The organism is Hydrogenophaga sedimenti (assembly GCF_051857515.1).
Classification (GTDB): Bacteria; Pseudomonadota; Gammaproteobacteria; order Burkholderiales; family Burkholderiaceae_C; genus Hydrogenophaga.
Genome location: NZ_JBPZHA010000015.1, coordinates 1 through 56,493 on the forward strand (window position 1 = coordinate 1; position 56,493 = coordinate 56,493).

The 56,493-nt window shown below is 67.1% G+C and carries 51 protein-coding genes and 1 other RNA gene (1 of these 52 only partly in view); 29 read left to right on the top strand and 23 right to left on the bottom strand.

Annotated features, from left to right (window positions below; translation table 11 throughout):
- Nucleotides 1–120: 120 nt before the first annotated feature.
- The 4 genes from ACS5NL_RS20200 to trxA form a co-directional block, all read right to left on the bottom strand.
- Nucleotides 121–1,824, bottom strand: a complete 1,704-nt coding sequence (locus ACS5NL_RS20200; protein WP_439355767.1) for an ArnT family glycosyltransferase — start codon at nt 1,822–1,824, stop codon at nt 121–123.
- A gap of 107 nt (nt 1,825–1,931) precedes the next feature.
- Nucleotides 1,932–2,180, bottom strand: coding sequence for a type B 50S ribosomal protein L31 (locus ACS5NL_RS20205; RefSeq protein WP_439355768.1), 249 nt, complete (start codon nt 2,178–2,180; stop codon nt 1,932–1,934).
- Between the two features lie 99 nt (nt 2,181–2,279).
- Complete coding sequence (rho, locus tag ACS5NL_RS20210; protein WP_439355769.1) at nt 2,280–3,542, bottom strand: transcription termination factor Rho; 1,263 nt, start codon at nt 3,540–3,542, stop codon at nt 2,280–2,282.
- 192 nt (nt 3,543–3,734) lie between these two features.
- Nucleotides 3,735–4,067, bottom strand: coding sequence for a thioredoxin TrxA (trxA, locus tag ACS5NL_RS20215; RefSeq protein ID WP_439355770.1), 333 nt, complete (start codon nt 4,065–4,067; stop codon nt 3,735–3,737).
- Between the two features lie 110 nt (nt 4,068–4,177).
- Between trxA and ACS5NL_RS20220 the strand changes: the two genes are divergently transcribed.
- From ACS5NL_RS20220 to ACS5NL_RS20260, 9 genes are all read left to right on the top strand, one after another.
- The gene (locus ACS5NL_RS20220) at nt 4,178–6,820 is read left to right on the top strand and encodes a PD-(D/E)XK nuclease family protein (protein WP_439355771.1); all 2,643 of its coding nucleotides are present in this window, start codon (nt 4,178–4,180) and stop codon (nt 6,818–6,820) included.
- Nucleotides 6,817–10,125, top strand: coding sequence for a UvrD-helicase domain-containing protein (locus ACS5NL_RS20225; protein WP_439355772.1), 3,309 nt, complete (start codon nt 6,817–6,819; stop codon nt 10,123–10,125). The genes ACS5NL_RS20220 and ACS5NL_RS20225 overlap by 4 nt, the downstream gene beginning before the upstream one ends.
- A complete protein-coding gene (locus ACS5NL_RS20230; RefSeq protein ID WP_439355773.1) occupies nt 10,122–11,474 on the top strand; it encodes a TIGR03862 family flavoprotein in 1,353 nt (450 codons plus the stop codon). The genes ACS5NL_RS20225 and ACS5NL_RS20230 overlap by 4 nt, the downstream gene beginning before the upstream one ends.
- 17 nt (nt 11,475–11,491) lie before the next feature.
- Nucleotides 11,492–12,691 (top strand): AGE family epimerase/isomerase, encoded by a 1,200-nt coding sequence (locus ACS5NL_RS20235; RefSeq protein WP_439355774.1) that lies wholly within the window; start codon nt 11,492–11,494, stop codon nt 12,689–12,691.
- Entirely contained in the window at nt 12,688–13,455 is a 768-nt protein-coding gene (locus ACS5NL_RS20240) for an alpha/beta hydrolase (protein ID WP_439355775.1), read from the top strand. Before ACS5NL_RS20235 ends, ACS5NL_RS20240 begins: the two co-directional genes overlap by 4 nt.
- Nucleotides 13,456–13,579: 124 nt before the next feature.
- Complete coding sequence (locus ACS5NL_RS20245) at nt 13,580–15,037, top strand: glycosyltransferase (protein ID WP_439355776.1); 1,458 nt, start codon at nt 13,580–13,582, stop codon at nt 15,035–15,037.
- A 55-nt stretch (nt 15,038–15,092) separates the two neighbouring features.
- Nucleotides 15,093–15,863, top strand: a complete 771-nt coding sequence (locus ACS5NL_RS20250) for a hypothetical protein (RefSeq protein ID WP_439355777.1) — start codon at nt 15,093–15,095, stop codon at nt 15,861–15,863.
- A gap of 9 nt (nt 15,864–15,872) precedes the next feature.
- A complete protein-coding gene (locus tag ACS5NL_RS20255; RefSeq protein WP_439355778.1) occupies nt 15,873–16,718 on the top strand; it encodes a Gfo/Idh/MocA family protein in 846 nt (281 codons plus the stop codon).
- Nucleotides 16,719–16,771: 53 nt separating this feature from the next.
- A complete protein-coding gene (locus ACS5NL_RS20260) occupies nt 16,772–17,839 on the top strand; it encodes a DegT/DnrJ/EryC1/StrS family aminotransferase (protein WP_439355779.1) in 1,068 nt (355 codons plus the stop codon).
- Here ACS5NL_RS20260 and ffs read toward each other — a convergent pair.
- An RNA gene (ffs, locus tag ACS5NL_RS20265) (signal recognition particle sRNA small type) lies at nt 17,840–17,936 on the bottom strand.
- A 65-nt stretch (nt 17,937–18,001) separates the two neighbouring features.
- Here ffs and dnaX point away from each other — a divergent pair.
- From dnaX to ACS5NL_RS20290, 5 genes are all read left to right on the top strand, one after another.
- Nucleotides 18,002–19,963: a DNA polymerase III subunit gamma/tau gene (gene dnaX, locus ACS5NL_RS20270; RefSeq protein ID WP_439355780.1), complete on the top strand. Its 1,962-nt coding sequence runs from the start codon at nt 18,002–18,004 to the stop codon at nt 19,961–19,963.
- A gap of 65 nt (nt 19,964–20,028) precedes the next feature.
- Entirely contained in the window at nt 20,029–20,361 is a 333-nt protein-coding gene (locus ACS5NL_RS20275) for a YbaB/EbfC family nucleoid-associated protein (protein WP_411364683.1), read from the top strand.
- A gap of 20 nt (nt 20,362–20,381) precedes the next feature.
- Nucleotides 20,382–20,987: a recombination mediator RecR gene (gene recR / locus ACS5NL_RS20280; RefSeq protein ID WP_439355781.1), complete on the top strand. Its 606-nt coding sequence runs from the start codon at nt 20,382–20,384 to the stop codon at nt 20,985–20,987.
- Nucleotides 20,988–21,022: 35 nt separating this feature from the next.
- Nucleotides 21,023–21,427 (top strand): MAPEG family protein, encoded by a 405-nt coding sequence (locus tag ACS5NL_RS20285; RefSeq protein ID WP_439355782.1) that lies wholly within the window; start codon nt 21,023–21,025, stop codon nt 21,425–21,427.
- Between the two features lie 159 nt (nt 21,428–21,586).
- The gene (locus tag ACS5NL_RS20290) at nt 21,587–22,648 is read left to right on the top strand and encodes an ABC transporter substrate-binding protein (protein WP_439355783.1); all 1,062 of its coding nucleotides are present in this window, start codon (nt 21,587–21,589) and stop codon (nt 22,646–22,648) included.
- 18 nt (nt 22,649–22,666) lie between these two features.
- On the opposite strand, the gene ACS5NL_RS20295 is transcribed toward ACS5NL_RS20290, so the two are convergent.
- The gene (locus tag ACS5NL_RS20295; RefSeq protein ID WP_439355784.1) at nt 22,667–24,430 is read right to left on the bottom strand and encodes a transglycosylase SLT domain-containing protein; all 1,764 of its coding nucleotides are present in this window, start codon (nt 24,428–24,430) and stop codon (nt 22,667–22,669) included.
- A 4-nt stretch (nt 24,431–24,434) separates the two neighbouring features.
- Complete coding sequence (gene gloB / locus ACS5NL_RS20300; protein ID WP_439355785.1) at nt 24,435–25,208, bottom strand: hydroxyacylglutathione hydrolase; 774 nt, start codon at nt 25,206–25,208, stop codon at nt 24,435–24,437.
- A 68-nt stretch (nt 25,209–25,276) separates the two neighbouring features.
- Here gloB and ACS5NL_RS20305 point away from each other — a divergent pair, with 68 nt between their 5' ends.
- The 5 genes from ACS5NL_RS20305 to ACS5NL_RS20325 all read left to right on the top strand — a co-directional run bounded on the left by ACS5NL_RS20305 (nt 25,277) and on the right by ACS5NL_RS20325 (nt 31,548).
- Complete coding sequence (locus ACS5NL_RS20305) at nt 25,277–26,089, top strand: class I SAM-dependent methyltransferase (RefSeq protein ID WP_439355786.1); 813 nt, start codon at nt 25,277–25,279, stop codon at nt 26,087–26,089.
- Between the two features lie 27 nt (nt 26,090–26,116).
- Nucleotides 26,117–26,551, top strand: a complete 435-nt coding sequence (gene rnhA, locus ACS5NL_RS20310; RefSeq protein ID WP_439355787.1) for a ribonuclease HI — start codon at nt 26,117–26,119, stop codon at nt 26,549–26,551.
- A 133-nt stretch (nt 26,552–26,684) separates the two neighbouring features.
- On the top strand, nt 26,685–27,977 hold the full coding sequence (locus ACS5NL_RS20315) for an efflux RND transporter periplasmic adaptor subunit (protein WP_439355788.1): 1,293 nt from the start codon (nt 26,685–26,687) through the stop codon (nt 27,975–27,977).
- A 20-nt stretch (nt 27,978–27,997) separates the two neighbouring features.
- Complete coding sequence (locus tag ACS5NL_RS20320) at nt 27,998–31,090, top strand: efflux RND transporter permease subunit (RefSeq protein WP_439355789.1); 3,093 nt, start codon at nt 27,998–28,000, stop codon at nt 31,088–31,090.
- Nucleotides 31,090–31,548, top strand: a complete 459-nt coding sequence (locus tag ACS5NL_RS20325; RefSeq protein WP_439355790.1) for a methyltransferase family protein — start codon at nt 31,090–31,092, stop codon at nt 31,546–31,548. The genes ACS5NL_RS20320 and ACS5NL_RS20325 overlap by 1 nt, the downstream gene beginning before the upstream one ends.
- 6 nt (nt 31,549–31,554) lie before the next feature.
- On the opposite strand, the gene moeA is transcribed toward ACS5NL_RS20325, so the two are convergent.
- The 5 genes from moeA to ACS5NL_RS20350 all read right to left on the bottom strand — a co-directional run bounded on the left by moeA (nt 31,555) and on the right by ACS5NL_RS20350 (nt 38,067).
- The gene (moeA, locus tag ACS5NL_RS20330) at nt 31,555–32,832 is read right to left on the bottom strand and encodes a molybdopterin molybdotransferase MoeA (RefSeq protein WP_439355791.1); all 1,278 of its coding nucleotides are present in this window, start codon (nt 32,830–32,832) and stop codon (nt 31,555–31,557) included.
- Nucleotides 32,829–33,464: a molybdenum cofactor guanylyltransferase MobA gene (gene mobA, locus ACS5NL_RS20335; RefSeq protein WP_439355792.1), complete on the bottom strand. Its 636-nt coding sequence runs from the start codon at nt 33,462–33,464 to the stop codon at nt 32,829–32,831. Before mobA ends, moeA begins: the two co-directional genes overlap by 4 nt.
- A 2-nt stretch (nt 33,465–33,466) precedes the next feature.
- The gene (gene moaA, locus ACS5NL_RS20340) at nt 33,467–34,582 is read right to left on the bottom strand and encodes a GTP 3',8-cyclase MoaA (RefSeq protein ID WP_439355793.1); all 1,116 of its coding nucleotides are present in this window, start codon (nt 34,580–34,582) and stop codon (nt 33,467–33,469) included.
- Nucleotides 34,583–34,645: 63 nt separating this feature from the next.
- Nucleotides 34,646–35,470 carry a metal-dependent hydrolase gene (locus tag ACS5NL_RS20345; RefSeq protein ID WP_439355794.1) on the bottom strand — a complete coding sequence of 275 codons (825 nt, stop codon included), beginning with the start codon at nt 35,468–35,470 and terminating at the stop codon, nt 34,646–34,648.
- Nucleotides 35,471–35,580: 110 nt separating this feature from the next.
- Entirely contained in the window at nt 35,581–38,067 is a 2,487-nt protein-coding gene (locus ACS5NL_RS20350; protein ID WP_439355795.1) for a sodium-translocating pyrophosphatase, read from the bottom strand.
- A gap of 240 nt (nt 38,068–38,307) precedes the next feature.
- Here ACS5NL_RS20350 and ppa point away from each other — a divergent pair, with 240 nt between their 5' ends.
- Nucleotides 38,308–38,844, top strand: a complete 537-nt coding sequence (ppa, locus tag ACS5NL_RS20355; protein ID WP_439355796.1) for an inorganic diphosphatase — start codon at nt 38,308–38,310, stop codon at nt 38,842–38,844.
- 94 nt (nt 38,845–38,938) lie between these two features.
- On the opposite strand, the gene ACS5NL_RS20360 is transcribed toward ppa, so the two are convergent.
- The 6 genes from ACS5NL_RS20360 to ACS5NL_RS20385 form a co-directional block, all read right to left on the bottom strand.
- Nucleotides 38,939–39,343, bottom strand: a complete 405-nt coding sequence (locus ACS5NL_RS20360; RefSeq protein WP_411364665.1) for a bactofilin family protein — start codon at nt 39,341–39,343, stop codon at nt 38,939–38,941.
- A gap of 3 nt (nt 39,344–39,346) precedes the next feature.
- Nucleotides 39,347–39,859 carry a hypothetical protein gene (locus ACS5NL_RS20365; RefSeq protein ID WP_439355797.1) on the bottom strand — a complete coding sequence of 171 codons (513 nt, stop codon included), beginning with the start codon at nt 39,857–39,859 and terminating at the stop codon, nt 39,347–39,349.
- 7 nt (nt 39,860–39,866) lie between these two features.
- The gene (locus ACS5NL_RS20370; RefSeq protein ID WP_439355798.1) at nt 39,867–40,388 is read right to left on the bottom strand and encodes a bactofilin family protein; all 522 of its coding nucleotides are present in this window, start codon (nt 40,386–40,388) and stop codon (nt 39,867–39,869) included.
- 59 nt (nt 40,389–40,447) lie between these two features.
- Nucleotides 40,448–40,906, bottom strand: a complete 459-nt coding sequence (locus ACS5NL_RS20375; protein WP_439355799.1) for a bactofilin family protein — start codon at nt 40,904–40,906, stop codon at nt 40,448–40,450.
- A complete protein-coding gene (locus ACS5NL_RS20380; protein ID WP_439355800.1) occupies nt 40,903–41,220 on the bottom strand; it encodes a hypothetical protein in 318 nt (105 codons plus the stop codon). Before ACS5NL_RS20380 ends, ACS5NL_RS20375 begins: the two co-directional genes overlap by 4 nt.
- 133 nt (nt 41,221–41,353) lie before the next feature.
- The gene (locus ACS5NL_RS20385) at nt 41,354–42,547 is read right to left on the bottom strand and encodes a GNAT family N-acetyltransferase (RefSeq protein ID WP_439355801.1); all 1,194 of its coding nucleotides are present in this window, start codon (nt 42,545–42,547) and stop codon (nt 41,354–41,356) included.
- 37 nt (nt 42,548–42,584) lie between these two features.
- Between ACS5NL_RS20385 and ACS5NL_RS20390 the strand changes: the two genes are divergently transcribed.
- The 3 genes from ACS5NL_RS20390 (at nt 42,585) to ACS5NL_RS20400 (ending at nt 45,599) form a co-directional block, all read left to right on the top strand.
- Nucleotides 42,585–44,273: an NAD+ synthase gene (locus tag ACS5NL_RS20390; protein WP_439355802.1), complete on the top strand. Its 1,689-nt coding sequence runs from the start codon at nt 42,585–42,587 to the stop codon at nt 44,271–44,273.
- A complete protein-coding gene (locus tag ACS5NL_RS20395; protein ID WP_439355803.1) occupies nt 44,270–45,190 on the top strand; it encodes an ion transporter in 921 nt (306 codons plus the stop codon). The genes ACS5NL_RS20390 and ACS5NL_RS20395 overlap by 4 nt, the downstream gene beginning before the upstream one ends.
- A 70-nt stretch (nt 45,191–45,260) precedes the next feature.
- A complete protein-coding gene (locus ACS5NL_RS20400; protein ID WP_411364657.1) occupies nt 45,261–45,599 on the top strand; it encodes a P-II family nitrogen regulator in 339 nt (112 codons plus the stop codon).
- On the opposite strand, the gene ACS5NL_RS20405 is transcribed toward ACS5NL_RS20400, so the two are convergent.
- The 3 genes from ACS5NL_RS20405 to ACS5NL_RS20415 are packed head-to-tail and all read right to left on the bottom strand — an operon-like array spanning nt 45,596 to nt 47,131.
- On the bottom strand, nt 45,596–46,183 hold the full coding sequence (locus tag ACS5NL_RS20405) for an LOG family protein (protein ID WP_439355804.1): 588 nt from the start codon (nt 46,181–46,183) through the stop codon (nt 45,596–45,598). The two genes, ACS5NL_RS20400 and ACS5NL_RS20405, sit on opposite strands and share 4 nt — an antisense overlap.
- 13 nt (nt 46,184–46,196) lie before the next feature.
- Nucleotides 46,197–46,586, bottom strand: coding sequence for a diacylglycerol kinase (locus tag ACS5NL_RS20410; protein WP_439355805.1), 390 nt, complete (start codon nt 46,584–46,586; stop codon nt 46,197–46,199).
- The gene (locus ACS5NL_RS20415) at nt 46,583–47,131 is read right to left on the bottom strand and encodes an RDD family protein (protein ID WP_439355839.1); all 549 of its coding nucleotides are present in this window, start codon (nt 47,129–47,131) and stop codon (nt 46,583–46,585) included. Before ACS5NL_RS20415 ends, ACS5NL_RS20410 begins: the two co-directional genes overlap by 4 nt.
- 267 nt (nt 47,132–47,398) lie before the next feature.
- On the opposite strand from ACS5NL_RS20415, the gene ACS5NL_RS20420 reads away from it, so the two are divergent.
- From ACS5NL_RS20420 to pbpG, 6 genes are all read left to right on the top strand, one after another.
- Entirely contained in the window at nt 47,399–49,174 is a 1,776-nt protein-coding gene (locus tag ACS5NL_RS20420) for an acetolactate synthase 3 catalytic subunit (RefSeq protein WP_439355806.1), read from the top strand.
- 120 nt (nt 49,175–49,294) lie between these two features.
- Nucleotides 49,295–49,786, top strand: a complete 492-nt coding sequence (ilvN, locus tag ACS5NL_RS20425) for an acetolactate synthase small subunit (RefSeq protein WP_411364652.1) — start codon at nt 49,295–49,297, stop codon at nt 49,784–49,786.
- A 110-nt stretch (nt 49,787–49,896) separates the two neighbouring features.
- Nucleotides 49,897–50,913 (top strand): ketol-acid reductoisomerase, encoded by a 1,017-nt coding sequence (ilvC, locus tag ACS5NL_RS20430; RefSeq protein ID WP_439355807.1) that lies wholly within the window; start codon nt 49,897–49,899, stop codon nt 50,911–50,913.
- Nucleotides 50,914–51,045: 132 nt separating this feature from the next.
- Nucleotides 51,046–51,855, top strand: a complete 810-nt coding sequence (pssA, locus tag ACS5NL_RS20435) for a CDP-diacylglycerol--serine O-phosphatidyltransferase (protein WP_439355808.1) — start codon at nt 51,046–51,048, stop codon at nt 51,853–51,855.
- Nucleotides 51,856–52,094: 239 nt separating this feature from the next.
- The gene (locus tag ACS5NL_RS20440; RefSeq protein WP_439355809.1) at nt 52,095–53,636 is read left to right on the top strand and encodes a 2-isopropylmalate synthase; all 1,542 of its coding nucleotides are present in this window, start codon (nt 52,095–52,097) and stop codon (nt 53,634–53,636) included.
- A 177-nt stretch (nt 53,637–53,813) separates the two neighbouring features.
- Nucleotides 53,814–55,037 (top strand): D-alanyl-D-alanine endopeptidase, encoded by a 1,224-nt coding sequence (gene pbpG / locus ACS5NL_RS20445; RefSeq protein ID WP_439355810.1) that lies wholly within the window; start codon nt 53,814–53,816, stop codon nt 55,035–55,037.
- A 70-nt stretch (nt 55,038–55,107) separates the two neighbouring features.
- On the opposite strand, the gene ACS5NL_RS20450 is transcribed toward pbpG, so the two are convergent.
- Together ACS5NL_RS20450 and ACS5NL_RS20455 are read right to left on the bottom strand one after the other, a co-directional pair.
- Nucleotides 55,108–55,914: an IclR family transcriptional regulator gene (locus ACS5NL_RS20450; protein ID WP_439355811.1), complete on the bottom strand. Its 807-nt coding sequence runs from the start codon at nt 55,912–55,914 to the stop codon at nt 55,108–55,110.
- A 37-nt stretch (nt 55,915–55,951) separates the two neighbouring features.
- Nucleotides 55,952–56,493, bottom strand: partial view of an arginyltransferase gene (locus ACS5NL_RS20455; protein WP_439355812.1) — the 3' portion only. Its footprint extends 199 nt past the window's final position; only the last 542 of its 741 coding nucleotides appear in the window; its start codon lies beyond the right edge, outside the window — the gene reads right to left on this strand; its stop codon occupies nt 55,952–55,954.

The window sequence follows — 56,493 nt, forward strand, 5'->3', positions numbered from 1 at the left end:
GAATCCGTCGCCTTGATCGGCTGCCATCGCCAGGGTCAGTTGCTTCATCTTCACCTTCTTGTCTCGGGTGCATCAATACATGCAAACCTCGCGCCACCCCTGGACTTGTTCAGCGTAGCCCTAGGCGCCACCCCGGATGCGCTGGTAGATCAGCAGAGGTTCCTTGTCGGACAGGCGCCGGACGGTGCCCTTGAAGGCCCAGTCGACCAGCCTGACGCGCCGGTCCAGCGAGGGCTGGCTGTCGGGATGGACCACCATCAGACGGCAGTTTTCTCCCGCGCCGTTGCCACTGCGCACCGGAGAAATGCCACCCTGGAACTGCAGCGCGGAAATCTGGGCCTGGCCCAGACCATCGACCAGCACGCAAGGCGAATTCTCGGGCACCAGGCGGGCAATCCGCCGCGCCAGCGGTCCGTAGCTGCGGCCGAAGTCCAGCAGCGGCAGCCACAGTGTCATCAGCAGCAGCCAGCACAGCGTCGCACCCGCGGCCGGCAGCACGAGGCTCTTCCAGATCGCCTGGCGGTGGCGACCCACGCGCCACGACACCAGCCAGCCCCAGGCAATGGTGGCCAGCAGCGCCGGCAACAGCAGCAGCCAGGAAAACTCGGCGACAAAACCGGGGGCGAGACGCGCCACGTTCGCGGCCGGCTTGGCCGGGAAACCGGTCTGCATCGCCAGCCAGATCACCCAGATCACCAGCGCACAGCCACTGAAGAACACCAGCGTGAACCAGTCGATCAGAGCCGCCACGCTGCGGCGCAGGGTGGGCAGGGCGAACGAAGCCAAGGCCGCCATGGCGGGCAGGGCCAGGAACAGCGAGCGGTCGAAATCGGGGTTGATGGCGCTGTTGACCACACTCACCAGCGCCGTCCACAGCGGCAGCGCCACGTGCGGGCTCAGCAGCTGATGGCGCCACCGCCACAGCGTCCAGAGCGCCAGCGGCCAGGCCGGCCAGGTGAACCAGACCAGCAGACGCGCCCAGCGGTGCCAGTCGTCAAAGTCTTCCGGCAGGGCCAGGCTGGCCGGCCAGTGGATCTGTTCGGTGGTCGCGGCCAGCACCAGCACCAGCGCCAGCATGCCGATCACCCAGCTGATTTCCCGGGGGTTCTCCGCGCCTTGCCGCGCCCGCGTGTACCAGACGGCGGCGGCGAGGCCTGTCCCCAGCGACAGAGCGATCCAGGGCGCGCCGCTGAACACCAGCCCGACGGTGCCAGCCGTCCAGAGCAGCAGTGCCATCCAGGGCCTGCGCGTCGCCGGCAGGGCCATGCGCGAAGCCGACATGAGAATGGCGCTGACCATCGACAGCCGGGCCACGTCCGGATTGGTCTCGTGGGACATCTGCGCCAGCCCGAGGCAGGCCACCAGGGCCAGCAGGGCGCCGTCCGCCAGCGCGCGGGCGTAATCGATCGGGTCGGCCTCGCCACCGAAAGCAAACGCCACCGGCTGCGCGCTCTGTTGCCGCGCCAGGTGGTAGACCGCATACCAGGTGCAGACCAGGGTCAGGGCCAGCAGCAGTCCGGAGGGAATGCGTCCCGCGAGATCCGGCGAAAGGAAGGGAAACACCTGGATGGAAACCGCGCCCAGCCAGTAGGGCAATGGACCGGCCACATCGACCGGCGCACCCAGCACCTGGGGGGACCACCAGCCGCTGCTGCCACGCACCATTTCCATCATGGCGCCGAAAGTCGCCACGTCGATGTTCTTCCAGGGCTCGCGGCCGAGGAAGCCTGGCAGCACGTACGCCAGGCCCAGCAACAGCAGCGCAAGCCGCGACAGGCGGCGCACGGCCGACTGGGTCACGATGGCGGGGGTGGCAGAACTCACGGCGGAAATATACAGGGGGTTTCAGGCCGGTCCGGGCGAAAAAAAAGCAGCCGGAGACCGGCTGCCTTTCTGTCCCGGGCACAGGCCCGAAGAAGCGATCGGTCCGATTACTTCTTGCCGAAGCGGTTGCGGAACTTCTCGACGCGACCACCCATGTTGTCCACCGACTTCTGGGTACCGGTGTAGAAGGGGTGCGATTCGCTGGAGGTATCCAGCTTGAACAGCGGCAGCTCGCGGCCGTCTTCCAGCTTGATCATTTCCTTGGTGTTCGCGCACGAACGGGTGACGAACTTGAAGTTGTTCGACAGGTCCACGAAGCAGACTTCGCGGTAGTTGGGGTGAATGCCTTCTTTCATGGCGATTCCTTGTGGTCAGGTGCGGCAGCCGCGGGAAAACCTTTTCCCCGTACTTGTCGCAAGTTGCAAAGCCTTGAATTATATGATGTTTTCGACGACTTAACCACCGCGGCGCATCATGTCGAAGAACTCGGAGTTGTTCTTCGTCGCCTTCATGCTCTTGAGCACCATTTCCATGGCCTCGATCTCGTCCATGTTGTACATGAACTGGCGCAGGATCCGGGTCTTCTGCAGGATCTCGGGCGCCAGCAGCAGTTCCTCGCGGCGGGTGCCGCTGCGGTTGAGCTGGATCGAGGGGAAGACGCGCTTTTCGTACAGGCGGCGGTCCAGGTGGATTTCGCTGTTGCCGGTGCCCTTGAATTCCTCAAAGATCACTTCGTCCATGCGGCTGCCGGTGTCGACCAGGGCCGTGGCGATGATGGTCAGGCTGCCGCCTTCTTCCACGTTGCGCGCGGCGCCGAAGAAGCGCTTGGGGCGCTGCAGCGCGTTGGCATCCACACCGCCGGTCAGCACCTTGCCGGAGCTGGGTAGCACGTTGTTGTAGGCGCGGGCCAGGCGGGTGATCGAGTCCAGCAGGATCACCACATCCTTCTTCAGCTCGACCAGGCGTTTGGCGCGCTCGATCACCATTTCGGCCACATGCACGTGGCGGGCCGCCGGTTCGTCGAAGGTCGAGGCGATCACGTCGCCGCGCACCGTGCGCTGCATTTCGGTCACTTCTTCCGGGCGCTCGTCGACCAGCAGCACCATCAGCTCCACCTCGGGGTGGTTGGCGGTGATGGCGTGGCAGATGTGCTGCATCATGACCGTCTTACCGCTCTTGGGCGGCGCGACGATCAGGGCACGCTGGCCCTTGCCGATCGGGGAGATGATGTCGATGACGCGGCCGGTGATGTTCTCTTCGGTCTTGATGTCGCGTTCCAGGCGCATCTGTTCCTTGGGGAACAGGGGCGTCAGGTTTTCGAACATGACCTTGTGCTTGTTCGCCTCGGGCGGCAGGCCGTTGATGGCGTCGAGCTTGTTGAGCGCGAAGTAGCGTTCGCCGTCCTTGGGAATGCGGACCTCGCCCTCGATCATGTCGCCGGTGTGCAGGTTGAAGCGGCGGATCTGGCTGGGGGAGATGTAGATGTCGTCGGTGGACGCCGTGAAGCTGGTGTCCATGTTCCGCAGGAAGCCGAAGCCGTCGGGCAGCACTTCCAGCACGCCGTCGGCGTTCACCTGCTCGCCGGCCTTGGCGCGCTTCTTGATGATGGCGAACATCAGCTCCTGCTTGCGCATGCGGCCGGTGTTTTCGATCTCAAGCGCTTCGGCCTGCTTGAGGACTTCAGACACGTGCAGTGCCTTGAGTTCGTTAAGGTGCATGGAATTCGCTCCGGAAGGGAGTCGTGTCAGAACCGGGGGAGGGGGCGCTGGCGTCCGGTTGGCGGACTGGCGCTGTCAGAAAGGGCTGGGCCGTTGGTGGGGCCAGCTGACGGGCGGATTATGACAGGAAAAAACCGGTCGCTGCGCGGGGTCCGGGCCTTGCACCCGGATGGCGGCGACCGGCGCGGCGACTCAGGCCAGTTGCTGGTCGATGAAGGCTGTCAGCTGGGCCTTGCTCATGGCGCCGACCTTGGTGGCAGCGAGCTGGCCGTCCTTGAACAGCATCAGCGTCGGGATGCCACGGATGCCGAACTTGGCCGGGATCTCGCGGTTGTCGTCGACGTTGACCTTGGTGATCTTGAGCTTGCCGTTGTAGGAGCCGGAGACTTCGTCCAGGATCGGGGCAATCATCTTGCAGGGGCCGCACCACTCGGCCCAGAAGTCCACCAGCACGGGGGTCTTGGCTTCAAGCACGTCGGCTTGGAAACTTGCATCGGAAACGTGGGTGATCAGCTCACTGGCCATGGTTCATCCTGAGGAACGTGGATCGGGGAAGTTACAGTCGGAAATCAGGGCGAAAAACCGAGTCGACGCCCTGGCACCGAGACATTGTGACAGAAACCCCCCCTCCGCCGATGCCAGCCTCCGACCACCCCACAGGGTATGGGTCCATCCCGACCGCCGGGGCGGACTGGCAGGCCTGGATCCGGCATCTCGACGACCGTCTGGCCCGCCAGGGGATCGCGCCCGGGCGCATGGTCATCCTGCTGCCGTATCTGCAGTTGGTGGAGCCCGCCCGCCGGGCCTGGGCGGCCGCGCATCCGAGCGGTTTCGGGCCGCGTTTTGAAACCACACGCAGCTGGGCCTCGGCCCTGGCTCCGTGGTGGCCGGCGCCCACCGATGTCAGCGGCGACATGGCGCGCGACAGCCTGGTGGCCGAAGCGATGGTCGCGCGGGTGACCAGGGGCAGCGCCGATCCGGCCCTGCGCACGGTGCTCGCGTCCCGGCTGGTGGACGCGGCAAGGTCGGTGGCACCGCTGGCCGCCGCCCGCCCGCCGGCAGAACGGGTGGCGTGGGCGGAGGCACAACGTGAAGCGCTGGGACAGGCGGTGCCGCAAGGACCGCACTGGGAGTCCCTGGTGGCTTCGCTCGCCCTGGCCTGGGCCGGCAATGCCAGCTACCCGACCGATGTGCTCTGGACCGGCGTGGCCGCGCCGGGGGCGGTGGCCGACCGGCTCTGGGTGCTGCAGGGCTTCCAGCACGACCCGCTGGGGCAGGCCCTGGGGGTGCACTGGGGCGAACGGGCCGAGTTGTCCGACCCGTTCGGCCTGCTGGCTGGCGGCGCCGGTGCGGCGCCGGAGGTCCTGACCCTGCAATCCTGCGCGGACGCGGAGGAAGAGGCCCAACGGACGGCCGCCACCGTGGTGGCCCGGATCAACCAAGGGCGTTTCCCGCTGGCGCTGGTCGCCAACGACCGGCGCCAGACCCGCCGCGTGAGCGCCATGCTGTCGGGCGCGGGGGTGTCGCTGTGCGACGAAACCGGCTGGAAGCTGTCGACCACCCACGCGGCCGCCCAGGTGATGGCGGTGCTGCGGGCGGCCGATCCGCGGGCCCGCATGGACGATGTGCTGGACCTGCTCAAGCAGGGCGCCGCCTGGCCGCCGGCGCAGGTGGAGGCGCTGGAACTGGCGGCGCGCGAGGCGGGTGTTTCGGCATGGAAGGCCGCGGTGCGGCACACGGCATCGGCACCGCTGATCCCGGAAGGATTCGCTGCGTTGCTGGAGAGCCTGCAGGCCGCCCGGCCACTGGAACGCTGGCTCGACGCATTGCGCGCCGCCTTGCAGGCGAGCGGCCTGTGGGAGCGGCTGGCGGCCGACGCGGCCGGGCAGGGGACGATCCGTGCGCTGCGTCTGGACGAAGGCGCCTCGGAAGAACTGCTGCAGGTCGGCATGGCGGTGGCGGAGTCGGGCCGCCCGGGCGCACGCCTGGGGCTGTCGGCGTTCAGTGCCTGGGTGCGCGACGTGCTCGAGGGGGCGAGTTTCAAGCCGGTCAGCGACCCGGACGCTCAGGTCGTGATCCTGCCGCTGTCGCAGTTGCTGGGGCGAGGCTTTTCGACCGTGGTGATGCCCGGCTGCGACGAGCTCACGCTCGACCCCGATCGGGGCCAGCAGTCGCCCTGGACGGCGGCACAGTGCGAACAACTGGGGCTGCCCGGGCGCGCGGCGCTCATGGAGGCCCAGGCGCAGGCCTGGCAGGCGGCCTTGCGGGCGCCGCAGGTGGACATCCTCTGGCGCCGCCAGGAGGGCGGCGAGCCACTTTCACCCAGCCCCTGGGTGATGGCCTTGCCGGGCTTCGACGACCGGCAGGCGGCGGCGAACACCTTCTGCGCGCCGCGCCCGCTGAGCCCGGTCGCGGTGGCGCACCCTTTGCCGATCGCGCCGGACCTGATGCCATCGGCCCTCTCGGCCAGCGCGTACCAGGATCTGCGCGACTGCCCTTACCGCTTTTTTGCCATGCGCCAGTTGCGCCTGTCCGAGGCCGACGAGCTGGAAGCCGAGCCGGACCAGCGCGACCTGGGCAACTGGCTGCACGCCGTGCTGCGGCGCTTCCACGAAGAACGCGGCGACGGGCGACCGGGGCGCGACACCGACACCCGCCGGCTGGACCAGATCGGCGAGGAGATGGCGACCGAAATGGGACTGCAGGTCGACGAAGGTGGCGCGGGCTTCCTGCCCTATCAGGCGGTGTGGCCGGCGCTGCGCGAGGGTTACCTGGACTGGCTGGCCGGTCATGAAGGCGGCGACGGCCGGCCCGGGCCGATGTTCGCGCGCGCCGAGGCCGAGCTGAGCGCGAACCTGCCGCCCTGGCGCCTGTACGGCAAGCTCGACCGCATCGACCAGCAGCACAGCCCCGAAGGACCGCTGCCGCTGGTGATCGACTACAAGACCGAGAGCCGGGACAAGACCAACCGGCGCGTCAAAGACCCGTTCGAAGACACGCAGCTGGCGTTCTACGCGGCGCTGCTGCCCGACGAGACCCTGCGCGCCGCCTACCTCAGCATCACCGATGGCCGCTCGGCCTCTGGCCGCGAGGGCGCAACCCATCTGGTCGAGCAGCCGTTTGTGCTGCAGGCCCGGGAGCATCTGCGCGAGGGCATCGTGCAGGACCTGGGGCGCGTGGCCGCTGGGCACGCGCTGCCGGCGCTGGGCGAGGGCATGGTCTGCGAATACTGCGCCGCGCGCGGCCTGTGCCGCAAGGATTTCTGGAGCGCGCCATGAGCCTGCCGGCGGCGTACCAGATCAATGGCCAGACGGTGTCGGCCGAGGCGTTCTACGCGGCGGCCTGCGACCCGGCCCGCTCGATCGCGGTCGAGGCCTGCGCGGGCGCCGGCAAGACCTGGATGCTGGTGGCGCGCGTCGTGCGGGCGCTGCTCGAAGGCGCGGCGGCGCAGGACATCCTGGCCATCACCTTCACCAAGAAGGCCGCCGGCGAGATGCGCGGCCGTCTCAACGCCGAGTTGCGCCGCTGCGCCACGCTCGATGAAGCGGCGCTGGTGGCGACCCTGCGCTCCTGGGGCTACGGTGCGTCCGAATCGCAGCGCCGGGCGCCCGAGCTGAGCAGCCTGCAGGCGCGCGTGAGCGCGCAAGGGCGCCAGGTGCAGTTGCGCACCTTCCACAGCTGGTTCTCGTCTTTGCTGCGCGGCGCGCCGCTGGCGGTGCTGCAGGAGCTGGGGCTGCCGCTGTCGTACGAACTGCTGGAAGACGACAAGAAGGCCTTGCCCCTGGTCTGGCCGCGCTTTTATGCGGCGCTGGCGGGCAACGACGCCGACAAGACGGCCTTTTTCGAGAGCGTGGCGCGGCACGGGCGCCACCAGACGCTCAAGGCGCTGGAGAAGGCGCTGGAGAAGCGGGTCGAGTTCACGCTGGCGGATGCAGCCGGTGTGGCTGGCGGCTCTGTGCGGCCCTTTGGCGAGCAGTTCCCCGAGATGGCCGGGTGGGCCGAGCCCGAGTCGGCGGTGACGTCCGCGGTGATGCACGAAAGCCTCCAGGCGGCGGCGCGCGTGCTCGGGGCGGCCTCGGCGCCGAGTTTCTCGGCCAAGGGCGTGGAGCTGGAAAAGGCGCTGACCGAAGGGCGCTGGGCGGGCGTCTGCGAGGCGCTGCTGACCAAGGACGGCGAAGCGCGGAAATTCGGCACCAAGATCGCCGACATCGAGGTCGTGCGCGAGGCGCAGGAGCGGGTGCAACGCGTGCTGCTGGCCCGCCGCCAGCACGACGCCTGGCTGCACCAGCGGCGCATGGTGCGGCTGGCGCGGGTGCTGATCGAGAGCTACACCGGCCTCAAGCGCGAGCGCGGCTGGGTCGACATGAACGATCTGGAGTCGGTGGCGCGCCGCCTGCTGGGCGATGCCGAACTCTCGGGCTGGATGCAGCAGCGGCTGGACGCCCGCGTGCGGCACCTGCTGATCGACGAGTTCCAGGACACCAACCCGCTGCAGTGGCAGGCGCTGTACGGCTGGCTCAGCGCCTACGCGGGTGCCGGGCCGGGCGAGGCGCCGGGCGTGTTCCTGGTCGGCGATCCCAAGCAGTCCATCTACCGCTTCCGGCGCGCCGAACCCCAGGTGTTCAAGGCGGCGCAGGCCTTTGTGGTGCAGGGTCTGGGCGGCGCGCTGCTCAGCTGCGACCACACGCGGCGTTGTGCGCCGGCCGTGGTGCAGGCGCTCAACGCGGCGATGCTGGACGCGGTGCAGGCCGGTGAATACCAGGGCTTTCGCGCGCACACCACCCACAGCGAGGCGGCCGGCGCGGTGCTGGCGCTGCCAGCGATCGAACGGCCGGCGAAGGACGAACAACCGGTCGACGACGGGGAAGAACCGGTCTGGCGCGACAGCCTGAGCCAGCCGCGCGTGCTGCCGGAAGAAGAGGGCAGTGCGGAGCGCGAAGCGGCGCAGGCCGCCGACTGGATCGCGGCGCAGGTCGCGCATGGCGCCCAGCCGGACGGGGTCATGGTGCTGGCGCGCAAGCGCAGCCGCCTGCGGCTGATGCACGAGGCCTTGCGCGAGCGCGGCATCGCCAGCGAGGCACCGGGCGAAACCATGCTGCACGAATCACCGGCGGTGCAGGACCTGATCGCGCTGCTGGATGCGCTCGTGTCACCGCGCCACCACCTGAGCCTGGCGCGTGCCCTGAAGTCGCCGCTGTTCGGCTGGAGCGACGGCGACCTGGTGTCGCTGGCCACGGCGGTGCGCGCGGCCAGTCCGCGGGGGCGGCCGGACGGCGATGGCAAGGCGCCGGCGCCAGGCTGGTGGGAGGTGATGCGCAGCCTGTCGGACGAAGCCGGCGACGGTTTCTCCGACGGCTTCCTCGCCCGGGCCCAGGCCACCGGCGACACCCTGGACCTCTACCGCGGCTGGCTGCACCGCCTGCCGCCGCACGATGCGCTGTCGGCGATCTATGACCATGCCGACGTGCTGGCACGGTTTGCCGCCGGTGTGTCGGCCAGCGAGCGCGATGCCACGCTGGCCTGCCTGCGCGACCTGCTGGCGCAGTCGCTGGCACAGGACGGCGGCCGTTTTCTCACGCCGTACCGCTTCGTGCGGGCGCTCAAGGCCGGTGGCATCGCGGCGAGTGACGCCCACCACAGCGGTGCGGTGCGCCTGCTGACCATTCACGGCGCCAAGGGCCTGGAGGCCGACACGGTGTTGCTGCTCGACACCGACAGTTCGCCGCAGGCCACCGAGTCGATGGGCGTGCTGGTCGACTGGCCGGCGCAAGAGCCGGCGCCGCGCCGCTTCGTGTTCGTGGCCAGCGAGAAGACGCCTCCTGCGTGCGTGGACGACCTGCTGGCGGCCGAGCGGCAGGCGCGCTCGGTGGAAGAGCTGAACGCGCTGTACGTGGCGCTGACCCGCGCCGAACACCGGCTGGTGCTCTCCAGCTTCGTGCCGCACCGCACGCCGGACCGGTCCTGGTGGCGGCGCCTGCTGGTGCTGGCGACGCTGCAAGACGCGCCCCCCGCGGGCAGCGCGACGGCCCAGGAGGACGAGGGCTTCGGGCTGCCGGCGCTGCCCGCCCTGCGGCCGGAACTGGTGCGCCGCGAGACCACCACACCGCCCGCCGCCGAGGCCGACGAGCGCACACGCATCGGCCGCGCCTTGCACCGCCTGCTGCAGTGGCGCTCCACCACCGCGGACGGGCCGGACTGGGACCGCGGGCATGTGCGGGCCGTGGCGCGCGAATTCGACCTGTCACCGGCCGCGGCCGACGACGCGCTGGCGATGGCGCGCCGCGTGGTTGGCGGTGAAGCGGCCTGGGCCTGGGATGCGGCGGCGCTGTCTTCCTGGGGCAACGAAGTCGAGATCTGGCATGGCGGCGAGCTGCTGCGCATGGACCGGCTGGTGCAGCGGCGCGACAGCGGCCAGTGGTGGGTACTGGACTACAAGAGCGCCGAGCGGCCCGAACTGCAGGAAGAACTGCGCGGGCAGATGCGGCGCTACCAGCAGGCCCTGCTGTCCTCCGGTGTGGAGGGTGACGTGCGCCTGGCTTTCATCAATGCGGCCGGAAGGCTGATCGAACTGGAATCTCCATGAGTCTCGGGTCGCCCGACACCAGCGTTTTGCTGACCACCGACGTCGCCATCGTGGGCGGCGGACCGGCCGGCCTGATGGCCGCCGAAATCCTGTCTGCCGGCGGTGTGCAGGTCGACCTGTTCGACGCCATGCCCTCGGTGGGGCGCAAGTTCCTGCTGGCGGGCAAGGGCGGCATGAACCTGACCCACTCCGAACCCGCCGACCGCTTCGCCGAACGCTACGGGGAGCGGCGCCAGCAGATCGAGGCCTTGCTCAAGGACTTCGGTGCCGCCGAGGTCCGGGCCTGGGCGCAGGGCCTGGGCATCGAGACCTTCGTCGGCAGCTCGGGGCGTGTGTTTCCGACCGACATGAAGGCGGCGCCGCTGCTGCGGGCCTGGCTGACGCGGCTGCGCCATCCGGTGGCGGGTGGTCCGGCCGTGCGCTTTCACATGCGCCACCGCTGGCTGGGCTGGGGCGACGACGGGCAGACGCTGCGCTTCGAGACGCCTTCGGCGCCACTGAGCGTGAGAGCCCGCGCCACGGTGCTCGCCCTGGGCGGTGGCAGCTGGGCGCGCCTGGGCTCCAACGGCGCCTGGGTACCGCTGCTGGCCGGGCGCGGCGTGGCCGTGGCGCCGCTGCTGCCCGCCAATTGCGGCTTCGACGTGGCCTTGCCGGGTGAGCACACGGCGCCCGCGGGCGTGCTGCCGGTGCAGGCCGTGCCGGCGCGGACGGTCGGCTGGAGCGCGTTTTTCCGGGAGCGCTTTGCAGGTCAGCCATTCAAGAACGTCGCCATCCGCTGCAACAACGCGGCCGGCCACCATTTCGAACGCAAGGGCGAGTTCGTCGCCACCGACACCGGGGTCGAAGGCAGCCTGATCTACGCCGCGTCGAGCCTGCTGCGCGACGACATCATCCGCAGCGGCCACGCGATGCTGCAGCTCGATCTGCTGCCCGACCTGCCGGCCGAGCGCGTGGCGCGCGAGATCGCGCATCCGCGTGGTTCGCGCTCCCTCGCCAACCACCTCAAGGGCCGCCTGGGACTGGACGGCATCAAGCTGGCGCTGCTGCACGAGGTGCTGGGCAAGGAGGCCATGAACGACCCGGCAAAACTTGCGCCAGCGGTGAAGGCGCTGCCGCTGCAACTGGTGGCGGCGCGGCCGATCGACGAAGCCATCAGCACCGCCGGCGGCGTGCTGTTCGAGGCGCTGGACGCCGACCTGATGTGCGAGGCGCTGCCCGGCGTGTACTGCGCCGGCGAGATGCTCGACTGGGAAGCGCCGACCGGCGGCTACCTGCTCACCGCCTGCCTGGCCAGCGGCCACCGCGCCGGTGCAGCGGTGCTGCGGCACCTGCGCGCCGCCCAACACTGAACCCGACAGGAGACACCATGCACATTGCCGACTTTCCGGACTTCGAGAGCGAAGCGGTGCTGCGCGCCCACGTGGCGCAGACGCTGGCCTTCTACGACACCCACGCCTTCGACCCCGGCGGCGGCTTCTTCCACTACCTCCAGGACGACGGCACGGTCTACGACCGCACGCACCGCCACCTGGTCAGCGCGACACGGCTGGTCTTCACGCAGTCCATGGCCCATGTGCAGACCGGCCAGGCCTTCTACCGCGAACGGGCGGCGCACGCGCTGGCGCACCTGGAGCGCTTCCGGCTCCCGGCCGGTCCGGCGGCCGGGGCATGTGCCTGGACGCTGCGGGACGGCGCCATCGAAGACCCGACCGTGATGGCCTATGGCCAGGCCTTCGTGCTGCTGGCGCGGGCGCACGCGCACCGCATCGGCCTGTGCACGGCGGCCGATGTGGCGCAGGCCTTCGACACCATGGAGGCGCTGTTCTACCGCGCGGCCGACCAGGCCTATGCCGACGAGATCAATGGTGCCGGCACGCTGATCGACTACCGCGGACAGAACGCCAACATGCACATGTGCGAGGCCTGCCTGGCGGCCCACGCGTTCACCGGCGAGGCGCGTTACCTGCAGCGGGCGCAGTCGCTGATCGAACGCTTCGTGTTCGGCCTGGCCGAGGCCTCGGGCGGGCTGGTCTGGGAACACTATGGCCGGGACTGGTCGATCGACTGGGACTACAACCGCGACAACCCCGGCAACATCTTCAAGCCCTGGGGCTTCCAGACCGGCCATCAGACCGAATGGGCCAAGCTGCTGCTGATCGCGCACGGTCACGCGCCCGATGCACGCTACCCGGTGCGCGCGGCAGCGCTGCAGCAGGCGGCCTGGCAGCACGGCTGGGACCAGGTGCATGGCGGGCTGATCTATGGCTTCGACCCCGATCACCGCCCCTGCGACACCGACAAGTATTTCTGGGTGCAGGCCGAGTCGTTCGCCAGCGCCTGGCGCCTGTGGCGCGTCACGGGCGACGAAACCTTCCGGCAGCAGTACCTGCAGCTGTGGCGCTGGAGCTGGCTGCACCTGATCGACCACGTGCACGGCGCCTGGTTCCGCATCCTCTCGGCCGATGGTGGCAAGCTGGAAGACACCAAGTCGCCCGCCGGCAAGGTGGATTACCACACCATGGGGGCGTGCTGGGACGTGATGGAGGTCGGAGGGCTGCGTCCGTGAGGCTTCTGGCCGTCCTTGGCGCCTGGCTGGCGCTGGCACTGACGGCCCATGCGCAAGGCGTCCTGCTGAAAGTGCCGACCCGCGAGGGCGTCACCACCACGGTGTTCTGGGAGCCTGCGCCCGATGCCAGAGGCACGGTGCTGCTGTTTCCCGGCGGCGGCGGGGGATTCGGCAAGGTCGAGGCCGGACGGGCCACCGGCAACAACTTTCTGGTGCGCTCCGAGCCGGAATTCATCGCCAACGGCTTCAACGTGGCGATCTTCGGGCGCCCCGGTGATTCAGACGATCTGGACTACGCCGACCGCATCACCGAACAGCATCTGACCGATGTGCAGAAGGTGCTGGAGCGGGTGAAGGCGCTGGCGAACGGGCCGGTGTGGCTGGTCGGCACGAGCCGCGGCACGGTGTCCGCGACAGCCGCGGCGATCCGGCTGCAGGATCAGATCGCGGGACTGGTGCTCTCTTCCAGCGTGGTCAGCGGCAAGAAGGCCGGCGCCGTGCCGGGTCAGGACCTGGCCGCGATCCGGGTGCCGGTGCTGGTGCTGCACCATGCACGCGATGCCTGCCCGGTATGCCGCCCGGCCGAGGTGCCGGCAATCCTTCGAGGACTCCGGAACGCCCCGCTCAAGAAGCTGGTGATGGTCGACGGCGGTGCCGGTGCCACCGGCGAAGTCTGTGCGGCCCTGCACTGGCACGGCTACATCGGCATGGAGCGGGAAGCGGTGGGCCTGATCACCGGCTGGATCGGCCGGCCGACCGAGTGAACAAATGCCCGGGAGCGGCGGTCACGGGCGGCCCGCCGGCGGATGCATGCCCTATCATCCCGCGCAAAAGTGACCCGGATCCTGCGGTCACCAGACCCCAAACCGAGTTTCGAGAAAGACTGCCTTGAACATTCTGCTGGCCATCTGCAGCATGGCGCACCGCACCGGCGCAGAGCTGTTTGTGCACGACGTGGCACTGGCCCTGCACCGGCGCGGTCACTCGATGGTTGTCTACGCACCCGTCATGGGCGACATGGTCGACGGACTGCGCCAGCGTGGCATCGCCTGCGTGACCGACCTGCGGCAGGTGGCCGACGCCCCTGGACTCATCATCGGCAACACCCGCGACGACACCGTGGCCTGCCTGGCCCACTTTCTGGATGTGCCGGCGATCTCGATCTGCCACGACCGCACCGCGACCCACGGGCAGCCGCCGCTGTTCACGCGGGTGCGGCAGTACGTCGCGGTGGACGCCAATTGCGCCGAGCGGCTGTCGCAGGAAAGCGGCATCGCGCCCGCCGACATCGCCATCGTGTCCAACGGGGTGGATCTGCAGCGGTTCCGGCCCCGGCCGCCGTTGCCGGATCGGCCGCAGCGCGCCGCCATCTTCAGCAACTACGCGACCGAAAGCGACGACACGCGCGCCATCCGCGCGGCCTGCGAGTCCCTCGGCCTGTCGCTGGAGGTGATCGGGCAGGGCGTGGGTCGCCTGGCCGCGGCGCCCGAGGCGGTGCTGGGAGAGTTTGATCTGGTGTTTGCAAAGGCCCGCTGCGCCATGGAGGCGATGGCGGTGGGATGCGCCGTCGTCCTGCTCAACGAAGGCATGGGGCTGGCCGGCATGGTCACGTCCGACCGGATGCGGGAATGGCACCACTGGAATTTCGGGCGCCGGTTGATGCAGACCCCCATCACCCCCGAGGCGGTGCAGCGCGAGGTGCAGCGTTACGACGCCGCCGATGCGGCGCGAGTCACCGGGTACGTGCGCACCCATGTGTCGCTAGAGGCCACCGCCGACGCCCTCGAAGCACTGGCGCTTCGGGTGGTTCAGGCCGGACCAGACCGGCCAGCGATCGATCCCCGCGACGAGTTGCGCGAGTTCGCCCGCCATGTCGCCGCGAACCTGCTGCCCTTCGGCACACCGTACGTCGCGGTGCAGACCGGCATGCACCTGGCCCGTGCGCAGGAACTGGAGTCCCGCCTGATCGATGTTTCCACGGGGCTGAGCAGCACCCAGACGGCGCTGCAGGCTGCCCACGTCCGGCTGGCCGAGATGGACCGGCAACTGCTGGAGCAGCATCTGGCGCGGGTGCGGGCCGCCGAACTGGAGCAGCAGGTGCATGCGCTGCACCAGGAAAAGGGCCGGGCGGTCGAACTGGAACGCCAGTTGCAGGACCTGAAGGTGGCCGCGCAGACAGCCGTGCAACGTGCCGCAGACCTCGACCGTCAGGTGCAGAGCTTGTTGCCTGTTCGCGAACGGGCGGACTCGCTCGAACGGCTGGTGCGGGAGTTGCAGGCCAGCACCTCGTGGCGCCTGACCGCTCCCCTGCGCTGGATCGTTTCCCGACTGAAGCCTGGCCGTTGAACGCTGAAGCTTTGCCCCGCGCATCCGATATCCCTCCCAACAAGCGCTGAATGCCATGAAGCCCCTTCTCCTGATCGCCCATCCCGGACATGAACTGCGGGTCTTCCAGTGGGTCCAGCAGGCGCGCCCCGAGGTCGTGATGCTGACCAGCGGGGACGGCTCCATCGGCCAGCCCCGACTGGAAGACAGCCGGCGCGCGCTGCGGGCCTGGGGGCTGGACGTGCGCAGCGACTGGTTGCAGCCGGTGTCCGATGCGGTGGTCTACCAGGCGCTGCTGGGCACTGGCGCCTCGCCGTTCCAGGCCTGGCTCGACGGGCTCACACGGGCAGCGCTGGCGGCGGGCATCGATACCGTGGTGGCCGACGAGGCCGAGGGCTACAACCCGTCGCACGACCTGTGCCGGGTGCTGGCCAATCGCCTGGTCGCGCGCCTGCGCGAGGCGGGCCGCACGGTGCGCAACCTGGAGATCCCGCTGGTGGGGCATCCCTGCGATCCGGCCCGAGAAGGCCAGGTACAGATCGAGGTGCGTCTCACGGAGTCCGAGCTTCAGCAGAAGCTGGAACAGGTGCTCGACTACGCCCGGCGTTGCAGCCCGGTGCTGCTGGACGAGGTGCAGACCATGTTCGACACCTTCGGCACACAGGCCTTCGGTCGCGAATGCCTCTATCCCGCCGCCAGCACCTCTTATGAAGACGGGCGCCTGCCCGACACCATGCCGCACTTCGAGCGTGTGGGCGAAGAGCGCAAGGCCGCGGGCGTCTACCAGCATGTGATCCGCGCCCGGCACCTGCTGGACATGGTGACTGTGGTGGACCAACCGGGCTGAGTGGCGAAGATGGGCTCCCGCATTCGTCTCGCTGTGCTGGGCTTTGGCCGCTTCGGGCGCGTGCACGCAGCGCGTGCCCGTGCCCACCCCGCGTTCGAGGTGGCGTGTGTGGTCGATCCGGACGCCCAGGCGCGTGCGGATGCGCAGGCCCAGGGCTTTGAGGCCATCGCGTCGCTCGACGCCTTGCCCCAGTGCGTGCAGGCCGCGGCGGTGGTCACCCCCGCAGACACCCATGCCGAGCTGGCCGTGGCGCTGATGCACCGGGGCATCGACGTGCTGGTCGAAAAGCCCTTGGCCGAGAGCGAGCAGGGCATCGACGCCATGCTGGACGCCGTGCGCCAGACCGGAAGGCGCCTTTTCACCGGCCACATCGAACGGTTCAACCAGTCGCTGACCGATCTGCCCTGGGACCGTGCCCCCGGTCGGCTGGTCTTCCAGCGCCAGTCGCGCCTGCAAGGCACGGCCCGCTCGGTGGTGCTGGACCTGATGGTGCACGACCTCGACCTGGCGTCCTACCTGCTGCAGGGGGAGGGCGACGGATCGTTTCAGATTCTTGACGCTCGGACGCAGGGAGATGGCTTGCAGGTGCAGGTCCGGATGGGTGACACACGGGTGGACTTTCATGCCCGCCATGGCGCGGACGCGTCCCTGGCTTCGATGGGCTGGGGGGACGACACCAGCGCCTGGAGCGAGCTGGCACTGTCCCGTCCGCCCGGGCTGAACCAGTCCGATGCCCTGACGCGACAGTACACCGCGTTTCACCACATGCTGCAGGGCCAGGATTCGCCGCTGGCCGATGCGCAGGCCGGCGCCATCGCGGCCCGCCGAGCGCTCGCCATCGTGGCCGCACTATGAGGGTGCCGTTCTTTCGCAGTCCCTGGCAGGAGCCAGGGGCCTCCGAACGCGTGATGGCCGCATGGGGCCGGGTACTGGGCGGCGGCGGCTACATCCTAGGACCATCCGTGCAACGCTTCGAGACCGCACTGGCCCGGCGGCTGGGGCAGGGCGGGGTGGTCGGCGTGAACTCGGGCACCGATGCCCTGGTGCTCGCGCTGCGCCTGCTGAATCTCGAGCCCGGCGACGAAGTGGTGTTGCCCAGCTACACCTTCTTCGCCTGTTTCGAGGCGGTGGTGCGTGCGGGCGCGGTGCCGGTGCTGTGCGACTGCGCGGCAGACGATTTCATTGCCGGCGCGCAGCAAATCGCGGCCTGCCTGACACCCCGCACCCGTGCCGTGCTGGCCGTGCCGCTGTTTGGCGACGCCAGTGCCTTGCCGGGCATTGCCCGGTTGTGCCGCGACCGGGGCCTGACACTGGTCGAGGACGCCGCGCAGGCACTGGGCGCACGCGCCTGGTCGGAGGAGCGGGGCTGGGTGCCCGCTGGCGCCTGGGGTGACCTGGGCACCATGAGCTTCTACCCGACCAAGACCCTGGGCGCCACCGGTGACGCCGGCGCGCTGCACAGTCCGCATCCCCAGTTGATCGACCGCGCACGCTCGCTGCGCAACCACGGCCTCCTCGGTGCCCTGCATGCCGACGTGGGATTCAACAGCCGGATGGATGCACTGCAGGCCGAAGTGTTGTTGATCGGGCTGGAACAGCTGGACCGCTGGCAGGCCAGGCGCCAGGCCATCGCCCGGCGGTATCTCGCCGGCTTGTCCGGGCTGCCCCGCATCGTCCTGCCGCAAGACCGCGAAGGTCACGCCTGGAACTACTTTGTGCTGCGCAGCGCGCACCGGGACGATTTGCAGGCTCGCCTCGCGGCGGCCGGGGTGGACACCAAGGTCTACTACGAACGGCCCATTCACCAGCAGCCGGCCTGGCTGGAGCGGTTCGGAGAGAGGGATCTGCCCATCGCCAGCTCGCACGCCCGACAGGCTCTGGCCCTGCCCATTTTTCCGGGCATGCAGGAGGTCGAGGTGGAAGGGGTGGTTGCCGCCGTGCGGCAGGCTGTCGAAGAAGGACAGCAGAACGAATAAGGTGACGAGCCTTGACCCCGGCACTGGCTCCACAGTTAGGGCTGCTTGGTTCCCCACCTGACCCGGTTGGCCGCTTTACCATGCGGGAAGGCCCGTCACCGTCGATTGTAGGCGATGCCTGTGTCCTTTTCGCCGTGGGGTGACCTTTAGAATCGGCGGCCTATGTCTTATGTCGTCCTGGCCCGCAAATACCGTCCGCGCCGCTTCTCCGAAATGGTGGGGCAGCAGCACGTGGTGCAGGCGCTCTCCAACGCCCTGACGACCCAGCGTCTGCACCACGCCTACCTGTTCACCGGCACACGTGGGGTGGGCAAGACCACGGTCTCGCGCATTCTGGCCAAGTCGCTCAACTGCCTGGGCGCCGACGGGCAGGGCGGCATCACGGCCGAACCCTGCGGTGTCTGCCAGGCCTGTACCGACATCGACTCGGGCCGCTTCGTCGACTACACCGAACTGGACGCGGCGTCCAACCGCGGCGTGGACGAGGTGCAGTCGCTGCTGGAGCAGGCGGTCTACAAGCCGGTGCAGGGGCGCTTCAAGGTCTTCATGATCGACGAAGTGCACATGCTCACCGGGCACGCGTTCAACGCGATGCTCAAGACGCTGGAAGAGCCCCCCGAATACCTGAAGTTCGTGCTGGCCACGACCGATCCGCAGAAGGTGCCGGTCACGGTGCTCTCGCGCTGCCTGCAGTTCAACCTGCGGCCGATGGCGCCCGAGACGGTGCAGGAGCACCTGGCACAGGTGCTGGCGGCCGAACAGGTGCCGGCCGAGGCGCAGGCGCTGCGCCTGCTCTCGCGGGCGGCCCGTGGCTCGATGCGCGACGCCTTGTCGCTGACCGACCAGGCGATCGCCTTTGGCGGTGGCCAGCTGCTGGAAACCACGGTGCGCCAGATGCTGGGCGCAGTCGACCGCTCGCACGTACTGCGCCTGATCGACGGGCTGGCGCGGGGCGATGGCGCCGCCGTGGTCGACACGGTCGAGACCCTGCGAAGCAACGGCCTGAGCGCGTCCTCGACCCTGGAGGAAATGACCGGCCTGCTGCAGCGCATGGCCGTGCTGCAGGCGGTGCCCGAGCGCGCGGCGCTGGAGTCGTCGGACGATCCGGACACGCCCGAGATCGTGCGGCTGGCGCATGCGCTGCCGGCCGACGAGACCCAGCTGCTCTACAGCCTGTGCCTGCACGGGCGCGGCGAGCTGGGCCTGGCGCCCGACGAATACGCCGCGCTGACCATGGTGTTGCTGCGGCTGCTGGCGTTCAAGCCGGCCGGCGCCGCCAGCGCCTCGCCGGAAAAAAAAACACTGAAATCCGGGCCTGAGCCGGTCGCGGCCCCGCCGGCCGTGGCTGTGGCCGCTCCGCTGACCACGACACCGGTGCCGTCAGTCGCCCCGGCAAGGCCTCCGGTGGCACCCGCTCCGCCGGTGCGTGTGGTGTCGGCACCGACGGTCGCCAACCCACCGCCCCCTGTGCCTGCACCGCCGCCCGCTGTCCGGCAGGCTCCCGACGAACCCGCCGACGTTGATGGCCCACCCTGGGTGGACGAGCCCGACGAGGCGCCGATCGAGCCGCCGGAAGAGGGCGTGCAGACCTCGCGCCGTGTGGTCGAGATTCCGGTGCGCGAGGCCAGCCTGTCGCCGCGGGTCGAGCAGATGCGCGACCCGTCCGAGCCCGCGCGGCTGCCGGAACCGGTGATCACTGCCGAAGGCGACTTCTGGTTCGCGCTGGTGCAGCAGATGGTCAAGGCCGAAGTGGTCACCGCGCTGGTGCGTGAGCTGGCGTTGCAGTCGCAGCTGGTGGCCCGCGACGACGGCCAGTGGATGTTGCGCGTGGAGCGCGAGTCGCTGAACCAGCCGAGCACGCGGGAGCGACTGGCCACCGCGCTGCAGTCACAAGGCCATGCCGTGCGGCTGGCGGTGGAGATCGGGCCGGTGAGCGACTCGGCGGCACTGCGCCTGGCGGCCGAAGCCAGCCGCCGCCAGCGCGAGGCCGAACAGATCATCCGGGACGACCCGTTCGTGCAGGCGATGGTGCGCGACTTTGGCGGCAAAATCGTGCCCGGCACACTCAAACCGGTGAGCCCCCACACGCCACCGCGCGGGTCACAGCCTCCCGGAGGCGGCTGATCCGGCACCGGGCGACCCGGCGATCCCTCTCTTTCCCCTTTCCATTTCAAGAACCAAGGAACACCATGTTCAACAAAGGACAACTCGCCGGCCTGATGAAGCAGGCGCAGGCCATGCAGGAAAACCTCAAGAAGGCGCAGGACGAGCTGGGCAACATCGAGGTGACCGGCGAGTCCGGCGCCGGCCTGGTCAAGGTGCTGATGACCTGCAAGCACGACGTCAAGCGCATCACTATCGACCCGAGCCTGCTGGCCGACGACAAGGACATGCTCGAAGACCTGGTCGCTGCCGCCTTCAACGCCGCCGTGCGCAAGGCCGAAGAGACCTCGCAGGAAAAGATGGGCAAGCTCACCGCCGGCATGCCGGGTCTGCCCGGTGGCATGAAGTTCCCGTTCTGATTCCGCCTACCTGACACCGCGTGGCCGAAACCCATTCGCTGGAACTGCTGGTGCAGGCCTTGCGCTGCCTGCCCGGCGTCGGTGTGAAATCGGCGCAGCGCATGGCGTTTCACCTGCTGCAGCACGACCGCGAAGGTGCGCTGCGGCTGTCTCAGGCGCTGCAACACGCCTGCAGCTCGGTGAAGCACTGTGCGATGTGCCACACCTTCACCGAAAACGACATCTGTCCGACCTGCGACGACCCGCGGCGCGACCGCAGCCAGCTCTGCGTGGTGGAGACGCCTGCCGACCAGGCCGCGATGGAGCGCACGGGCGCCTACAAGGGGCTGTACTTCGTCCTGATGGGCAAGCTCAGCCCGCTGGACGGCGTCGGCCCGCGCGAGATCGGTCTGCAGAAGCTGTTCGAGCGCATCGACGCACTCGACGGCGGTGAGCGGCTGGTGCGCGAGGTGATCCTGGCCACCAACTTCACCGCCGAGGGCGAAACCACCGCACACGTGATCGCCCAGGGCCTGAAGTCGCGCGGCGTCAACGTGACACGGCTGGCGCGCGGCGTGCCGGTGGGCAGCGAACTCGAATACGTCGATCTGGGCACCATCGCCCACGCCCTGGTCGACCGGCGCTGAGCGCGCGGTCGCTGCTTTCTTTTCAAGGTGTTTCCATGACCTATGCCGGACTGACCGTGGCCTACTGGACGGTGATCGTCGTTGCGCTGCTGCCGATCGGCTGCGCCGTGCTCGCCAAGTGGGGCATGGCCGGCCGCCCTCCCAAGGACGGCGGCTTCGACAACCACGATCCGCGCGCCTGGCTGGCGCGCCAGGGTGGCTGGCGTGCCCGCGCCAACGCTGCGCAGGCCAACTGTTTCGAATCCATGCCGTTCTACATCGGCGCGGTGATCATTGCCCACCAGCATGGCGCGTTCCAGATGCGGCTGGATCTGCTGGCGCTTCTGTATGTGCTGCTGCGCCTGACCTACATCCTGTTTTACCTCGCCGACATGGCAACGCTGCGCAGCACGGCCTGGACGCTGGCGCTGGTGATCAACATCGCGATCCTGTTCATCTGACGCGCGCACGTCCTGCCGTCTGCTCGCTCGCAGACGGTTACATCGGCTTGCAACTCGCGTCGGTGGAAACCCGCTCGGGAATCGACCCGATGCGCATGGGCGGGGCCTCCACTAACCTCTGAAGCTCTTGCAAATCAGGGATCAGAGAAGGGTTGTCGCATGTGGAATCGCCGTGAGTGGACGCGGTGTGTGGCCTCCGGCTTGCTGGGGTCCACGCTGGCGGCAGCGCGGGCCGAGGTCAGACCCCTTGTGCCACCCGCTCCGGTGCGTGCGCCCTTCGCCCGGCTGGCGCTCGCGGTCAGCAACCGCTCGGCGTTCTGCTACCTGCCGCTGACCGTGGCCGAGCGTCTCGGCTATTTCGCGGCCGAGGGACTCGATGTCCAGGTGCGGGAAATGCCGGAACCAGGACATGCCCTGCAGGCGCTGCTCACCGGCAGTGTCCAGGCGCTGTCCTGTCCCTATGGGTCGGTGGTCTCTTTGCGCGCGCGCGGTGAAGCCTATCCGTCCATCGTCGTGCAGGGTCGGGCGCCGCAACTGGTGCTGGGCGTGTCGCGCAAGGCCATGGCCGGCTTTCGCGACCTGCGCGACCTGCAGGGACGCAAGGTGGCGGTGACCGGCATCGGATCGGGCAGCCACCGCATGGCGCAGACCCTGCTATCGGGTGCGCGGCTGCAGGGCGACGCGGTCCAGTACGTGCCGCTGAACAGCCCGAGCACCGCGCTGGCGAACTTCCGCAATGGCCTGGTGGATGCGATCTGCTACACCGACCCGCTCATCACCGAGCTGGAACAGTCCGGCGAACTGCGGGTGGTGGCCGACACACGCACGGTGCGCGGCAATGCCGAGGTGTTCGGCGGGCCGATGCCGGCCGGTTGCCTGAGCGTGTCGGCCGACTACCTGGCCAGCCATCCGGCCGAATGCCAGGCCATGGTGGATGCGATGGTGCGGGCGCTCAAGTGGCTGCAGACCGCGGGCCCGTCCGACATCAACCGCACGGTGCCCGAGTCGTATTTCCATGGTGACCGCGCGCTGTACCTGGCGGCGTTCAGCCGTGCCCGCGAGGGCTGGTCCACCGACGGGGTGATGCCAGATGCCGGACCCAACACCGTGGCGCGCGTGCTCTCGCGCTTCGACGATGCTTCACCGCTGCGGCAGGTCGACCTCGCCCAGACCTTCACCAACACGATGGCGCTCAAGGCCAAGACCCGGTTCAGGGCCTGAGGGCGGAGAAACGGGCCTTCAGTTGCGGCGGGCCTTGCGGCCGTTCTTGTTGTTGGCAGCCGCCACCTTGACCTCACCGCGCGGCGTCTTCGAGGCCTTGGCGCTGGCCTTGCCTCCCGACTTGGGGCTTCCCTTGGCGACCGCCGTGGACTTGCGACCCGGTCTGGCTTTTTCGGGTTTGCTCTCGCGCTGCGCCGCCACCTTGCGTCCCTTGGCGCTGCGCGCCTCGGTGCGGTCCTGTGCGGTTTCGCGCTCGACGGTCTCGCGGCTCTGTGCGCGGCTGGACTTGCGGGGTTCTGCCACGGCCACGGAGGCCGGACGCGCCAGCATGAGCGTGACCCGCTGGCCGGGCTTGAGGCGCTCGTTGACCGACATCCGGTTCCAGCCGGCCGCACTGACCGGGCTCACACCGTAGCGCTGCGCCAGCTTGGCCAGGTTGTCGCCCTTGCGGGCCTTCACCACCGAGCGCTTGAGGATGATGTCGGGCGTCAGGCTCAGCTGCGCATGGTCGGCCACGAATTCGCTGACATCCCGGTCGCGGGTGCCGCTGCGGCGCACCAGCAGGCTGGAACCGGCCTTGACCTTCATGCGCGGCGGGATGTTGTTGACCTCGCGCAGCTCCGACTCGCTCATGCCGACCTGGTCGGCGACCTGGGCGACGCTCAGGGTGGCCGATGCGGTCCAGGCGGTCCAGGTGGCCAGCGGGCCCTTGAAGGTCTTCAGGCGGTCCTCGAACACCTTGGCGTTGTCCCAGGGCAGCAGGATGTTGGGCGTGCCCGCCGCCATCACCAGCGGCTGCTTGATCGACGGATTGAGGGTGCGGAAGTCGCGCTCGCTGACGTTGGACAGGCTGGAAATCAACGCCACGTCCATGTCGCGCTCGAGCGTCACGGTGTCGAAGAACGGGTGGTTGCCGATCGCGGGCAACTGCACGTTGAAGGCTTCAGGACGCGCCACCAGGTTCTTCACCGCCTGCAGCTTGGGCACGTACATGCGCGTCTCCTGCGGCATGTTCAGGTCGGTGTAGCTGGTCGGCAGGCCTTGCGCCTGGTTGCGCGTGACGGCCTTGTTGACGTTGCCCTGGCCCCAGTTGTAGGCGGCCAGCGCAAGGTGCCAGTCGCCGAAGCGGGTGTGCAGCTGCTCCAGGTAGTCCAGCGCGGCGCGGGTCGAGGCCAGCACGTCGCGCCGGTCGTCACGGAACACGTTCTGCTTGAGGTCGAAGGACTCGCCGGTGGCGGGCATGAACTGCCACATGCCGGCGGCACGGGCGCTGGAGACGGCCTGCGGATTGAAGGCGCTCTCGATGAAGGGCAGCAGGGCCAGCTCCATCGGCATGTTGCGGCGTTCGATCTCTTCGACGATGTGGAACAGGTAGCGGCTGGAGCGCTCGGTCATGCGCTGGAAGTAGTCGGGGCGCGCGGCGTACCACTGCTCGCGGTCGCGCACCAGGTCGTTCTCCAGGTCGGGCATGGCCAGGCCGCGGCGGATGCGGTCCCAGATGTCCAGTGGCGCCGCCAGCATGGTCACCGGCGGTGGAACGGCCGACGCGGTCGCGATCTCGCTCAGCGGGGCGTAGGGCGGCAGCTCGGCGCGCGCCGGAGGAGCGGACACCACCGGTGCCGCGGCGGCCGGCTTGGGTGTGACCACGGCAGGTGCCGGTGGTCGGGGCGGCGGAGCGCTGGCACAGGCGGCCAGGGCCAGCGCCACACCCAGCACGACCAGGGACCGCCAGCTTCTGGACGGGCGCGCAATGGCGGAGGGGAGCAGGGACACGAAGGTCATGGGTTCACTGAAAGACGTTCTTCCAGGCCCGCAGCGTCGTAAACGCGCCAAGGGGGCCGGTGAGGGTTTGGGGGTCGTGCGCGCGGGCCGAGCGCTCCAGCGCTGGCGCATGGGCGCGCAGGAAAGGATTGATCTGCTTTTCCAGCCCGATGGAGCTGGGCAGGGTGGGAAGGTTCCGTGCACGCAGATCCTGGCATTGCGCAGCATAGGCCTGCAGGGCGGTGTTGTCGGGGTCGACCGCGAGCGCAAAGCGCAGGTTGGACAGGGTGTATTCGTGCGTGCAGCAGACACGGGTCTGGTCGGGCAACACTGACAGTCGGGTCAGCGAGTCCAGCATCTGCGCCGGCGTGCCTTCGAACAGACGGCCGCAGCCGGCGGAAAACAGGGTGTCGCCGCAGAACAGCAGCGGGGCGCCGGCCACGTCGGCGCAATAGAAAGCGATGTGGCCGGCGGTGTGGCCAGGCACTTCCAAGACCCCAAAGCGCAGGCCCAGTGCCTCGACCTCCTCGCCGCCGCCGACCCGGGTCAGCGGTTCGGGCATGGCTTCGCGGTGCGGACCGAAAACCCTGGCGCCGGTGGCCGCGCGCAAGGCAGCGACACCGCCGGTGTGGTCACCGTGGTGGTGGGTGATGAGGATGGTGTCGAGCTGCAGCTGGTTCGACTTCAGCCAGGCCAGCAGGCCTTCGGACTCGCCCGGGTCCACGGCGAGAGCGCGATGGCCATCGTGCAGGACCCAGATGTAGTTGTCGCTGAAGGCCGGGACGGGGAACAGGGTCATGGCGCAGAGACCGCTAAGCGGGCCGGAGTGGGGCGTGTAGAGTACCGGTCCGTAGCACAGCACCCGCGATGTATCCACCAATTATAAGTTTGACCGACTGGTTCCGGACCGCTCCCGGGCAGTATCTGCTGGGGTGGGAGCAGGCGCAGTTTGACCGGTCCGTGGCCAATCTGTTTGGTTACAACGCCTTGCAGCTGGGCCTGCCCGAGTTGTCGACGCTGGCCGCCAACCGCATGCCGCACCGCTGGCTGGCCCTGCCCGAGGAACTGCTGGGGCTGGCGCCGGCCGACATCGTTCTGCCCGATGCGGCAGACACCGATGTGCCGTTGCGGGTGGCCCTGGTCACCAACGCCGCGGCCCTGCCGTTTCCCGAAGCCAGCCTGGACCTGGTGGTGCTGCCGCACACGCTCGAACTCAGCGCCGACCCGCACCATGTGCTGCGCGAGGTGGAGCGTGTGCTGGTGCCGGAGGGTCGCGTGGTCATCTCCGGCTTCAATCCGAACAGCCTGTGGGGCCTGAAGCAGAGCCGCGCCCGCATGGCGGAGCGGCTGGGCATGCGGTTTTTCGGCATGTCGGACCTGTATCTGCCCGAAGCGGGCGAATTCATCGGCCCCGGCCGGCTGCGCGACTGGCTGCGGCTGCTGAGTTTCGAGGTCGAGTCCCACCGTTTCGGCTGCTACCGGCCAGCGGTGCACAGCGAGAAGTGGTTGCAGCGCAATGCCTGGATGGACAAGGCCGGCGCGCGCTGGTGGCCCATCTTCGGCGCGGTCTATTTTTTTGTGGCGGTCAAGCGGGTGCGCGGTGTGCGTCTGCTGGGTCCGGCCTGGCGGCCGCGGCGCGCCGGCGGCACCGCGCCAGTCACGATCACGAACCGCCGTTGAACACGGCACAACTGGAGAAATGGCGTTTTGAACCACGTGGTGATCTATACCGACGGAGCCTGCAAGGGCAATCCCGGTCCCGGCGGATGGGGCGTCTACCTGAAGTCGGGTGGGCATGAAAAGGAACTCTGGGGCGGCGAGCGCGGGACCACCAACAACCGCATGGAGCTGATGGCGGTGATCGAGGGGCTGACCGCACTCAAACGACCATGCAAGGTGTCGGTCTACCTGGACAGCGAATACGTGCGCAAGGGCATCACCGAGTGGATCCACGGCTGGAAGGCCAAGGGCTGGAAGACGGCCGCCAAACAGCCGGTCAAGAACGCCGACCTCTGGCAGCGGCTGGATGCGCTGGTGCACGACGGCGTGCACCAGATCGAGTGGCACTGGGTCAAGGGCCACGCGGGCGATCCGGGCAACGAGCGCGCCGACGCGCTGGCCAACCGGGGCGTGCCCGGCTGAACGCCGGCTGAATGCGCCTGTTGCCCTGCGGGGCGCTGCCTCCGGTGGCGACGCCACACCGCCTGCGCTGATACATTGCACGCTGGTCTGCGTCCGTTGGCGCGGGCCGGGTTCATCCTTGGGCGCAGGACACATGGCAAAAAAGAACATCTACCTGTGGGTCGCGGCTAGCGGCCTGGCGTTGGCTTCCGCAGGAGCCTGGTGGTACCAGCACCGGTCGCCCGCGCCGCAGCCGGGCGCTCCCGCCGAAGGCGCTGCCGCCCGGCCTGCGGGGCCGGGTGGGCCCGGGGCCCAGGGTGGACAAGGCCAGGGCCAAGGGGGTCCGGCCAGCGTCGAGGTGGCCAAGGTCAGGACACAACCCCTGCAGGACGACGCGCAAGCGGTCGGTTCGCTCAAGTCGCGCCAGAGTGTGACCCTGCGCCCCGAAGTGGCGGGCCGCATCGCCCAGATCGGATTCGCCGAAGGTTCCCATGTGCGCAAGGGCCAGTTGCTGGTGCAGCTGGACGACGTGCTGCAGAAGGCGGAACTGAGCCAGGCACAGGCCCAGCTGTCGATCGCCCGCGCCAACCTCAAGCGCAACGAAGAATTGGTGGCCCAGTCGTTCGTGGCACAGCGCGTGCTGGACGAAAGCCGCGCGGCCCTGCAGGTGGCCGACGCGCAGGTGGCGCTGGCGCAGGCCCGGCTTTCGCGCATGCGGATCGTGGCGCCGTTCGACGGCACCGTGGGCCTGCGCAACATCAACCTCGGCGACTACGTCAAGGACGGGGCCGATCTGGTCAATCTCGAAGACACCTCGCAGCTGACGGTGGACTTCCGCCTGCCCGAGCGCTACCAGTCGCGCCTGTCGACCGGCCAGGCGGTGCAGGTGCAGCTGGACGCCTTGCCCGGCAAGAAGTACAGCGCCAAGGTGCAGGCGGTGGACCCGCTGCTGGACGCCAACGGCCGCTCCATCGGCGTGCGGGCTGCGTTGCCGCCGTCGGCGGGCAGCGAACTGCGGCCGGGCATGTTCGCCCGCGTGACCACGGTGTTTTCGATCAACGACGCAGCGCTGGTGGTGCCGGAAGAGGCGCTGGTGCCGCAGGGCGGCAAGCAGTTCGTGGTCAAGCTGGACAAGCAGGGCGAAGGCGACGGGGCCAAGCTGGTGTCGCGTCGCGCGGAGGTGCAGCTGGGCGTGCGCCGCGGGCCGATGGTGCAGATCCTCTCGGGTGTTGAGGACGGCGAGACGGTCGTGATCGCGGGCCAGCAGCGGCTGCAGAAAGACGGCACGCCGGTGCGCGTGGTCGACCTGGCCAAGGCCGGCGGTGGTGGTGGCAAGCAGGGCGGCGGTCAGCCAGGGCCCAAACCCGAAGGGGCGCCATCGTCTCCCGCCGCACCCGCAGGGCCTGGCGCTGGCGGTGCCAGTGGCAACAAACCCGCGGCCGGCTGAGCGCGACGCAGGAGCCTCACATGCAACTGCCTGAAATCTCGATCCGCCGGCCGGTGTTCGCCAGCGTGCTGTCGCTGCTGATCCTGCTGGTCGGCTGGGTGTCGTTCAAGGAACTGACGGTGCGCGAGTACCCGAAGATCGACGAACCGACGGTCTCGGTGCAGACCCGCTTTGCCGGCGCCTCCAGCGAGGTCATGGAGTCGCAGGTCACCAAGACGCTGGAGGACTCGCTGGCCGGCATCGAAGGGGTGGACGTCATCACCTCCACCAGCCGGCAGGAGCAGAGCAACATCACGGTGCGCTTCAAGCTCGAGCGCGACCCCGACTCGGCCGCCGCCGATGTGCGCGACAAGGTCAGCCGCGTGCGCCAGCGGCTGCCACAGGGCATCGACGAGCCGGTGATCGCCAAGGTGGAGGCCGATGCCTTTCCGGTGATCTGGCTGGCCCTCAGCTCGGACACGCACAACGCACTGCAACTCTCCGATCTGGCCAACCGCATCGCCAAGCCGGTGCTGCAGACCGCGCCGGGCGCGGCCGACGTGCGGGTCTACGGCGAGCGCAAGTATTCGATGCGCGTCTGGATCGACCCGGACCGCCTCGCGGCCTATCGCCTGACGGTGCAGGACGTGGAAGATGCGCTGCGCCGCTCCAACCTCGAAGTGCCGGCCGGCCGCATCGAAAGCGCCCAGCGCGAGTTCAACGTGACCGCCGCGACCGACCTGCAGACCGTGCCCCAGTTCCGCGAGATCGCGATCCGGACGGTCAATGGTCTGCCGGTGCGGCTGGGCGACGTGGCCCGCGTGTCGCAGGGGCCGCAGGACGAACGCAGTTCGGTGCGCCTCAATGGCCGCGACTCGGTGTCGCTGGGCGTGATCCGCCAGGCGACCGCCAACCCGCTGGAGCTTTCCGCCGGCGTGCGGCAGCTGATGGAGAAGGTCAAGGCCGACCTGCCGCCGGGCATCACGGTCGATGTCGCCAACGACAACTCGGTCTTCATCGACCGTTCGATCAAGGCGGTCTATCACACCATCGGTGAGGCCGTGCTGCTGGTGGCGCTGGTGATCTTCGTGTTCCTGCGCACAATCCGCGCCTCGATCATTCCGCTGGTGACGATCCCGGTCAGCCTGATCGGCACCTTCTCGCTGATGGCGCTGTTCGGCTTCTCGATCAACACGCTGACGCTGCTGGCGCTGGTGCTGGCGATCGGTCTGGTGGTCGACGACGCCATCGTGGTGCTGGAGAACATCTACCGCCACATCGAGGAGGGCATGCAACCCTTCGAGGCAGCCATCAAGGGGGCGAAGGAGATCGGCTTCGCGGTGGTGGCGATGACGCTGACCCTGGCGGCGGTGTACGCGCCCCTGGCGTTCACGCCGGGCCGCACCGGCCGCCTGTTCGCCGAATTCGCACTGGCGCTGGCCGGCGCGGTGGTGGTCTCGGGCTTCGTGGCGCTCACGCTCTCGCCCATGATGAGCAGCAAGCTGCTGCGCCACAACCCGAACCCGGGCTGGTTCGACCGCGGCATGGAGCGGGTGCTGGTCTCGGTGACCAACGGCTACAGCCGGCTGCTGGCGGCCAGCCTGAACCTGCGCTGGCTGGTGGTTGCGGTGATGGCGGCCAGCGCGGTGGGCAGCTGGTGGCTGCTGCAGCAGACCAAGCAGGAGCTGGCGCCGGTGGAGGACCGCGGCGTGATCCTGGTCAACGTCAACGGCCCGGACGGCGCGACGCTGGCCTACACCCGCCGTTATTCCGAGGCCATCGAGCGCATCGGCCAGAACTACCCCGAGTTCGACCGCATCTTCAGCAACATGGGCAACCCGACCGTGGCGCAGGGCACCATCTTCCTGCGTGCGCTGCCCTGGGAGGAGCGCCAGCGGACCACGATGGAGATCGCGCGCGAGATCACACCCAAGATCGGCGCCTTGCCAGGCATCAGCGGCTTCCCGATCACGCCGCCATCGCTGGGCCAGGGCTTTCGCGAGCGGCCGATCAACTACGTGATCGTGACCTCCGACAGCTACGAGAACCTCTCGCGCACGGTGCGCCGCTTCCAGGAGGAAATGGCCAAGGTGCCGGGTTTCGTGCAGGTCGATACCGACCTGCGGCTCAACAAACCCGAGATCCGCATGGACGTGGACCGCGAGCGCGCGGCCGACATCGGCGTGAGCGTGGACGTGATCGCGCGCACGGTCGAGACCATGCTCGGCGGCCGCATCGTGACCCGCTACAAGCGCGGCGGCGAGCAGTACGACGTGGTGGTGCAGACGGCCGGCACGCAGCGCAGCGCGCCGGAAGACATCGACCACCTGTTCGTGCGCGGCCGCAACGACGCGATGATCCCGCTGGCCTCGCTGGTGCAGTTGCGCGAGGTGGTGGTGCCGCGCGAGCTCAACCACTTCGGCCAGCGCCGCAGCGCGTCGATCACCGCCAACCTGGCCCCGGAGCTTGCGCTGGGCGATGCGCTGGCAGAGATGAACCGGATCGCGGCCGAGGTGCTGCCGCCGGGTTACACCACCGACCTGAACGGCCAGAGCCGTGAGTTCAAGAACTCGTCGGGCTCGCTGGCCATCGTGTTCGGCCTGTCGCTGCTGTTCATCTACCTGGTCCTGGCCGCGCAGTTCGAGAGTTTTGTCGACCCGTTCATCATCATGCTCAGCGTGCCGCTGTCGATGCTGGGCGCACTGCTGGCGCTGAAGTTCACCGGAGGCACGCTCAATGTGTTCAGCCAGATCGGGCTCATCACCCTGGTGGGGCTGATCACCAAACACGGCATCCTGATCGTCGAATTCGCCAACCAGCTGCGCGAGGATGGCAAGGACAAGCTGCAGGCCGTGACCGAAGCGGCGGCGCTGCGACTGCGCCCGATCCTGATGACCACCGGCGCGATGGTGCTGGGTGCGATTCCGCTGGCCCTGGCCACCGGCGCGGGCGCCGAGAGCCGCCAGCAGATCGGCTGGGTGATCGTGGGTGGCATGAGCCTGGGCACGCTGCTGACCATCTTCGTGGTGCCGACCATGTACATGCTGCTGGCACGCAGGCACCACGGTTCCCGGGTGCTGCCGGCCGATCCACCGGCCCACGCCGGGCCCGGCGAAGTCCTGGTCGCCAAGTGATGCGTTTTCTCGAACACCGCATCCCGCCGCCGCTGGTCGGTCTGATCACTGCGGTGCTGATGTGGTGGACCACCGGCATGGGTGGGGTGCTTTGGCCCGGCGGGCCAAAGGGCTTCGCGGTGGCGCTGCTGCTGGTGGCCGGCGCGGGTTTCGATCTGGCGGGGCTGCTGTCGTTTCGCGCCTCGCGCACAACGGTCAACCCGATGCGGCCGGAGCGGGCATCGACCCTGGTGACGGAGGGCGTCTACCGATTCACCCGCAACCCGATGTACGTCGGCATCGCCTGCCTGCTGACCGCCTGGGCGCTGGTGTTGCCGTCTTGGCTGGCGCTGCTGGGACCGATGGCTTTCGTGGCCTACCTCACGCGGTTCCAGATCCTGCCGGAAGAACGGGCGCTGCTGGGGCTGTTCGGCGAGGACTACCGCGCCTACATGCGCCGCGTGCGGCGCTGGCTCTGAACGCGCTCAGATCGCGCCGTCGAACATCATCACGTCGACCTCGTCGCCCACGGCCACATTGCCCTGTCCGTGGTGCAGCACGATCAGGCCGTTGCCCTCGACCATCGAGCGGAGCACGCCCGAGCCCTGGTTGCCGGTGGTGCGCACGCGCAGCGAACCGTCGGCCTCGCGGGTGACGACGCCGCGCTGGTATTCGGTGCGGCCGGGCTTCTTGCGCAGCGCTTCGGCACTGTGCGCCTTCAGCAGGATCGGGGCGGCCGGCGTGGCGCCCGACAGGATCTGCAGGGCAGGGCGCACAAAGGCGAGGAATGTGACCATCACGGCCACCGGGTTGCCCGGCAGGCCGAACAGGACCGACGACTTGACATCCTCGACGATGCGCCCGACCGCCATCGGCCGCCCGGGTCGCATCGAGATGCGCCAGAAGGCCACGTCACCGAGCTGCTTCATCATGGCCTTGGTGTGGTCGGCTTCGCCCATGCTCACGCCGCCGCTGGTGATGATCGCGTCGGCCTCGCGCGCGGCCTGGCGGAACGCGGCTTCGAGCGCCTGCGGCTCGTCGCGGATCACGCCCATGTCGACCACCTGCACACCCATGCGTGTGAGCAGGCCGAACACGGTGTAGCGGTTGCTGTCGTAGACCGCGCCTTCGCGCGGCGATTCACCCAGGCTCAGGATCTCGTCGCCGGTCGAGAAATACGCGACCTTCAGACGACGGAACACCGGCACGGCCGGCAGACCCAGGCTCGCGATCAGGCCCAGCGCGGCCGGGCCCAGGGTCTGTCCCCGGCGCAGGGCCGGTCGTCCGGCCATCAGGTCTTCGCCGAGCAGCCGGCGGTTGTCGCCCGGGCGGACCACATCGGCAGGGACCGTCACCGCATCGCCATCGACCTTCACGAATTCGACCGGCACGACAGTGTCCATGCCGGCCGGCATGATGGCGCCGGTCATGATCTTCACGCAGTCCCCGGCGCCGGCCTGTCCGTTCCAGGCCTGTCCGGCGAACGCCGTGCCGAGACAGCGCAGGGACAAGGCTTCCCCGAAGCGCAGCTGGCTGCCGTCGAACGCGAAGCCGTCCATGGCCGAGTTGTCGTGCGGCGGCACACTGATCGGCGACACCACGTCGTCGGACAGCACCCGGCCCAGGGCCTCGAAGATGCCGCAGGACTCGGTCTCGCGCACCGGCTCGACCAGCCTGGCCAGAAAATCGTTGACGCGCTCGGCGCTCAGGGCCTGCGGGTCGTAGCCCTGCAGTTCGGCCGCGATCTGTTCGATGGACTTCATGTCGTGCGGTTGGAGATTTCGAGGGAGCGCAGCTCGTCCAGGGTGTTGGCGTTGCCGAAAGCCAGCGGGTCGTCGGTCGGCCGGTCGAACGGAACGAGCACGCTGCGGTGCAGCCCGGACCAGCGGTCGACCTTGCGGCCGCCGTCGCGGGTGAAGGCCTCCAGACTCTCGCGCAGCGACACCTTCATCAGGCAGAACACAGGTTGCGACCGGTACTGGTCATCGCCTTCCCGGGCCGAGGCCATGGCGACGTCGGCGTTGCCGGCCAGCACCGCCTGCGCCATGCGGTGCGCCAGGTCGAGCGGGAAACGGGGTGAATCGCAGGGCACGGTCAGCATCCAGGCCGTCTGGCAGTGCGCCAGCCCGGCCAGGAAGCCCGCCAGCGGGCCGGCAAAGTCGGCGATGGGGTCCGGACACACGGGAGCCCCGAAGGTCTCGTAGACCTCCGCGTTGCGGTTGGCGTTGACCAGCAGGGGACCGATCAGCCCACCGTGCTGCTGCCGCAACCGGCGCAGCGCATGCAGCGCCAGCGGCGTGCCCTGGAAATCCTGCAGGCCCTTGTCGACGCCGCCCATGCGGGAGCCGCGCCCGCCGGCCAAGACCAGACCGGTGATGTCGCCAGACCCGATCACGCTCATCCTCCGATGTAGCTCATCTCGATGCGGCGGGCGCCCTGGCCCTGGTCGGGCGGCAGCGAGGCTCGCAGCTCGGAGTAACGGTCGTCGCGGCCTTGCCAGATGGCGGCGATGGCGCTGGCCAGTTCGGCATCGCTGGCACCACCCCGCACCAGGTGCTTGAGGTCGTGGCCCTCGGTGGCGAACAGACAGAGATACAGGCGGCCTTCGGTCGACAGGCGTGCCCGGTTGCAGTCGCGGCAGAAGGCCTGCGTCACGCTGCTGATCACGCCGATCTCGCCCGAGCCATCGGCGTAGCCCCAGCGCTCGGCGGTTTCGCCGGGTGCGGACGGATCCAGCTGCACCAGCGGCAGCGCCTGGTGGATGCGGTCCACCACCTCGGCACTGGGCAGCACCTCGTCCATGCGCCAGCCGTTGGTGGCGCCGACGTCCATGTATTCGATGAAGCGCAGGACCGCGCCGTGGCCCTTGAAATGCCGCGCCATCGGCAGGATCTCGTGGTCGTTGGTGCCGCGCTTGACCACCATGTTGATCTTGACCGGGCCAAGACCGGCCTCGTGCGCCGCGTCGATGCCACGCAGCACGTCGGCCACCGGGAAGTCGACATCGTTCATGGCGCGGAACACCGCGTCGTCCAGCCCGTCGAGGCTGACGGTCACGCGCTTGAGGCCGGCCTCCTTGAGTTGCCGGGCCTTGCGTTCGAGCAGGGAGCCGTTGGTGGTCAGCGTGATGTCCAGCGGCTTGCCGTCGACCGTGCACAGTTCGGCCAGCTGGGCAATCAGGATCTCGATGTTCTTGCGCAGCAGCGGCTCGCCGCCCGTGAGCCGGATCTTCTGCACGCCATGGGCCACGAACACGCGCGCGATCCGGGTGATTTCCTCGAAGCTGAGCAGCGCGTTGTGCGGCAGGTAGGGGTAGTCCTTGTCGAAGATCGACTTGGGCATGCAGTAGTTGCAGCGGAAGTTGCAGCGGTCCGTGACGCTGATGCGCAGGTCGCGCAACGGACGCCCCAGTGCATCGCCGAGCAAACCGGTGGCGGCCACCGGAGTGGAGGGCACCACGGCGGGACGGATTTTCAGGCGCTGGTCGACCAGGGGAATCACGCGTTCGGACATGGCGAGATTATGGTCGACGCTGCATATCCGCCTGCGGGACAGGCCGGCAGCCGGCAGGGGCAATCAGGCGCTGGCGCCGACACGCGCATAGGCCTGCGCGTTGTCGGCCAGCCAGCGCTCCGAGAGCCCGCTGTGCTGCTGGTCGGGGTGGAAGTCTTCGCGGAAGTAGCGCTTCCAGTCCCCATAGCTGGAACGCAGCAGGCCATCGCGGCCGAACAGATGCCGGGCGGCGCTGCGCCAGGTCGACCAGCGCCACAGCGTGCCGTCGGCGCGCAGGTTGCTCACGGTCTGGCGCAAGGCATCGCTCAGGAAGATGACCGTCACCCGGCGCATCCACCGGACGCGCCAGGCGTGGCTGCCGCCCAGCGCCTGGTAGATGTCGAAGGCGGTGCACTTGTGTTCCGCTTCCTCCGCGCTGTGCCAGAGCCACAGGGTCTTCAGGCGCGGGTCGCTGCCGTCCAGCAGGTCCGGATGCGAGAGCATCCATTCGGCGAACAGGGCGGTGAAGTGCTCGTTGGCGGCCGTGATGGCCACGCAGTGGCGCACGTCGCTGCCTTCGAGCAACGCCAGGCGCCGGCGCGCGCGCGACTCCCAGTGGTTGCGCAGGCCGTGTTTTTCGATCTGGGCGTTGAACAGGCCGTGGATGCGGCGGTGGGTGGCCTCCTGGCCGACAAACCCCTGGACCTCGTCGCGGAAGCCTTCCTGCTTACCGGCCGGGAGCGCCTTGAAGCCGTCGCGCACGGCGTCGATGAAGAACTGCTCGCCGACGGGAAAACTCATCGACAGGGCGTTGAACCAGGCGGTGAGAAAAGCGTCGTCCCGACACCAGTGGCGCGCGACTGGCTGGTCCAGATCAATGAGCAGGCGGCGGACAACAAGTTCGGTCATGGTGCGGGCTGAGGGGGCGGAGTGCCGAAAGCCCGATGGTGTCACACCGCCGCCCATGAAAAAAGCCCCGGGAGGCGAACCTCACGGGGCAGGGCGTGGAACAGTGCGGTTCAGTCGAGGCTGACCTCGACCCGGCGGGCCAGGTGGGCCGGACCGTCGCCCTGCATCTGCTCGGGCTTCTTGAGCTCGACCTTGTCCTCGGCCACGCCGGCCGCCTTGAGCAGGGCCGCCACGGCCTGGGCGCGCTCCTTGGCGAGTTCGGCGTTCTTGGCGGGGTCACCGGAGGCATCGTGGAAGCCGCTGATCACGGCCTTCTTGCCACCGGCGATGCCGGCCACGATCTGCTCCAGGGCCTTGCTGCCATCGGCGGCGACGTCGGCCTTGCCGCTGGCGAAGTAGAACTTCACCACGCCGTTTTCCACCGCGACCGAAGCACCGTCGGCAGGGACCGCCGCGGCCGCGGCTGCGGCAGGTGCGGCTGCGGGGGCCGTGGCCGACGGAGCCGGAACCTCGTGCGCACCCGAACTTCCGGAGCCGGCCGCCATCGGCAGCAGCGGCACGATCAGCAGCGCCACGATGTTGATGATCTTGATCAGCGGGTTCACGGCCGGGCCGGCGGTGTCCTTGTAGGGGTCGCCCACGGTGTCACCGGTCACGGCCGCCTTGTGGGCTTCGCTGCCCTTGCCGCCGTGGTGGCCGTCTTCGATGTACTTCTTGGCGTTGTCCCAGGCCCCGCCACCGGTGCACATCGAGATCGCCACGAAGAGGCCGGTCACGATCGTGCCCATCAGCAGGCCACCCAGCGCCTTCGGACCGAGGAACAGACCCACCAGGATCGGCACCACCACCGGCAGCAGCGAGGGAATCACCATCTCCTTGATGGCGGCGGTGGTCAGCATGTCGACAGCGCGGCCGTACTCGGGCTTGGCCGTGCCTTCCATGATGCCCTTGATCTCCTTGAACTGGCGACGCACTTCCACCACCACCGAGCCGGCGGCGCGGCCCACCGCTTCCATCGCCATGGCGCCGAACAGGTAGGGAATCATGCCGCCGATGAACAGGCCCACGATCACCATCGGATCGGAGAGGTCGAAGCTGATGTGGTGGCCGTAGGCCTCCAGCTTGTGGGTGTAGTCGGCGAACAGCACCAGCGCGGCCAGGCCGGCCGAACCGATCGCGTAGCCCTTGGTCACGGCCTTGGTGGTGTTGCCCACGGCGTCCAGCGGGTCGGTGATGTCGCGCACGCTGCTGGGCAGTTCGGCCATCTCGGCGATGCCCCCGGCGTTGTCGGTGATGGGGCCGTAGGCGTCCAATGCGACGACGATGCCGGCCATGCTGAGCATGGAGGTGGCGGCGATGGCGATGCCGTACAGGCCAGCCAGCGCGTAGGCCACGATGATGGCGACGCAGACGAACAGCACCGGCCAGGCGGTCGAGCGCATGGACACCCCCAGGCCGGCAATGATGTTGGTGCCATGGCCGGTGGTGGACGCCTGTGCGATGTGCTGGACCGGCGCGTACTGGGTGCCGGTGTAGAACTCGGTGATCCAGACCAGCGCCGCAGTCAGCACCAGGCCCACGGCGCAGGCACCAAACAGCTTCATCTGGCTGCCCGACGCGGCGATGGCGTTATCGGGGATCACGGCCGTCGTCACGAAGTAGAACGCGATCAGCGACAGCACGCCCGCGATCGCCAGGCCCTTGTACAGCGCCGGCATCACGTTCTTCATGCCCGGGCTGGCCTTGACGAAGAAGCAGCCGATGATGGACGCGATGATGGACACGCCGCCGAGCACCAGCGGGTAGAGCGCGGCCTGCATCGGGGCCGCAGCCACCATCAGGGCACCCAGCACCATGGTGGCGATCAGCGTCACCGCATAGGTCTCGAACAGGTCGGCCGCCATGCCGGCGCAGTCGCCGACGTTGTCGCCCACGTTGTCGGCGATCACGGCAGGGTTGCGCGGATCGTCTTCCGGGATGCCGGCCTCCACCTTGCCCACCAGGTCGGCGCCGACGTCAGCGCCCTTGGTGAAGATGCCGCCGCCCAGTCGCGCGAAGATCGAGATCAGCGAGGAGCCGAAGGCAAAACCGATCAGCGGGGTGAGCAGCTTGCCCAGTTCCGCGCCGGTACCCGAAGGCCCGGTGCCAAGCAAGTACCAGAAGAAGCCGGCCACCCCCAGCAGGCCCAGGCCCACCACCAGCATGCCGGTGATGGCGCCGCCCCGGAAGGCGACATCCAGCGCCGGGCCAATGCCCTTGGTGGCCGCCTGCGCAGTGCGCACGTTGGCCCGCACCGAGACGTTCATGCCGATGAAGCCGCAGGCGCCCGAGAGTACCGCGCCGAGCACGAAGCCCACGGCGGTGGAAGCGCTGAGAAAGACCCCGATCAGGATGGCCAGCACCACACCGACGATGCCGATGGTCTTGTACTGTCGGGCGAGGTAGGCAGCAGCGCCGGTCTGGATGGCTCCAGCGATTTCCTGCATGCGGGCGTTGCCCGCGTCCTGAGAAAGAATCCAGCTTCGGGACCAGAAGCCGTAGACCACGGCGACCAGGCCACACACCAGCGCAAATATCAGCGCAGATTGTCCAACCATAGATTTCTCCTGCTCATGCGTTTCGACTTGGAGGGGGCAACGCTTGGAGGAGGCCCCCGCTGCGTTGCTTCCTCGCGTCCTTCACGCACCACGAGGGTGGGGCAGGGCGATTGGCCAACGGAGCCAATGTAGCGGGAAATGCTTCAGACGCAAACTGATCTGGATCAGGAAGTCAGGTTGGAATCAGTAAAATCAGGGTTAATCACAAGCGTTTTCCATCAACTCTCAGAAGAACCCCCCATGTCTCTCGACAACGTCAAGCCTGGCGACAAAGTACCCGAAGCGTTCAACGTCATCATCGAGATCCCCATGAACGGCGATCCGATCAAGTACGAAGTGGACAAGGAATCGGGCGCGATCTTCGTGGACCGTTTCATGAACACCGCCATGCACTACCCGACCAACTACGGTTATGTGCCCAAGACCATTGCCGGCGATGGCGACCCGGTGGACGTGCTGGTCGTGACGCCGGTGCCGCTGATGCCCGGCGTGGTCGTGCCCTGCCGTGCCATCGGCATCCTGAAGATGACCGACGAAGCCGGTGAAGACGGCAAGGTGCTGGCCGTGCCGACCAACAAGATCCTGTCGCTGTACAGCCGCTGGAGCAAGCCCGAAGACCTGAACCCGATGCGCCTGAAAGCCATCGAGCACTTCTTCGAGCACTACAAGGACCTGGAGCAGGGCAAGTGGGTTAAGGTCGGTGGCTGGGAAGGCCCCGAGGCTGCCCACAAGGAAATCATGGACGGCATCGCCGCCTACAAGAAGGCCCTGGCCTGATCGGGTTTCTGCGCAGCCTCGTGCTGCGCAGACCAACAAAAAAGCCTGCTGGATTCCGGCAGGCTTTTTTGTTGGTACGGACGGCGGCTGCCGTTCAGTTCTGCACGGCGTCGATGTCGCCGCGGTATTCGATCTTGCCACGGACGCGGGCGCGGGGATGCATGTCGATCAGTTCGTCGTAGCTGGCGTCACCGATCAGGGTGGCCGAACCGGTGATTTCAAGGGCCTTGCGGGCGATCACGGTGCCGATCACCTTGCCTTCGATGAACACGTAGTCGGCTTCGAGCCGGGTGTTCTCGATCACGCCGGTGGCGCCCACGTGGAGCGTGCCGCCGGTTTCAAACGTGATGTTGCCCTTGAGCTGACCGTCCACCTTGATGCCCTGGTCGCGGTTGGTGTGGAAGTTGCCGTCGAACACCGCACCTTCGGCGATCAGGCTCGTGATGGCGGACAGGCGCTCGGCGGGGACCAGGCGAGTGGACGCAGGGTTTTGGCTCATGGATCAGGGCTCCTTGCTGTGCAACCAGTTTTCGGGTTTGAGAGAGAGTGTATCGGCAGAAACTTCGGCCACGGGCTCAGGGCCGGCGCTTCTCGGTTCGAAGCTCATGCTGTTGCGCAAAACCAGCGGTGCGTCGGTACCGGGGTCGGTCGCGACGGTGTCGAATACATCCACCGGGGTGGGGACGGCAACGGGCACCGTGGGCACCGACGGGGGCATGTACCGGAGAGGTTCTTCCCGGGACGCTGACTGAAGGTCATTTCCTGCCAGGGACCATTGGGGCCGGATGCCGCTGCAATAGGCCACGCCAGCCAGAACCACCATCCCGGCGAGGGCGTGCGGCGCATAGCGCTGGGTGTACCAGGTGATCCAGCGCCAGGCGATGCGGCGCTGGGCAACGCGGCGGTCGCGGTTCCAGCTGGCCTGAAGCGCCGCCAGCCGCACAGACTCCGGGTCGGGTATGGACTTCGGATTCGGGTGCGGCGTGGGCAGATGTTCGCTTCTTGGCCACTGCATGAGACCGTCAGTTCACTTTCCGCGGGGCCACCCGTTCGAGCGTCGCGTTGAGGTCTGCACCGTTGACCTGGATGCGACCGTAGCGCACCAAGCCGTGCACGCTGGCGGAATCGTGCAGCGAGACTTCGCCCTGACCGGAGTCGAGCACACCGTCGGTGTGGCCCATGACCGAGATCTTGTGCGCGGTGATGTCGCCCTTGACGCGGCCGGTTTCGGTCACCACCACCGACACCTGGATGCCTTCGGCCTGGGTCAGGTTGCCGTCCACCTGGCCGGAGACACTGAACGGGCCACGCAGCAGGGCATTGCCCACGAAGTGGATGCCGTCGGCGAGCATGCTGCGCGCGTTGGCGGCCTCGGTGGCGTCGATCGGAGCCTGTCCGCTGTCCTGGGACTGCAGCATCGGGATGTTCTCGGCCATGGCCGGCGGCATGGCGCGCCCGACGTCAACCTCCAGCGCCTGGGGCATGTCGGAGGAATAGTCCGGTGCCGGGCCGGGCACGGCAGGGAATTGGTTCTGGTCGTTCATGGGGGGAGTTCCTGAGGGCTCTTCGTGTGTGCGGTCGGGGCGGATGTAGCGGCGTGCTTTCATGTTCGGCTTCCGGGTGCTCTCAAGGGCTGCTCGGGTTGCACATCGTGCAAGATGGGCAGGCTGCCCCCCAACTTTAGCGTCTTGAAAGGCCCGCGAAGATCCGCGCCCTCGTACAGCTGTAACCGTTTGGCCATCAGGGTTCCGGTCGAAATCCCGGTCTGGGCGACATAGGCCATGCCCACACATTCGAGTTGCGTGTCCTGCGGCGAGGCGTTGTGCGCGCCCAGCTGGCCGAACAGATAGAAGTCACCGTTCACGCGCACGGCACCGCGCACCACGCCGCCTTTCCAGATGATCAGGCGGCCGTTGACCCGGATCTGCCCCGAAATCTCTCCCTGGACCAGGAGGCCGCCGTCAAACTGCAGGTCGCCGTCCAGGCGGCAACCGGCCGCGACCCGGTTCACCACGTTCATGGCGATGGGATCGATGGTCAGGGTGTCCTGGGGCAGCTTCATTTCCACAGCATGGCCCCCCAGAGCACGCCGGTCGCGACCAGCGATGCCAGGCCCAGGACAGCCAGCCACAGGGCATGCCGCTCCAGCCATCCCCGCAGCTTGCCAGGCCGCAGGCGCGGCACCCCCACCGGGTCACAGGCATGGCTGAGCACGATCCAGTCGCGCCACAGCCGGGTGAGCTGCTGTTCGCCAGAGGCCAGATGGATGTTCAGCCCTTCGGGACTGGACTGTCCGGGCGCGCGGCGCCGGCCCAGCAGGGCGGTGAAAGGCGCACCGACGACGGTCTGCGTGAAAAAGGCGTCGGCTTGGTCCATGAGCACAATTGTAAATAACTTGTAACCAAATAATACGAATGGACGCACCCATGTGGGGCATCCACCGTGACATGTGGCATGAAAGTGCTCCATGAGAGCACCACAGCACGCGCATTGTCGGCGATGGCGGGGGTCAACGGCCGGTGTCCTGCCTCAGCGGACTGCGACTCGACAGGTGCTCCAGATAACCGAGGATCTCCTGGTCTTCGTGCTCGAGGAACCGCCCGACCGCTTCGGCAAAGGCGGGATGGGCCAGCCAGTGTGCGCTGGTCGTGCGCACCGGCATCAGCGCCCGAGCCATTTTGTGCTCCCCTTGCGCGCCACCTTCAAAGCGCCGGAAGCCCTGTTCGATGCACCAGGACAGCGGCTGGTAGTAACAAGCCTCGAAGTGCAGGCAGTCCACGCGCTCCAGCGCGCCCCAGTAGCGCCCGTAGGCAACCCCTTGATCGCCATCGATGCCAATCAGGCTGGCCGCCATGGGCCGTCCATCGCGCTCCGCGATGAACAGCAGCCAGTGTTCGGGCATGGTGTCGGCCATCCGGGCGAAGAAGTCCCGGTTCAGATAGGGCGGGTTGCCGTGTTCGAGGTAGGTGCGCTCGTAGCAGCGGTAGAAAAAGTCCCAGTCGGCGGCTGTGATCGCCTTCCCCCGCGCATGCCGGAACTGCACACCGGCCTCGCCGACCTTGCGCCGCTCCTGCCGGATTTTCTTGCGCTTCTCCTGCTGCAGGCTGGCCAGGAACTCCTCGAAATCGCGATGCCCGGCCGATGTCCAGTGGAACTGCACGGTGTGCCGCAGCATGAGGCCGGCGTCCGCGCAGGCCTGGGCATCCGCGTCGGACAGGAACAGCAGGTGCATGGAAGAAAGCTGCTCGGATGTGGCGTGCGAGAGCAGGGCCCTGACCAGCGCGGCCCTGGCATGGGCGTCCCGGGCCAGCAGACGGGGGCCGGGTACCGGCGTGAACGGCACCGCCACCAGGCCCTTGGGGTAGTAGTCGAGACCGTGCTGGCGGTACGCGTTGGCCCAGGCCCAGTCGAACACGTATTCGCCGTACGAATGCGCCTTGTGGAACAGCGGGCAGGCGGCCTGCAGGTCGCCGTCGCGCCAGAGCGTGAGGTAGCGGGGCCGCCAGCCGGTGCGGCCACAGGCGCTGCCGCTGTGGTGCATCGCCGCCAGGTATTCGTGCCGCATGAACGGGCTGGGGTCGGTCTGCCGGGCCTGCAGGGCGTTCCAGGCGTCGGCCGGCACCCCATCGGGCGCATCGAAGACCCGGGTGACATAATCGTTCGACGCCCCGTCCGAGGCCGTCGCGAGCAGTCCGTTCGCCACGCCAGTCCTCGCCGTCTTTTTCCGTTCTTCCGATTCCATGACGCTCAAGATCTGTGTGGCCCAGCTCAATTTCGTGGTGGGTGACATGGCGGGCAATGCCCGTCGCATTGCCCAGGCGGCACGCGAGGCGCACGCCCGCGGTGCTGCCGTGCTGCTCACGCCAGAACTGGCGCTGTGCGGCTATGCGGCCGAAGACCTGTTCCTGCGACCCGCGTTCATCGACGCCTGTGATGATGCACTCAAATCGCTGGCGGCCGAGACCGCCAGCCTCAAAGGCCTGCACATCGTGGTGGGACATCCGGCGCGTCTCGATGCCACTGGTCGCCGCAGCCGCAGCGTGTCGGTGGCCGGTCTGCACAACGCGGCCAGCGTGATCCGCGAGGGCCGCATCACGCACACCTACGCCAAGCGCGAGCTGCCCAACTACCAGGTGTTCGACGAGCGACGCTACTTCGTGCCGGGCCAGCAGGCCTGCGTGTTTGAGGTGACCGGGGCCGACGGGCAGGCGGTGCGCCTGGGACTGCTGATCTGCGAAGACGCCTGGTTCGACGCGCCGGCGGCCGATGCCAAGGCGGCCGGAGCCGATCTGCTGGCGGTCATCAATGCTTCGCCGTTCCACACCGGAAAGGGCGGAGAGCGGGAGGCCACGATGCGCGAGCGCGCGCAGGCGGTGGGCCTTCCCCTGGTCTATGCCCATCTGGTGGGCGGACAGGACGAGATCGTGTTCGAAGGCCGCAGCTTTGTGCTGGATGCCTCGGGCGCGCTGGCCGGGCGCGCCATCAGCTTCGAAGAGACGCTGTTTGAGGCAGTCTTCACCCGCGGGCCGGCGGGCTGGCGGGTCGAGGCGGCCGTCGACCGACCCCACAGCCAGGAAGCCGACCTGTGGCACGCCCTGGTGCTGGGCGTGCGCGACTACCTGGGCAAGAACGGCTTCCCCGGCGCGCTGCTGGGGCTGTCGGGCGGCATCGATTCGGCCCTGGTGCTGGCGATCGCGGTGGATGCGCTGGGCAAGGACAAGGTGCGTGCGGTCATGATGCCGTCACCCTACACGGCAGACATTTCCTGGATCGATGCGCGCGACATGGCGGCGCGGTTGGGTGTGCGCTACGACGAGATCGCCATCGGCTCCGAGTTCCAGGCCTTCCGGACTTCGCTGGCCCCCCTGTTCGAGGGGCGCCCGGAAGACACCACCGAAGAGAACCTGCAGGCGCGCATCCGCGGCACCCTGCTGATGGCGCTGTCCAACAAGTTCGGCTCCATCGTGCTGACCACCGGCAACAAGAGCGAGATGGCGACCGGGTACTGCACGCTGTACGGCGACATGGCCGGCGGCTTCGCCGTCATCAAGGACGTGGCCAAGACCATGGTGTTCCGGCTGGCGCGGTGGCGCAATGCGCACGACCCTTACGGCACTGGCACCAACCCGATTCCCGAACGCATCATCACGCGCCCACCCAGCGCCGAACTGCGGCCGGATCAGAAGGACCAGGACAGCCTGCCGGAGTACGCCGTGCTCGACGCCATCATCGAGCGCTACATGGAAAACGACCGCAGCCCGGCTGAGATCGTGGCCGAGGGCTATCCGCAGGCCGATGTCGACAAGGTGGTCAGGCTGATCCGCATCAACGAATACAAGCGCCGCCAGGCGCCGATCGGCATCCGCGTCACGCACCGCAGCTTTGGCAAAGACTGGCGCTATCCGATCACCAGCAAATACCGGGCATGACAGTCGCTCGCGAGCCAGCAAACCAGAAAGGGCCGGGCGCCACCACGTTCAAACAGGCGCAGCAGGAGCGCCTGGGCAAACCACTCACCGGTTGGCGGGAGAAGCTCTACACCATCATCTTTGAAGCGGACACCCGGGCTGGCAAGGCCTTCGACGTGTCGTTGCTGGTGCTCATCCTGTTGAGCGTGGCGGTGGTGATGGCCGACAGCGTGGCCGACCTGCATGCCCGTTACGGGCAAGTGTTCAAGGCGCTGGAGATCGTGTTCACCGCCGTCTTCACCGTCGAATACGCGCTGCGGCTGATCTGCGTGCGTCACCCGGGGCAGTACGCCAAGAGCTTTTTCGGTGTGGTCGACCTGCTGTCGGTGCTGCCGACCTACCTGGCGGTCCTGTTTCCGGGCATGCATGCCCTGATCGACGTGCGGGTGCTGCGACTGCTGCGCGTGTTCCGCATCTTCGGTCTCAGTGCCTATGTCAGCGAATACCGGGGTCTGCTGCTGGCGATCCGGTACAGCGCGCGCAAGATCTTCATCTTTCTCTCGTTCGTGGTCATCGTCACGGTGATCATGGGCACCGTGATGTATGTGGTGGAAGGACCGGAGAACCGGTTCACCAGCATTCCCACATCGATCTACTGGGCCGTGACCACCATGACCACGGTCGGATACGGCGACATCTCGCCGGTCACGACAACCGGCCGCTTCATCGCCACCGTGATGATGCTGCTGGGCTGGGGCACCCTGGCCGTGCCGACCGGCATCGTGACGGTCGAAATGAGCAATGTCGGGCAACTCAGAAAAACCGCCACCACCCGCACCTGTCACGAATGCCTGACCGAAGGTCACCAGCCCGAGGCCCGGTTCTGCATGCACTGTGGCGCAGCGCTGCCGCCGTACCAGTCCGACGAGTCCCCATAGAGCCTCTCGGTGACAGGCGCGTGATACAGTTTTGTGTAGCCCACCCATTGGTCCAAAGAGAGACACCCGCATGAAGCAGATCACCGCCGTCATCAAACCGTTCAAGCTCGAGGAAGTGCGGGAGGCCCTGGCCGAACAGGGCGTGACCGGGCTGACCGTGACGGAAGTCAAGGGTTTCGGGCGCCAGAAGGGTCACACCGAGCTCTACCGTGGTGCCGAATACGTGGTGGACTTCCTGCCCAAGGTGAAGCTGGAAGTGGTGGTCAAGTCGGCCGATGTGGACCGCTGCGTCGACGCCATCGTGCGTGCTGCGCGCACCGGCAAGATTGGCGACGGCAAGATTTTCGTGACGCCGGTCGAACGCGTGGTGCGCATCCGTACCGGCGAAGAAGACGAAACCGCGGTCTAAACGCGGTCCAGCCGGTCGGCAGGCGTCACGCCGCCGGCCTGCACCAGTTCCGGCAGCAGGCGCTCCCAGTCGGCGCCCACCCGGATGAGTTCCGTCTGCCAGGGGCCCATGAACTGCTGCTCGACGCTGTGGCCGATGAAGCTCATCAGCCCGTCGTAGTACCCATCGACATTGAGCAGGCCGACCGGCTTGTCGTGGTACCCGAGCTGGCGCCAGGTCCAGACCTCGAAAAACTCTTCGAAGGTACCGATGCCGCCGGGCAGGGCCAGGAAAGCATCGGCCCGCTCGGCCATCATGCGCTTGCGCTCATGCATGGTGTCGACCACATGCAGTTCGCTGCAGCCCTTGTGCGCCCACTCCCGCTCCACCAGCGCTTTGGGAATGATGCCGACCACACGGCCGCCGCTGGCCAGCGTGGCGTCGGCCAGCTGGCCCATCAATCCGTTGTGGCCGCCTCCGTAGACGAGCTGGCCGCCATGGCGGCCGATCCACTCACCAACGGCCCTGGCGGCCGCGCTGAAGGCAGGATTGGCACCGGGGCGCGAGCCACAGTAGACGCAGAGAGAAAAAGCGGGGTTGTTCATGTCGTTGCGTGGTTCATAGCCAGCGGCTGGCCATCGCCGCCAGCCAGGTGCCTGCGCACAGCAGCAGGCTCAGCAGCACGGCGGCGCTGCCCATGTCTTTGGCCCGTTTGGAGAGTTCGTGCCATTCCGGACCGATGCGGTCGATGGCCGATTCGACGCCGGTGTTGAGCAGTTCGACGATCATCACGATCAACACCGTACCGCACAGCACGCTCACTTCGGTCCAGCTGCGGCCGACCCAGAACGCCAGTGGAACCATGACCATGGCTGCCAGTGCCTCCTGCCGGAATGCGGTTTCGCGCCAGCCAGCGCGCAGGCCCGCCAGCGAGTAGCCGAAGGCATGCCACATGCGGCTGAGGCCGCGGCGCTGCTTTTGTGCGTCGGTAGGTTCCCTGGAATTCATGGGTGCCAGAACTTGGCCCGCTGGGCAGGCGCCACGGGCTTGTGGTGCACCAGGCGGGTACCGGCCAGTGCATCGTGAACAAATTGCCCTTGGGCGTGGAAGCGGGAGAGCAGGGCCCAGAACAGCACCCAGCCAATCATGATCACCGCCAGTTCGCCCCCGGGCAGGCCGAAGAAGCCTGCCACCGCCAGCGGCGGCAGGAACCACAGCCAGCACAGGAGATAGCGCACCAGCGCCTTCGGCTGGGTGAGCGGCTGGCCGGACGCGTCCACTACCCGGATGTGCCAAGTCTTCATGGCCAGGGTCTGACCTTTGGACCAGAACCACACGAAATAGACACCGAACACAATGAACAGGAAAGCCTGCTGCCAGTGTCGGTTGTCCAGCGCATGCCGGGTCTGGGTCAGCGCGGAAAACAGGTAGCCCGCGATGAACACGACACCAAACAGAAGCATGCCTTCATAGAGCCAACTGGCCATGCGGCGCATCAGGGGAGGGGCCATCAGCGAAGGGGCGCCGGAGGCGGTGGAAAGGGTTTCGGGCATCGGATCGCGCACGGAATCGGTCCCGGATTGTCGCATCCGTACCGACGGCCACCACCGGCCTGATGGGTTGACGTCCTTTCATGTTTGTCTGATGCCTTGTTGCAGTGCGATAATGTCAGGCTGCAATTCAAAAAGGCAAACGGGTCAAGGTCCGGCGGGGTATGTGTCCGCCCATGTCCTTTGGCCTCAAGTCCCGACGCCGCTTCACAAGAGCAGGCGAAGGGGCACCCAAGGTATTTCGTCAGAGAAATTCTCGAAAGGTTCATCATGGAAATCAACAAGGCCGAAATGGCCGCTGCCGCTGCCAGCCAGACTCCCGCCACCGAACAGCTCATGGGCGCCGAAATCATGGTGCGCGCGCTGCAGGCCGAGGGCGTGAAGTACATCTGGGGCTATCCCGGCGGCTCGGTTCTCTACATCTACGACGCGCTGTACAAGCAAGAAGGCATCCAGCACGTGCTGGTCCGCCACGAGCAGGCAGCCGTGCACGCGGCCGACGGTTATGCGCGCGCCACGGGCGACGTGGGCGTGGCGCTGGTGACCTCGGGGCCTGGCGTCACCAACGCTGTGACCGGTATCGCCACGGCGTACACCGACAGCATTCCCCTGGTCGTCATCACCGGTCAGGTTCCCTCGGCGGCCATTGGCTCCGACGCATTCCAGGAGTGCGACACGGTCGGCATCACGCGCCCTGTGGTCAAGCACAACTTCCTGGTCAAGGATGTGCGCGATCTGGCCGACGTGATGAAGAAGGCGTTCCACATCGCGCGCACGGGGCGTCCCGGCCCGGTGGTGGTCGACATTCCGAAGGATGTGTCGTTCAACAAGGCTCCCTGGTCCGGCTATCCCGCGACGGTCGAGATGCGCTCCTACAACCCGGTGCGCAAGGGTCACGGCGGCCAGATCCGCAAGGCGCTGCAACTGCTGCTGAACGCCAAGCGTCCTTACATCTACACCGGCGGCGGCGTGCTGCTGGGCAACGCCGTTCCGGAGTTGCGTGCGCTGGTCGATCTGCTGGGCTATCCGGTCACCCACACGCTGATGGGCCTGGGCGCCTATCCCGCGACCGACCGCAAGTTCCTGGGCATGCTGGGCATGCACGGCACCTACGAAGCCAACCACGCGATGCAGAACTGCGACGTGCTGCTGGCGGTGGGCGCGCGCTTCGACGACCGCGTGATCGGCAACCCCAAGCACTTCGCCTCGGTCGAGCGCAAGATCATCCACATCGACATCGATCCGTCCAGCATCGCCAAGCGGGTCAAGGTGGATGTGCCGATCGTCGGCGACGTCAAGGACGTGCTGACCGAGTTGATCAACATGGTCAAGGAAGCGCAGGCCAAGCCCGACGAGAAGGCGCTGGCCGCCTGGTGGGACACCATCGAGGGCTGGCGCTCGCGCGACTGCCTGCGCTTTGACCGCGCCAATGCGCAGGTCATCAAGCCGCAGATGGTGGTGGAGACGCTCTGGAACCTGACCAAGGACGACGACTGCTACATCACGTCGGACGTCGGCCAGCACCAGATGTTTGCCGCGCAGTTCTACAAGTTCAACGAGCCGCGCCGCTGGATCAACTCCGGCGGTCTGGGCACCATGGGTGTGGGCTTGCCGTACGCCATGGGCATCAAGCTGGCGAAGCCCCAGGCCGACTGCTGGTGCATCACGGGCGAAGGCTCGATCCAGATGAACATCCAGGAGCTGTCCACCTGCCAGCAGTACGGCACGGCGGTCAAGGTGCTGTCGCTGAACAACCGCTACCTGGGCATGGTGCGCCAATGGCAGGAACTGATCTATCAGGGCCGCTACAGCCACAGCTACATGGACGCGCTGCCGAATTTCGTCAAGCTCGCCGAGGCCTATGGTCACGTCGGCCTGCTGGTCGAACGTCCACAAGACGTGGAGGCGGCGCTTCGCGAGGCACGCAGCATCAAGGACCGCACTGTCTTCATCGACGTGCGCACCGACCCGACGGAAAACGTCTGGCCGATGGTCGAGGCAGGCAAAGGCATCACCGAGATGCTGCTGGGGTCGGAAGAACTCTGACCCTTTCTCCGGACGCCGATCCGGCTGGTGCCGGACTGACGTCCTCCGACGAATCTATTTGCAGCCGAGCCTGCGCATTACCGTGCGCAGGGGAGGGCTCAGAAAAGAGGAATCTTCATCATGAAACACATCATCGCTGTCCTGCTCGAAAACGAAGCTGGCGCTCTTTCCCGTGTCGTTGGCCTGTTCTCGGCCCGTGGCTACAACATCGAATCACTGACCGTGGCTCCCACGGAAGATCCGTCTCTCTCTCGCATGACGATCCAGACCACTGGGTCGGACGACGTCATCGAGCAGATCACCAAGCACCTGAACCGCCTGATCGAAGTGGTCAAGGTGGTGGACCTGACCGAGGGCGCCTACACCGAGCGCGAGCTGATGCTCGTCAAGGTGCGCGCGGTGGGCAAGGAGCGCGAGGAAATGAAGCGCATGGCCGACATCTTCCGTGGCCGCGTCATTGACGTGACCGAGAAGAGCTACACCATCGAACTCACCGGTGACCAGGGCAAGAACGACGCCTTCCTGGAAGCCATCGACCGTTCCGCAATTCTGGAAACGGTCCGTACAGGTTCCTGCGGCATTGGTCGCGGGGAGCGGATTCTGCGCGTTTAAGATCGCAGGTTTTTCGGGCTCAGCCGAACCGCCGTTCGGGCTGGGCCTGTCGAGGGCCTTCGACGGGCTCGTGAACGAACGGCACACCAACACTCCAAAGAGGATAGACCATGAAAGTTTTCTACGACAAAGACTGTGACCTGAGCCTGATCAAGGGCAAGACCGTCGCGATCATTGGCTACGGCTCGCAAGGCCATGCCCATGCCCAGAACCTGAACGACAGCGGCGTGAAGGTCGTGGTCGGTCTGCGCAAGGGTGGCGCGTCCTGGGACAAGGTTGGCAAGGCCGGCCTGACCGTGATGGAAGTCAACGACGCCGTGAAGGCCGCCGACGTGGTCATGATCCTGTTGCCTGACGAGCAAATCGCCGAGGTCTACACCAACAACGTGGCACCGAACATCAAGCAAGGTGCTTCGCTGGCCTTCGCACACGGCTTCAACGTGCACTACAACCAGGTCGTGCCGCGTGCCGATCTGGATGTGTGGATGGTTGCCCCCAAGGCCCCTGGCCACACCGTGCGCAACACCTACACCCAGGGCGGCGGCGTGCCCCACCTGGTGGCGATCCATCAGGACAAGTCCGGCAAGGCCCGTGACCTGGCCCTGAGCTACGCCATGGCCAATGGTGGCGGCAAGGCCGGCATCATCGAGACCAACTTCAAGGAAGAAACCGAAACCGACCTGTTCGGCGAGCAGGCTGTGCTGTGCGGTGGCGCCGTCGAACTGGTGAAGATGGGCTTCGAGACCCTGGTCGAAGCCGGCTACGCCCCCGAGATGGCCTATTTCGAATGCCTGCACGAGCTCAAGCTCATCGTCGACCTGATCTACGAAGGCGGCATCGCCAACATGAACTACTCGATCTCCAACAACGCGGAGTTCGGCGAGTACGTGACCGGCCCTGAGGTCATCAACGAACAGTCGCGCGCCGCCATGCGCAATGCCCTCAAGCGCATCCAGAACGGCGACTACGCCAAGATGTTCATCCAGGAAGGCCGCCTGAACTACCCGAGCATGACGGCCCGCCGCCGCAACACCGCCGATCACCAGATCGAAGTGGTGGGCGGCCAGCTGCGCGCCATGATGCCCTGGATCGCCAAGAACAAGCTGGTCGACCAGACCCGCAACTGATTCGGGCGGCCCTTGCGGCCGCTGGCGGACGCAAAGGCCACCTCGGTGGCCTTTGTCCGTTTTGGGCCCGAAGGGCCTCAGCCTTTACACTGCCCCTTTCGGCCTCTCTTCAGGGGTCATGCGACTTCTTCCATGCACGACGGATCCGATCCCCTCATTGACCATGCCCATGGTGGCCCCCGCCGGCCCAAGGGCATCTACATGCTGCCCAACATGATCACGCTGGCCGCGCTGTTCGGTGGCTTCTACGCCATCGTGATGGCGATGAACGGCCGCTTTGACCTGGCCACGGTGGGCATCTTCGTGGCCATGGTGCTCGACAGCCTGGACGGTCGCGTGGCCCGCATGACCAACACGCAGAGTGCTTTCGGCGAGCAGATGGACTCGCTCTCGGACATGGTGTCGTTTGGCGCTGCGCCGGCGCTCGTGGCCTATGTCTGGGTGCTCAAGGACCTCGGACGCTGGGGCTGGATTGCGGCCTTTGTCTACTGCGCCTGTGCGGCCTTGCGTCTTGCCCGCTTCAACGTGAACACGGGTGTGGTCGACAAGCGCTATTTCCAGGGTCTGCCGTCGCCGGCCGCTGCAGCGCTGGTGTCGGGCTTCATCTGGCTGGCCAACGAGTTGGAGCTCACCAAGGGTGACCTGGTCTGGCCCATGTTCGCCATCACGCTGTACGCGGGCCTGACGATGGTGACGAATGTCCCGTTCTACAGTTTCAAGGACCTGAGCCTGAAGAAAAGTGTGCCGTTCGCCGCCATCGTGCTGGTCGCATTGGGCATCGCCGTGATCAACATCCATCCGCCGACCGTCCTGTTTGGCGTGTTCGTGTTGTATGGGCTGTCGGGGTACGCCATCTACCTGTGGCGCAAGGCCAAAGGACGGCCGACCAGCGTGATCAGCACCTCGACCGACGAGCCCGAGGAGCGAGGCTTGCACGAGTGACAACCCGTGGCAATCACGGTCATGGATTTCCTCTATCCGTGCCGAGCCACCTTTGTGCTACATTGCCTGCCATGAATTGCATTTCGCTCGCGCTACTACTGGGTGTCCTTCACGGGCAAGTGGAATAGCGCGCGCGTTTTCCAGCACAACGGCCCGTTTGCACCCGCAGCGGGCCGTTTGTTTTGGAACTGCGGGTTTTTTCAAGAGTGGTCCACGAGGCCACACACCGGAGAACTGAGATGAGCGACAAGTTGATCATTTTCGACACCACCTTGCGCGATGGCGAGCAGTCGCCTGGCGCGTCCATGACCAAGGACGAAAAGCTGCGCATCGCACGCCAGCTGGAACGTCTCAAGGTCGACGTGATCGAGGCTGGTTTCGCCGCCAGCTCCAACGGTGACTTTGATTGCGTGCAGGCGATTGCCAACACCATCAAGGACTCCACGGTTTGCTCGCTGGCGCGCGCCAATGACCGCGACATCGCCCGTGCGGCCGAAGCGCTCAAGAGCGCGAACCGTGCGCGCATCCACACCTTCATTGCCACCAGCCCGCTGCACATGGAGAAGAAGTTGCGCATGACACCCGACCAGGTGTTTGAGCAGGCCAAGCAGTCGGTGCGTTTCGCGCGCAACCTGGTGGAGGACATCGAGTTCAGCCCGGAGGACGGCTACCGCAGCAACATCGATTTCCTCTGCCGCGTGCTGGAAGCGGTGATCAACGAAGGTGCGACCACCTTGAACATTCCCGATACCGTGGGTTACGCCGTGCCCGAGCTGTATGGCGACTTCATCCGGACACTGCGCGAGCGGATTCCGAATTCGGACAAGGCGATCTGGTCGGTGCATTGCCACAACGACCTGGGCATGGCGGTGGCCAATTCGCTGGCCGGCGTGAAGATCGGCGGCGCCCGGCAGGTCGAGTGCACGATCAACGGGTTGGGTGAGCGTGCAGGCAACTGCTCGCTGGAAGAAATCGTGATGGCGGTCAAGACCCGCCGCGACTACTTCAACCTGGACATCGGCGTGGACACCTCGCAGATCGTTCCGGCCAGCCGCATGGTCAGCCAGACGACCGGCTTCGTGGTGCAACCCAACAAGGCCGTGGTGGGGGCCAACGCCTTTGCACACGCCTCGGGCATTCACCAGGACGGCGTGCTCAAGGCGCGTGACACCTACGAGATCATGCGTGCCGAGGATGTGGGCTGGAGCGCCAACAAGATCGTGCTGGGCAAGCTCAGCGGTCGCAATGCGTTCAAGCAGCGCCTGCAGGAACTGGGCATCGAGATGGAGTCGGAAAGCGAGATCAATACCGCATTTGCCGCCTTCAAGGAACTGGCCGATCGCAAGAGCGAGATCTTCGACGAGGACATCCTGGCCTTGTGCAGTGACGAGAGCGTGACCACCGACAAGGAGCGCTATGGCTTGGTCTCGCTGTCCCAGCGCAGCGAGACCGGCGAGCGCCCGCATGCCGAGGTCGTGTTCACGATCGAAGGCAAGGAAATTCGCGGCGCCTCGGACGGCAACGGTCCGGTGGACGCCTCACTCAAGGCCATCGAAAGCCACGTCAAAAGCGGGGCAGAGTTGGTGCTGTATTCGGTCAACGCCATCACGAGTGGTTCGACCGAAAGCCAGGGTGAGGTCACTGTGCGCCTGCAGCACGGTGGTCGCGTGGTCAACGGTGTTGGCGCCGACCCGGACATCGTGGTGGCATCGGCCAAGGCTTATCTGAGTGCGCTGAACAAACTGCAGAGCCAAGCCGATCGCGTTTCAGCGCAAGGCTGAACCTATTGAAATCAAGTACTTGTAACTGTGATTTCGGGTGAACGCTGGAAATACACCTTCTTTTGGGGGTTGTTCCGGCGCTCACTGAGGAAAGCTTTACAAACGTTTGATATTGCTAGTTATTTTGCACGGACCTATACTTCACTCCATCGAACGCTGTTTTCTGGAGTGGAGTCAATGAGTTTTTCCCGGGTACGCTTTTTCACAATCTTGCAAAGTGTTGCAACGGTCGTGATGCTTGCGTCGCTGGCACTTCCGGTGTCGGTGCAAGCGCGGGAGAAAAGCTCCGCCAAAGCCGCCCGCAAGGCGCAGCCCCAGTTGGTGACCAAGAAGACGTCGCGCGACGTGTCAAGAGTCGCCAACGCCAAGGATTCCCGCAAAGCCGCTGTGTCGGCCAAGGCCCGTCGCGAAACCGACAAGCTGGCTCGCCAGTCCGGAAGCAGGGGCAAAGACCCCGTCCGCTCGGCCAGAACGCGCAAAGGTGGGCAGGACGCTCCTGTCGCGCGCGCCCGGCCCGATGGTGGAGCGATCCGTCTGGTGGCGCACCACCGGTCTTCTCCGGTGATCCAGGCCATGGCCATGGAACCCCGTTCATCCATCGGCGAGCGCATGGGTCTGCGGTCTGCCAACGATCCCCTGGATCTGAACTCCAGCGTGGCGCTGGTCGTCGATCAGCAGACCAACGAAGTGTTGTTCAGCAAGAACGACGCGGCGGTGCTGCCGATTGCCTCCCTGACCAAGTTGATGACTGGCCTGGTCGTCACCGACGCCAATCTGTCGCTGGACGAACAGATCACCATCTCGACCGATGACATCGACACCCTCAAAGGCAGCCGTTCGCGACTCGCGGTCGGGACCACGCTCACCCGCCGCGAGATGATGCACCTGGCGCTGATGTCCAGTGAAAACCGCGCGGCCCATGCCTTGGGCCGTACCTATCCCGGTGGTCTCGATCAGTTTGTCCGCATGATGAATGCAAAGGCCAAGGAGATCGGCATGCGCGACACCCACTATGTGGATCCCACCGGTCTTTCCAGCCAGAACCAGTCCAGTGCCCGCGATCTGGCCACGCTGGTGTCGGTGGCCTATCACCGCCCGATCCTGCGCAGCCTGACGACATCACCCAGCCACCAGCTGGATCTGGGAACCCGCACTCTGGAGTTCCGCAACTCCAACGGCTTGATCAGGGATCCGGAATGGGACATCGGCCTGCAGAAGACCGGCTACATCACCGAGGCAGGCCGCTGCCTGGTGATGCAGGCCCGCATCGCCGGACGTCAGCTGATCATGGTGTTTCTGGACGCCACCGGCAAACTGGGGCGCGCCCAGGATGCCGAACGGGTCAAGCGGTGGGTGGAAGTGCAAAGCGCCCACCAGACACCCGTGCGGCCACAGGGCTGATCCGGCGTTCACACGCATTGCAGTTCCAAACAAAAACGGCCCCAGCGGGCCGTTTTTGTTTGGGCGGTGATCAGCGCGGTGCGGCTGGCTGGGCGGCAAATCCTCTGGGGCATCCCAGCGCGATGGAGATCTCTGCCGCGGTGGTGCGCAGCTTGGGCACCCAGCTTTCATCGATGCGATCGGCGGGCGCGGAGATGGACAGGCCCGCCACCAGCTTGCACTGGTCGTCGTAGATGCCGGCAGCCATGCAGCGCACACCGAGCTCAAGCTCCTCGTTGTCACGCGCGAGCCCGGCCTGCCGGCATTGCTGCAGCTCACGTTCGAGCGTGGTCAGCTGGGTCAGGCTGTTGCGTGTATTGCCGGCCAGACCGGTGCGGGTGGCATAGGCGCGCACGCGCTGGGGTTCGTCGGCCGCCAGAAACAGCTTGCCGACCGAGGTCAGGTGCAATGGCGCGCGGCCGCCAATGGCACGAACCACCTGCATGCCGGAGCGCTCGCTGTAGGCGCGCTCCACATAGACGATTTCGTCGCCCTGGCGAACGCTCAGGTTGACAGGTTGCTGGATCAGCTTGTGCAGTTCGCGCATGGGCGAGAGCGCGGCGTCGCGGACACTCAGACGGGCCTTGACCAGATTGCCCAGCTCCAGCAGGCGCATGCCGAGACGGTAGCTGCCAGCCTCGGGGCGGTCGACAAAACGCCCGATCGTCAGGTCGTTGAGGATGCGGTGGGCGGTCGAAGGATGCAGGCCGGTTTTTTCACTGATTTCCTTCAGGGAGACCGGTTCTTCCCTGGAAGCGAGGACCTCCAGGAGGTTGAACATGCGTTCGATGACCTGGACGGTGGGGGTGGTGGGCAGGGAGTCGGATCGTTTTGTCATGGCCGCAATCAGTTTGCGGCTATTTTACGAGATGAAATCACGTTTCTGGCACCCACGTACCGTCGCGCAGCACCTCATGCGGCCCGAATGCCGCCTTGTAGCTCATCTTCGGACTCTGGGCGATCCAGTAGCCCAGGTACACGTGCGACAGCCCGAGCAGACGCGCCTGCTCGATCTGCCAGAGGATGCAAAAGGTGCCGTAGCTGGCGCCCGTGTTGGCCGGTTCGTAGAAGGTGTAGACCGCCGACAGGCCGTCGCTGAGCACATCGACGATGGAGACCATGACCAGCCGCGATGGCTCGCCGTTCCTGGATGGTTCACGAAACTCCACCAGCCGCGAGTTGACCCTGCTTTGCAGCAGGAACTGGCTGTATTGGTCAATGCTGTCCTGGTCCATGCCGCCACCGGAGTGCCGGCTGTTCTGGTACCGCAGATACAGCTCGTAGTGTTCGGGCACAAAACAGAGCCCCAGCACCCGGGTCTCCAGCGCCGCGTGGCGCTGTCGGGCACGCCGCTGGCTGCGGCTGGGCACAAAGCCGTGGACTGGGATGCGCAGGGGCACACAGGCCTGGCAGCCGT

Bases quoted from the DNA above. Each gene is read 5' to 3' on its own strand.
- ACS5NL_RS20205 (WP_439355768.1), bottom strand. From the start codon at position 2,180: ATGAAAGAAGGCATTCACCCCAACTACCGCGAAGTCTGCTTCGTGGAC.
- rho (WP_439355769.1), bottom strand. From the start codon at position 3,542: ATGCACCTTAACGAACTCAAGGCACTGCACGTGTCTGAAGTCCTCAAG.
- trxA (WP_439355770.1), bottom strand. From the start codon at position 4,067: ATGGCCAGTGAGCTGATCACCCACGTTTCCGATGCAAGTTTCCAAGCC.
- ACS5NL_RS20220 (WP_439355771.1), top strand. From the start codon at position 4,178: ATGCCAGCCTCCGACCACCCCACAGGGTATGGGTCCATCCCGACCGCC.
- ACS5NL_RS20225 (WP_439355772.1), top strand. From the start codon at position 6,817: ATGAGCCTGCCGGCGGCGTACCAGATCAATGGCCAGACGGTGTCGGCC.
- ACS5NL_RS20230 (WP_439355773.1), top strand. From the start codon at position 10,122: ATGAGTCTCGGGTCGCCCGACACCAGCGTTTTGCTGACCACCGACGTC.
- ACS5NL_RS20235 (WP_439355774.1), top strand. From the start codon at position 11,492: ATGCACATTGCCGACTTTCCGGACTTCGAGAGCGAAGCGGTGCTGCGC.
- ACS5NL_RS20250 (WP_439355777.1), top strand. From the start codon at position 15,093: ATGAAGCCCCTTCTCCTGATCGCCCATCCCGGACATGAACTGCGGGTC.
- ACS5NL_RS20255 (WP_439355778.1), top strand. From the start codon at position 15,873: ATGGGCTCCCGCATTCGTCTCGCTGTGCTGGGCTTTGGCCGCTTCGGG.
- ACS5NL_RS20260 (WP_439355779.1), top strand. From the start codon at position 16,772: ATGGCCGCATGGGGCCGGGTACTGGGCGGCGGCGGCTACATCCTAGGA.
- dnaX (WP_439355780.1), top strand. From the start codon at position 18,002: ATGTCTTATGTCGTCCTGGCCCGCAAATACCGTCCGCGCCGCTTCTCC.
- ACS5NL_RS20275 (WP_411364683.1), top strand. From the start codon at position 20,029: ATGTTCAACAAAGGACAACTCGCCGGCCTGATGAAGCAGGCGCAGGCC.
- ACS5NL_RS20285 (WP_439355782.1), top strand. From the start codon at position 21,023: ATGACCTATGCCGGACTGACCGTGGCCTACTGGACGGTGATCGTCGTT.
- ACS5NL_RS20290 (WP_439355783.1), top strand. From the start codon at position 21,587: ATGTGGAATCGCCGTGAGTGGACGCGGTGTGTGGCCTCCGGCTTGCTG.
- ACS5NL_RS20295 (WP_439355784.1), bottom strand. From the start codon at position 24,430: ATGACCTTCGTGTCCCTGCTCCCCTCCGCCATTGCGCGCCCGTCCAGA.
- gloB (WP_439355785.1), bottom strand. From the start codon at position 25,208: ATGACCCTGTTCCCCGTCCCGGCCTTCAGCGACAACTACATCTGGGTC.
- ACS5NL_RS20305 (WP_439355786.1), top strand. From the start codon at position 25,277: ATGTATCCACCAATTATAAGTTTGACCGACTGGTTCCGGACCGCTCCC.
- ACS5NL_RS20315 (WP_439355788.1), top strand. From the start codon at position 26,685: ATGGCAAAAAAGAACATCTACCTGTGGGTCGCGGCTAGCGGCCTGGCG.
- ACS5NL_RS20320 (WP_439355789.1), top strand. From the start codon at position 27,998: ATGCAACTGCCTGAAATCTCGATCCGCCGGCCGGTGTTCGCCAGCGTG.
- ACS5NL_RS20325 (WP_439355790.1), top strand. From the start codon at position 31,090: ATGCGTTTTCTCGAACACCGCATCCCGCCGCCGCTGGTCGGTCTGATC.
- moeA (WP_439355791.1), bottom strand. From the start codon at position 32,832: ATGAAGTCCATCGAACAGATCGCGGCCGAACTGCAGGGCTACGACCCG.
- moaA (WP_439355793.1), bottom strand. From the start codon at position 34,582: ATGTCCGAACGCGTGATTCCCCTGGTCGACCAGCGCCTGAAAATCCGT.
- ACS5NL_RS20345 (WP_439355794.1), bottom strand. From the start codon at position 35,470: ATGACCGAACTTGTTGTCCGCCGCCTGCTCATTGATCTGGACCAGCCA.
- ACS5NL_RS20350 (WP_439355795.1), bottom strand. From the start codon at position 38,067: ATGGTTGGACAATCTGCGCTGATATTTGCGCTGGTGTGTGGCCTGGTC.
- ppa (WP_439355796.1), top strand. From the start codon at position 38,308: ATGTCTCTCGACAACGTCAAGCCTGGCGACAAAGTACCCGAAGCGTTC.
- ACS5NL_RS20360 (WP_411364665.1), bottom strand. From the start codon at position 39,343: ATGAGCCAAAACCCTGCGTCCACTCGCCTGGTCCCCGCCGAGCGCCTG.
- ACS5NL_RS20365 (WP_439355797.1), bottom strand. From the start codon at position 39,859: ATGCAGTGGCCAAGAAGCGAACATCTGCCCACGCCGCACCCGAATCCG.
- ACS5NL_RS20370 (WP_439355798.1), bottom strand. From the start codon at position 40,388: ATGAACGACCAGAACCAATTCCCTGCCGTGCCCGGCCCGGCACCGGAC.
- ACS5NL_RS20375 (WP_439355799.1), bottom strand. From the start codon at position 40,906: ATGAAGCTGCCCCAGGACACCCTGACCATCGATCCCATCGCCATGAAC.
- ACS5NL_RS20380 (WP_439355800.1), bottom strand. From the start codon at position 41,220: ATGGACCAAGCCGACGCCTTTTTCACGCAGACCGTCGTCGGTGCGCCT.
- ACS5NL_RS20390 (WP_439355802.1), top strand. From the start codon at position 42,585: ATGACGCTCAAGATCTGTGTGGCCCAGCTCAATTTCGTGGTGGGTGAC.
- ACS5NL_RS20395 (WP_439355803.1), top strand. From the start codon at position 44,270: ATGACAGTCGCTCGCGAGCCAGCAAACCAGAAAGGGCCGGGCGCCACC.
- ACS5NL_RS20400 (WP_411364657.1), top strand. From the start codon at position 45,261: ATGAAGCAGATCACCGCCGTCATCAAACCGTTCAAGCTCGAGGAAGTG.
- ACS5NL_RS20405 (WP_439355804.1), bottom strand. From the start codon at position 46,183: ATGAACAACCCCGCTTTTTCTCTCTGCGTCTACTGTGGCTCGCGCCCC.
- ACS5NL_RS20410 (WP_439355805.1), bottom strand. From the start codon at position 46,586: ATGAATTCCAGGGAACCTACCGACGCACAAAAGCAGCGCCGCGGCCTC.
- ACS5NL_RS20415 (WP_439355839.1), bottom strand. From the start codon at position 47,131: ATGCCCGAAACCCTTTCCACCGCCTCCGGCGCCCCTTCGCTGATGGCC.
- ACS5NL_RS20420 (WP_439355806.1), top strand. From the start codon at position 47,399: ATGGAAATCAACAAGGCCGAAATGGCCGCTGCCGCTGCCAGCCAGACT.
- ilvN (WP_411364652.1), top strand. From the start codon at position 49,295: ATGAAACACATCATCGCTGTCCTGCTCGAAAACGAAGCTGGCGCTCTT.
- ilvC (WP_439355807.1), top strand. From the start codon at position 49,897: ATGAAAGTTTTCTACGACAAAGACTGTGACCTGAGCCTGATCAAGGGC.
- pssA (WP_439355808.1), top strand. From the start codon at position 51,046: ATGCACGACGGATCCGATCCCCTCATTGACCATGCCCATGGTGGCCCC.
- ACS5NL_RS20440 (WP_439355809.1), top strand. From the start codon at position 52,095: ATGAGCGACAAGTTGATCATTTTCGACACCACCTTGCGCGATGGCGAG.
- pbpG (WP_439355810.1), top strand. From the start codon at position 53,814: ATGAGTTTTTCCCGGGTACGCTTTTTCACAATCTTGCAAAGTGTTGCA.
- ACS5NL_RS20450 (WP_439355811.1), bottom strand. From the start codon at position 55,914: ATGACAAAACGATCCGACTCCCTGCCCACCACCCCCACCGTCCAGGTC.